51 protein-coding genes (1 of these 51 only partly in view) are annotated in these 56700 nt (G+C 64.1%); 18 read left to right on the forward strand and 33 right to left on the reverse strand.

The window, feature by feature from the left end:
* From ASE30_RS08260 to ASE30_RS08265, 4 genes are all read left to right on the forward strand, one after another.
* Positions 1-409: DUF2345 domain-containing protein (locus ASE30_RS08260; RefSeq protein ID WP_057283825.1), on the forward strand; the 409-nt coding region annotated here is incomplete at its 5' end.
* 61 nt (positions 410-470) lie between these two features.
* On the forward strand, positions 471-2201 hold the full coding sequence (locus ASE30_RS28445) for an alpha/beta hydrolase (protein WP_082601510.1): 1731 nt from the start codon (positions 471-473) through the stop codon (positions 2199-2201).
* A gap of 135 nt (positions 2202-2336) precedes the next feature.
* Positions 2337-3479 carry a T6SS immunity protein Tli4 family protein gene (locus ASE30_RS28905; protein WP_156407582.1) on the forward strand — a complete coding sequence of 381 codons (1143 nt, stop codon included), beginning with the start codon at positions 2337-2339 and terminating at the stop codon, positions 3477-3479.
* A gap of 43 nt (positions 3480-3522) precedes the next feature.
* Positions 3523-4557, forward strand: a complete 1035-nt coding sequence (locus ASE30_RS08265; RefSeq protein ID WP_057283826.1) for a patatin-like phospholipase family protein — start codon at positions 3523-3525, stop codon at positions 4555-4557.
* Here the strand turns inward: ASE30_RS08265 and ASE30_RS08270 are convergent.
* From ASE30_RS08270 to ASE30_RS08290, 5 genes are all read right to left on the reverse strand, one after another.
* A complete protein-coding gene (locus ASE30_RS08270) occupies positions 4527-5006 on the reverse strand; it encodes a DUF1348 family protein (RefSeq protein WP_057283827.1) in 480 nt (159 codons plus the stop codon). The genes ASE30_RS08265 and ASE30_RS08270 overlap by 31 nt on opposite strands.
* A gap of 62 nt (positions 5007-5068) precedes the next feature.
* Positions 5069-5659, reverse strand: coding sequence for a TetR/AcrR family transcriptional regulator (locus ASE30_RS08275; protein ID WP_057283828.1), 591 nt, complete (start codon positions 5657-5659; stop codon positions 5069-5071).
* A gap of 70 nt (positions 5660-5729) precedes the next feature.
* Positions 5730-8201: a TonB-dependent siderophore receptor gene (locus ASE30_RS08280; RefSeq protein ID WP_057283829.1), complete on the reverse strand. Its 2472-nt coding sequence runs from the start codon at positions 8199-8201 to the stop codon at positions 5730-5732.
* A gap of 111 nt (positions 8202-8312) precedes the next feature.
* Complete coding sequence (locus ASE30_RS08285) at positions 8313-9314, reverse strand: FecR domain-containing protein (protein ID WP_057283830.1); 1002 nt, start codon at positions 9312-9314, stop codon at positions 8313-8315.
* 22 nt (positions 9315-9336) lie between these two features.
* Positions 9337-9834 (reverse strand): sigma-70 family RNA polymerase sigma factor, encoded by a 498-nt coding sequence (locus ASE30_RS08290; RefSeq protein WP_057283831.1) that lies wholly within the window; start codon positions 9832-9834, stop codon positions 9337-9339.
* 361 nt (positions 9835-10195) lie between these two features.
* Here ASE30_RS08290 and ASE30_RS29245 point away from each other — a divergent pair, with 361 nt between their 5' ends.
* Positions 10196-10348, forward strand: a complete 153-nt coding sequence (locus ASE30_RS29245; RefSeq protein ID WP_200964408.1) for a hypothetical protein — start codon at positions 10196-10198, stop codon at positions 10346-10348.
* 7 nt (positions 10349-10355) lie between these two features.
* On the opposite strand, the gene ASE30_RS08295 is transcribed toward ASE30_RS29245, so the two are convergent.
* From ASE30_RS08295 to ASE30_RS08305, 3 genes are all read right to left on the reverse strand, one after another.
* Positions 10356-12074, reverse strand: a complete 1719-nt coding sequence (locus ASE30_RS08295; RefSeq protein ID WP_235515221.1) for a diguanylate cyclase — start codon at positions 12072-12074, stop codon at positions 10356-10358.
* Positions 12075-12298: 224 nt separating this feature from the next.
* Positions 12299-13849: a sensor domain-containing diguanylate cyclase gene (locus tag ASE30_RS08300; RefSeq protein WP_057283833.1), complete on the reverse strand. Its 1551-nt coding sequence runs from the start codon at positions 13847-13849 to the stop codon at positions 12299-12301.
* Between the two features lie 136 nt (positions 13850-13985).
* Positions 13986-15065, reverse strand: coding sequence for a site-specific integrase (locus tag ASE30_RS08305; protein WP_057283834.1), 1080 nt, complete (start codon positions 15063-15065; stop codon positions 13986-13988).
* Between the two features lie 178 nt (positions 15066-15243).
* Between ASE30_RS08305 and ASE30_RS08310 the strand changes: the two genes are divergently transcribed.
* A complete protein-coding gene (locus ASE30_RS08310) occupies positions 15244-16266 on the forward strand; it encodes a DNA-binding protein (protein WP_057283835.1) in 1023 nt (340 codons plus the stop codon).
* Positions 16267-16584: 318 nt separating this feature from the next.
* Positions 16585-19872, forward strand: a complete 3288-nt coding sequence (locus ASE30_RS08315; RefSeq protein ID WP_057283836.1) for an autotransporter outer membrane beta-barrel domain-containing protein — start codon at positions 16585-16587, stop codon at positions 19870-19872.
* A gap of 17 nt (positions 19873-19889) precedes the next feature.
* Here the strand turns inward: ASE30_RS08315 and ASE30_RS08320 are convergent, their stop codons facing one another.
* The 4 genes from ASE30_RS08320 to ASE30_RS08335 form a co-directional block, all read right to left on the reverse strand.
* Positions 19890-20558: a response regulator transcription factor gene (locus ASE30_RS08320; RefSeq protein ID WP_057283837.1), complete on the reverse strand. Its 669-nt coding sequence runs from the start codon at positions 20556-20558 to the stop codon at positions 19890-19892.
* Positions 20559-20894: 336 nt separating this feature from the next.
* Positions 20895-24164 (reverse strand): hybrid sensor histidine kinase/response regulator, encoded by a 3270-nt coding sequence (locus ASE30_RS08325; RefSeq protein ID WP_057283838.1) that lies wholly within the window; start codon positions 24162-24164, stop codon positions 20895-20897.
* A 10-nt stretch (positions 24165-24174) separates the two neighbouring features.
* Complete coding sequence (locus ASE30_RS08330; RefSeq protein WP_057283988.1) at positions 24175-25395, reverse strand: EAL domain-containing protein; 1221 nt, start codon at positions 25393-25395, stop codon at positions 24175-24177.
* Complete coding sequence (locus ASE30_RS08335; RefSeq protein WP_057283839.1) at positions 25395-28157, reverse strand: ATP-binding protein; 2763 nt, start codon at positions 28155-28157, stop codon at positions 25395-25397. Before ASE30_RS08335 ends, ASE30_RS08330 begins: the two co-directional genes overlap by 1 nt.
* 393 nt (positions 28158-28550) lie before the next feature.
* Here ASE30_RS08335 and ASE30_RS08340 point away from each other — a divergent pair, with 393 nt between their 5' ends.
* The 7 genes from ASE30_RS08340 (at position 28551) to ASE30_RS08370 (ending at position 34878) form a co-directional block, all read left to right on the forward strand.
* Positions 28551-29294, forward strand: a complete 744-nt coding sequence (locus ASE30_RS08340) for a hypothetical protein (RefSeq protein ID WP_057283840.1) — start codon at positions 28551-28553, stop codon at positions 29292-29294.
* A gap of 78 nt (positions 29295-29372) precedes the next feature.
* Complete coding sequence (locus ASE30_RS08345; RefSeq protein WP_057283841.1) at positions 29373-29729, forward strand: hypothetical protein; 357 nt, start codon at positions 29373-29375, stop codon at positions 29727-29729.
* A 276-nt stretch (positions 29730-30005) separates the two neighbouring features.
* On the forward strand, positions 30006-31031 hold the full coding sequence (gene ydiK / locus ASE30_RS08350) for an AI-2E family transporter YdiK (protein ID WP_235515222.1): 1026 nt from the start codon (positions 30006-30008) through the stop codon (positions 31029-31031).
* Between the two features lie 181 nt (positions 31032-31212).
* Entirely contained in the window at positions 31213-31938 is a 726-nt protein-coding gene (locus tag ASE30_RS08355; RefSeq protein WP_057283842.1) for an RNA pseudouridine synthase, read from the forward strand.
* 172 nt (positions 31939-32110) lie between these two features.
* Positions 32111-33055 carry an LD-carboxypeptidase gene (locus ASE30_RS08360; protein WP_057283990.1) on the forward strand — a complete coding sequence of 315 codons (945 nt, stop codon included), beginning with the start codon at positions 32111-32113 and terminating at the stop codon, positions 33053-33055.
* Positions 33056-33189: 134 nt separating this feature from the next.
* Entirely contained in the window at positions 33190-33534 is a 345-nt protein-coding gene (locus ASE30_RS08365; protein WP_057283843.1) for a helix-turn-helix domain-containing protein, read from the forward strand.
* An 18-nt stretch (positions 33535-33552) separates the two neighbouring features.
* A complete protein-coding gene (locus ASE30_RS08370) occupies positions 33553-34878 on the forward strand; it encodes a type II toxin-antitoxin system HipA family toxin (RefSeq protein ID WP_235515223.1) in 1326 nt (441 codons plus the stop codon).
* On the opposite strand, the gene ASE30_RS08375 is transcribed toward ASE30_RS08370, so the two are convergent.
* From ASE30_RS08375 to ASE30_RS08390, 4 genes are all read right to left on the reverse strand, one after another.
* A complete protein-coding gene (locus ASE30_RS08375) occupies positions 34869-35333 on the reverse strand; it encodes an Rrf2 family transcriptional regulator (protein WP_057283844.1) in 465 nt (154 codons plus the stop codon). The genes ASE30_RS08370 and ASE30_RS08375 overlap by 10 nt on opposite strands.
* 48 nt (positions 35334-35381) lie before the next feature.
* Positions 35382-36260 (reverse strand): cyclopropane-fatty-acyl-phospholipid synthase family protein, encoded by an 879-nt coding sequence (locus ASE30_RS08380; RefSeq protein WP_156407584.1) that lies wholly within the window; start codon positions 36258-36260, stop codon positions 35382-35384.
* Between the two features lie 45 nt (positions 36261-36305).
* Complete coding sequence (locus ASE30_RS08385; RefSeq protein WP_057283845.1) at positions 36306-37655, reverse strand: APC family permease; 1350 nt, start codon at positions 37653-37655, stop codon at positions 36306-36308.
* A 433-nt stretch (positions 37656-38088) separates the two neighbouring features.
* On the reverse strand, positions 38089-38553 hold the full coding sequence (locus ASE30_RS08390) for a hypothetical protein (RefSeq protein WP_156407585.1): 465 nt from the start codon (positions 38551-38553) through the stop codon (positions 38089-38091).
* Positions 38554-38702: 149 nt separating this feature from the next.
* On the opposite strand from ASE30_RS08390, the gene ASE30_RS08395 reads away from it, so the two are divergent.
* Together ASE30_RS08395 and ASE30_RS08400 are read left to right on the forward strand one after the other, a co-directional pair.
* Positions 38703-39089, forward strand: a complete 387-nt coding sequence (locus ASE30_RS08395; protein ID WP_200964410.1) for a DUF6152 family protein — start codon at positions 38703-38705, stop codon at positions 39087-39089.
* Between the two features lie 21 nt (positions 39090-39110).
* A complete protein-coding gene (locus tag ASE30_RS08400) occupies positions 39111-39596 on the forward strand; it encodes a DUF6644 family protein (RefSeq protein ID WP_057283848.1) in 486 nt (161 codons plus the stop codon).
* Positions 39597-39599: 3 nt separating this feature from the next.
* Here ASE30_RS08400 and ASE30_RS08405 read toward each other — a convergent pair whose 3' ends face one another.
* The 9 genes from ASE30_RS08405 to ASE30_RS08445 all read right to left on the reverse strand — a co-directional run bounded on the left by ASE30_RS08405 (position 39600) and on the right by ASE30_RS08445 (position 47991).
* Entirely contained in the window at positions 39600-40535 is a 936-nt protein-coding gene (locus ASE30_RS08405) for an SMP-30/gluconolactonase/LRE family protein (protein WP_057283849.1), read from the reverse strand.
* Between the two features lie 95 nt (positions 40536-40630).
* Positions 40631-41005 carry a DUF1294 domain-containing protein gene (locus ASE30_RS08410; RefSeq protein WP_057283850.1) on the reverse strand — a complete coding sequence of 125 codons (375 nt, stop codon included), beginning with the start codon at positions 41003-41005 and terminating at the stop codon, positions 40631-40633.
* Between the two features lie 166 nt (positions 41006-41171).
* Positions 41172-42074 carry a polysaccharide deacetylase family protein gene (locus tag ASE30_RS08415; protein WP_057283851.1) on the reverse strand — a complete coding sequence of 301 codons (903 nt, stop codon included), beginning with the start codon at positions 42072-42074 and terminating at the stop codon, positions 41172-41174.
* Between the two features lie 28 nt (positions 42075-42102).
* Positions 42103-42813, reverse strand: a complete 711-nt coding sequence (locus ASE30_RS08420; protein ID WP_057283852.1) for an ABC transporter ATP-binding protein — start codon at positions 42811-42813, stop codon at positions 42103-42105.
* On the reverse strand, positions 42791-43573 hold the full coding sequence (locus ASE30_RS08425) for an ABC transporter ATP-binding protein (RefSeq protein WP_057283853.1): 783 nt from the start codon (positions 43571-43573) through the stop codon (positions 42791-42793). Before ASE30_RS08425 ends, ASE30_RS08420 begins: the two co-directional genes overlap by 23 nt.
* A complete protein-coding gene (locus ASE30_RS08430; protein ID WP_057283854.1) occupies positions 43570-44571 on the reverse strand; it encodes a branched-chain amino acid ABC transporter permease in 1002 nt (333 codons plus the stop codon). Before ASE30_RS08430 ends, ASE30_RS08425 begins: the two co-directional genes overlap by 4 nt.
* A 6-nt stretch (positions 44572-44577) precedes the next feature.
* Positions 44578-45447 carry a branched-chain amino acid ABC transporter permease gene (locus ASE30_RS08435; RefSeq protein ID WP_057283855.1) on the reverse strand — a complete coding sequence of 290 codons (870 nt, stop codon included), beginning with the start codon at positions 45445-45447 and terminating at the stop codon, positions 44578-44580.
* Positions 45448-45453: 6 nt separating this feature from the next.
* Positions 45454-46626 (reverse strand): ABC transporter substrate-binding protein, encoded by a 1173-nt coding sequence (locus ASE30_RS08440; RefSeq protein ID WP_057283856.1) that lies wholly within the window; start codon positions 46624-46626, stop codon positions 45454-45456.
* Between the two features lie 66 nt (positions 46627-46692).
* Positions 46693-47991 (reverse strand): amidase, encoded by a 1299-nt coding sequence (locus ASE30_RS08445; protein ID WP_057283857.1) that lies wholly within the window; start codon positions 47989-47991, stop codon positions 46693-46695.
* Positions 47992-48126: 135 nt separating this feature from the next.
* Here ASE30_RS08445 and ASE30_RS08450 point away from each other — a divergent pair, with 135 nt between their 5' ends.
* Positions 48127-49062 (forward strand): LysR substrate-binding domain-containing protein, encoded by a 936-nt coding sequence (locus ASE30_RS08450; protein ID WP_082601514.1) that lies wholly within the window; start codon positions 48127-48129, stop codon positions 49060-49062.
* On the opposite strand, the gene ASE30_RS08455 is transcribed toward ASE30_RS08450, so the two are convergent.
* The 7 genes from ASE30_RS08455 to ASE30_RS08485 all read right to left on the reverse strand — a co-directional run bounded on the left by ASE30_RS08455 (position 49051) and on the right by ASE30_RS08485 (position 54302).
* Positions 49051-49845: an SDR family NAD(P)-dependent oxidoreductase gene (locus ASE30_RS08455; protein WP_057283859.1), complete on the reverse strand. Its 795-nt coding sequence runs from the start codon at positions 49843-49845 to the stop codon at positions 49051-49053. The two genes, ASE30_RS08450 and ASE30_RS08455, sit on opposite strands and share 12 nt — an antisense overlap.
* A gap of 18 nt (positions 49846-49863) precedes the next feature.
* Positions 49864-50370, reverse strand: coding sequence for a 2,4'-dihydroxyacetophenone dioxygenase family protein (locus ASE30_RS08460; protein WP_057283860.1), 507 nt, complete (start codon positions 50368-50370; stop codon positions 49864-49866).
* 22 nt (positions 50371-50392) lie between these two features.
* The gene (locus ASE30_RS08465) at positions 50393-51412 is read right to left on the reverse strand and encodes a LacI family DNA-binding transcriptional regulator (protein ID WP_235515224.1); all 1020 of its coding nucleotides are present in this window, start codon (positions 51410-51412) and stop codon (positions 50393-50395) included.
* Between the two features lie 60 nt (positions 51413-51472).
* Entirely contained in the window at positions 51473-52003 is a 531-nt protein-coding gene (locus tag ASE30_RS08470; protein ID WP_057283862.1) for a VOC family protein, read from the reverse strand.
* A 9-nt stretch (positions 52004-52012) separates the two neighbouring features.
* Positions 52013-52777 (reverse strand): SDR family NAD(P)-dependent oxidoreductase, encoded by a 765-nt coding sequence (locus ASE30_RS08475; protein WP_156407596.1) that lies wholly within the window; start codon positions 52775-52777, stop codon positions 52013-52015.
* Between the two features lie 2 nt (positions 52778-52779).
* Positions 52780-53742 carry a tripartite tricarboxylate transporter substrate binding protein gene (locus ASE30_RS08480; protein ID WP_082601515.1) on the reverse strand — a complete coding sequence of 321 codons (963 nt, stop codon included), beginning with the start codon at positions 53740-53742 and terminating at the stop codon, positions 52780-52782.
* A 119-nt stretch (positions 53743-53861) separates the two neighbouring features.
* On the reverse strand, positions 53862-54302 hold the full coding sequence (locus ASE30_RS08485; protein WP_082601516.1) for a nuclear transport factor 2 family protein: 441 nt from the start codon (positions 54300-54302) through the stop codon (positions 53862-53864).
* A 373-nt stretch (positions 54303-54675) separates the two neighbouring features.
* Here ASE30_RS08485 and ASE30_RS08490 point away from each other — a divergent pair, with 373 nt between their 5' ends.
* Positions 54676-56163: a DUF1254 domain-containing protein gene (locus ASE30_RS08490; protein ID WP_057283864.1), complete on the forward strand. Its 1488-nt coding sequence runs from the start codon at positions 54676-54678 to the stop codon at positions 56161-56163.
* 83 nt (positions 56164-56246) lie between these two features.
* Here the strand turns inward: ASE30_RS08490 and arsH are convergent, their stop codons facing one another.
* On the reverse strand, positions 56247-56700 hold the 3' portion of the coding sequence (gene arsH, locus ASE30_RS08495; protein WP_057283995.1) for an arsenical resistance protein ArsH. Its footprint extends 269 nt past the window's final position; the window shows 454 of its 723 coding nt (coding positions 270-723); the start codon falls outside the window, past its right edge; its stop codon occupies positions 56247-56249.

Below are 56700 nucleotides of genomic sequence, written 5' to 3' on the forward strand. Positions count from 1 at the left end.
CATCCGCCTGCAGGCCGACCGGAGCGTCGAACTGAGCGCCAGCAATGAGCACGTGCTGGTCTCGGCCGACAAGCACATCACGCTGCTGTGTGGCGGGGCCTATATCAAGATAGCAGGCGGCAACATCGAGTTGGGTATGCCTGGGAAGTTCACCGTCAAGGCAGGTTCGCACAACCTCGAGGGGCCTTCTTACGCTTCGGTCGAGGCCAACAGCTGGTCGCATTCCGACTTCGACGAACGGGTACGTGTGGTACGGAATGGCGAGCCCGTGCCGAACTATCGCTATGCCATTGTCCATGCCGACGGCGCACGAATCGAAGGCGTCACGGACGGAGACGGGTGGGCGGAGTTGCAACGCGGGTTGACCGTGGCGGGCTACTCGTTTCATTTGCTTGGTCCGAATACCTGAACTCGAAGAATCATCCAAAAAATAAATCGCTGGATTTCGCGGCGAATAAAGAGGGCATGAAATGAACGAACAGACACGACAGGTTGAGACCCACGTCGGCCGCGATGGCAACCCAGTCGCGCATGTGACGATGAGTCCAACTTCAAATCTGATGCGTTGTCATGTGGAAGCACCGCCGGATCAGGCCATTCCGATCATATTCTTGCCGGGAATCATGGGCAGTCCGTTAATAGCCACTGGCGGCGCCGCGAGCCTTATCGACGATAAGAACATATGGGCTTGGTTTCCGGATGACCCTTCAGGGTGGGTGGCTGGCATTACCAAATGGTCGAGCTACAGTTCGTTAAGCCCCGCCCAGCGTAAGCGGCTGCTGAATCCCAATGAAACACGCCCCCTCGAGATTACAGACGAAGCACACCGAGGAACAGTGGAGAAGTTTGTGCGAGGTTCCATTCCCTTGGAAGAAGCCTTTCGAAGAGGTTGGGGTTCAGTCTCGCTGGATTCCTACGGTGAAATATTGAAATTTCTTGAGGTCAGACTATCGGCCATCGTCACACCGCAGGGCGAACCGATGCCGGCGACCACCGATCGGGTCGTTCCAGTCGACAGTTCACACTGGGGGGATTTTCAAGGGGCATACGTACCGCTGGATAAAGAAGCTCTGCAGGCTGCCGCCAAGTTCAGATATCCGGTTTTTGCTGTGGGTTACAACTGGCTGCGCTCGAGCGAAAGTTCGGCTGATCATCTATATGACCGTATCAATGCCATCCTGTCTTACTGTAAAGAGAGCCTCAGTCTGGCCTGTGATTATGGAGTGATCCTGCTGACACATTCAATGGGCGGGTTGGTGGCGCGCCGTTTTGCTCAACAGTATCCGGAACTAGTTCAGGGCATTGTTCACAGTGTGCAGCCATCTGTGGGAGCGGCGACCGCATACCGACGAGTAAGGGCTGGGTGGGAGGATTTCCTTGGTGCACTTGGACTGGGCGGCACGGGCAAGAAAATTATGCCAATCTTCGCAAATGCTGCGGGTCCGTTGGAATTGCTGCCGAATCGGCGTTACGGTGCTGGCTGGCTACGCGCGGAATCAAACCATGGCGACTCTCTCTTCCAATTACCCGCCGCGAATCCTTACAGCGAAATCTATCTTGAGACGCAAGCATGGTGGAGGCTTATGGACCCGCTCTGGATTGATCCCGCGGATGAGGATCCCCCTCGAGGAACCCCTGGTCCTTCGGTCGCCCTTGCTTGGAAGAACTACAAGAAAAAAGTGGAGGATGCTGAGAGCTTTCATGACAAGCTCGGAGATTATTATCATCCCAATACTTATGCCACATACGGCGGCGATGAGGGCAAACGAGCGTTCAATACAATAACTTGGTGCTTCACCCAGAACATTGCACCTTCTAGTATTGCTGGGCGACGCGCGACGGCAGGCCCCCAGTTAAGCGGAGTGGAGGCATTAAGCCTGCGCCTGACATCAGAAAATTACGAAGGCCGTGTGATGATGATAAATAGCCATAGTCGGATATCAAGAATCAAGCAGTATGGCATCGATGTAGAACATGACACTTTCAATGATCGGCATATGGCCGATCTGCAGGTCGCAGATCAGGCAGGGGACAGCACCGTGCCGCTGCATTCCGCCCAACATGGGACAGATAAAGCGCGCTTTGCGGTCAAAATGAAGGGTTACGGACATCAAGATTCATTCAAAGACGAGAGAGTGAAAGAAGTAACGCTTTACGCGCTGTTGCGCATCGGCGCTACAGCGCAAAAATTGCAGTGTTGATAGATCCCGTCCGCCTACGGCACACCAATGAATCGTCGTCATCTAAGTATTGCCTTCCTATTGATAGTTGCTACCAGTGCCGGATTTTACGGACACTCGCGCTGGCTCCTCGCACATCCAAACCGAACAAATCCTATGTCTTCACTGACGCAGCATATGCGCACTCAATGTGTAGGTCGTATACTTATTGACTTGCCCGACGGGTCCGTATGGAAATCCAAAACTAATGGCGGGAGGGTTGGCGATCTGTCATTCTCTGTCACGACGGGAGTTTCCCGCGATGAATACGCTGCACGTGTGGAGCGACGTTGGGCAGAAATACTGGCGTTGAAAATTCTGCACAGTGTAGCCATACCTCAAGCACCCCACAGTTTTAGGCCCGCTGCGGATAGCATTGTTTTCGCCTACGACTTTCGGCAGTCAAACTCACCTGATGTTCATGGCATATGGGCGAACCGGATTTCTTATGAAACAGAGGGTGCAATTTGGCTTTCCGGCACCATGATAACGATTGGCCCGCAATTAGACAGCCAAGAAGAAATAGTCGAATTGATGGCGCGGATGCGTGCAAGAGAGGCAGACCAAATCCCGAACGAACCCGGTTTGTGTGTGGATGGGGCTTTCATTGCTGGGTATTACGACCCCACCGAACGAGAAGAAATCACCTGGGGATTCCAACTTCCACGCAATCTGGGATTAGTCATCCAGCATTCGAAGGTGTGGAGCGCACGTAAATCAATGCTCGAGCGGCGCAACCAATCCGCGCGAGAAATCGCAGGCTATGTCGCAAAATTGCTCTCGGAACCGGGGGTTGTTGCCGGCAACCGGAAATACCGTGCAGCGCTGCGGACGGGCGATCTCCTTCCCGGCGAAGAGTTCGTTATGGGGGGCACGCAGGGAATTAACGGCGGCATATTTGAAACCAATGTTGGAGGGCTTTGGGAATTCCCTGGGCGCGGGTTCCCATCTCCAATGCCGAGCATTGAATTGAATATGGGTACAACGTTTCAAACCCTAGAAAAGCCTTCACCTTTGGGAGCGTTTTCCACACATAAAGGTGATCAAAACACCCCCACCGAGGCAGAATTTTTTGAAATATGGGACGCCGTCGTGTCAAGCGTACGAGTACGTCCAGTTGCTTTGACATTGCCGCCAACGAAAGCAATCGCTCCACCAAAAATTTCCAGCGAGCAAGCCGAGGCGGATCGCAGGGCGCTTGATGCATTTATTGCTGACGGGCCCGCATTGGATCTGTCAGATTCGGTCAAAAAGCAGTGATGCTCGTTCCCAAGGACTCCATGGCGCAGGTCCTCGGAACGGCGTGCTTCCCAGCAAGGCCAGCAAATTGGTGGGGAACTACAAGCCCATCGCCGGCGTGGAGCATATACCGGCCCGCGAACGATACATCGACGGAGCGATGGACTCCTCCACAGGCGTATTGATGAATCGCGCACGCATTACCCCACTGGATCCCCGCGAATTGGGCACGCGCAATTTCGAAACGCTGGTTTTCGCAGGAGGCGGTAACCGTTGCTGGTGGCAGGCAGGTCTGGTCGGCGCCCTTTGCCAGGGTATGGGCTGGCTTCCGCGACGATTCATCGGCGTCAGCGCGGGCGCCGCCATCGCGACGGCATATGCGTGTGGCCGTATCGAAGATGCGTTGCGGGACGCCGTCGCCCAATTCGATGCCACACCGCGCAATGTGGAATGGCGCCATCTTCTATCCGTCAGGCGCCCCTTCGTCCTGCCGGGCATTTATTCGAGATGGATCGATAGTTTCCTGGATGCGGGAAGCCTGGACTGTATTCGGCGGAACCGGCTGCAAGTAGAGGTCGGCATAACCCGTCCCATCCCGCTCTTGCCATTGGCCGCCTCTGCCTCGTTGGCGCTGCTTTTGTACGTGAGCGAAAAATTCTGGCTCAGAGGGTTTCACGCAAGGCTGCCGCATTGCCTTGGATTCCGGGCGCAGTACTTCGACTTGGCAGCCTGCAGCAACGTGAGCGATGCCCGCTCCTGGCTGCTCGCATCGGCCGCCGCCGTGCCGGTTACGCCGGCATATCGGATCGCGGGCTCGCCTGCTCTTGATGGGGGGTTCTACGACAGCGTCCCGCGCCCGCCTTGCCAGGCAGGCGGGCTCCGCGCGCTGGTGTTGCTCACCCGTCACAAACCTGGATTGCCTCAGGTATTCGCGCATGAAGGAGCCGTTTACATACAACCCCTTGTGCCCGTGGCGGCCACGAATCTCGACTGCACGAGCGGCAGGAACGTACTGTTGACGTATGAGCAGGGCTTGCGAGAGGCCCAGCAACTCGTGGCCGCGTCGCGCTACAGCCCCAGGTCCGACAGGCCGGGATGATCGTCCGGACGGCGGCCCAGCGGCCAGCGGAACTTGCGGTCCGTCTCTTTGATGGGCAGGTCGTTGATGCAGGCGTAGCGGTTGATCATCAGGCCGTCTTCGCCGAACTCCCAGTTCTCGTTGCCGTACGACCGGAACCAGTTTCCGGAATCGTCATGCCATTCATAGGCATAGCGCACCGCGATGCGGTTATCGGTGAACGCCCATAGTTCCTTGATCAACCGGTAATCCAGTTCACGCGCCCATTTGCGGGCCAGGAAGGCGCGCGCCTCGTCGCGGTTCTTCACGAACTCCGCGCGGTTGCGCCAATGGGTATCCACGCTATAGGCCAACGCCACCTTGTCGGGGTCGCGGCTGTTCCAGCCATCTTCGGCCAGGCGGACCTTCTGCACGGCGCTCTTGTGCGTGAAGGGAGGGAGGGGCGGGCGGACTTCAGTCGTCGATGTCATGGCGGGGTCTCGTTTACTGGCGGGAGGGAAAGACAGGGGAAGTGTCCAGGGGCGTATTCCGGTCAGGGGCCGCCGGCGATCAGCGTAGCGGCCGCGCGTTCGGCACTGTCGGTGATGGATGCATCGCCGGACACCATCGCCACGGCAATGGCGCCGTCGATCAACACCAGCAACTGGCGCGCGCGTTCGTGCGGCTGGGGCAGGCCCGCGGCCTGTGTCAGCGCCAGCACATGGGCCAGCAGGCGTTCCTTGTGCAGCCGCGCAACCTGCCGTATCGGGCTATCCGCGTCGCCGATCTCGCCCGCGGCGTTGATGAAGGCGCAACCGCGGAATCCCTCGGAAGCAAACCATTCCCGCAGCGCGTCGAAGATCGACATCAGGCGTCCGCGCGGCGTGGGCGCGGCGGAGGTGGCGTCGACGAACCACCGCATCCAGCGCTCGTCCCGCGCCTGCAAGGCCGCGGCCACCAGGGCTTCCTTGGTCGGGTAGTGCTTGTAGAGGCTCTTGCGCGCCACGCCCGAGGTCTTGACGATGAGATCCATGCCGGTGGCATTGATGCCGCCGCTGTAGATCAGATGCTCGGTGGCGCGCAGCAGTTTTTCCTGCGTGGCGGACGGGGAGGCCGCGGGGGAGACAGGCGGGGAATCGGACATGGAGAATGATCGTTCTATCTGCAATGCGCAGATGGTAGAACGACCATTCTTCCACGTCAAGCGCCGGCGATCACCAGTTGTAGCGCAGCGTGGCGAGCACCACCCGTCCCGGCCCGTAGAAGCACAGGTTCACGTTGTTGCACGAGGCCACGTATTGCTTGTCGAACAGGTTCGACGCGTTAAGGCTCAGGCTCGCGCCCTTCATGGACGGGCTGGCCCGCTCCAGGTCATAGCGGATCGCGGCATCGGCCAGCGTCACGGCCGGCACCTTGACGGCATTGTCCAGGTCGCTGAACGTCGTGCCCAGGTAGCGCGCGCCCGCGCCGAATCCCAGCCCGGCCAGCGCGCCCGTGTCGATGGTGTAGTCCACCCACAGCGATGCCATGTGCTTGGGCACGCCGGCGAAAGGCACCTTGCCGACCTGCTCCGGATAGTTGCTGGAAACGGTCTTGATGTCGGTGTAGGTGTAGGCGGCCACGATGTCCAGGTTGCGCGCCAGGGACGCCTTGCCTTGCAGCTCGAAGCCCTCCGAGCGCACGACGCCGGTCTGCACCTGCGAATTCAGGTGGTCCGGATCGCGCGTGAGCACGTTGCGCTGCTCGATCTGGAACACCGATGCGGTGACGAAGCTGTCCTGGCCCTTGGGCTGGAACTTCACGCCCGCTTCGTACTGCTCGCCCTTGGTCGGCCGGAACGGTGTTCCCGCGAAGGTCGTTCCCGCTTGCGGACGGAAGGACGTGGCGTAGCTGACGTAAGGCGCCAATCCGCTGTCGGCCAGGTACACCATGCCGATGCGGCCGGTGAACGCATTGTCGTTCTGCTGCGTGCGGGTGCCGGTCAGGTTGTTGCGGGTGCTCGCTTCCGACCAGTCCATGCGGCCGCCGGCTGTCACCACGACCTTGTCCAGGATCTTCACCTGGTCCTGCGCGTACAAGCCCAACTGGCGCATGCGCTGAAAGGTGTCGTTGTAGATGGGAGGTTCGTCGATCTTGTAGCCGTAGACGGGATCGAACGGATTGATGGGCGGCACGCCGTCCATGCCGAATCCAAGCTGGGTGTCGAAGCTGGACTGCTGGTAGTCCAGCCCCATCAGCACGGTGTGGGCAAACGCGCCCGTCCTGGCCTGGTACTGCAGTTGCGTGTCCAGCGCCAGCGTGCGCGCCTTTTCTTCGGAGCTGAAGGCGTAGCGCTGCAAGGATTGGTAGTCCGGCTCGCCGTCGGGCAGCGTGCCCCAGCCCAGCTCCGAGATCAGCGCGCGGTAGTGCGTGCGGTTCTGGTTGTAGCGGGCATTCTGGCGCAGGGTCCAGCTATCGTTGAACTTGTGCTCGAACAGATAGCCCAGCATCGACTGGTCCTTGTCGTAGCGGTCAAAATCGGGCTCGCCCGAGAAGAAGCTGCGCGAAATCCGGCCATACGGCGTGGGGGTGAGGGTGCCCACCGACGGCAGCCATTGGTCCGTGGACCCGGCACGGATGCGCTGGAAGTTCGTCAACACCGTGAAATGCGTGGCGGCGCTGGGCTGCCAGGTGAACGACGGCGCGATGAAGGCGCGCTTGTCGCGCACGGTGTCCACTTCCGTATCGGCATTCCGGCCTTGGCCGGTCAGGCGGTACAGCCATTGCCCGTCTTCGGTGGCCGGTCCGCTGAAATCAAAGCCGACCTGCGCGCGGCCCGGGTCGCCCGTCGTGAACTCGACTTCGCGCAACGGCGCTTCCGTCGGCCGCTTGCTGACCTGATTGACGATGCCGCCGGGCTGGTTCTGCCCGTAGAGCAGCGAGGCGGGCCCGCGCAAGACCTCGACGCGCTCCAGAGCATAGGGATTGACGTCATACGAGCCGTAATAGCGCGTGGCCAGCGCCAGCCCGTCCAGATAGATGCCCTGGTTCGACGCGGCCACGCTGAAGCCCCGCACGGAAATGTTCTGGTGCCGCAGATCGTCCGCGGTCTCCGCGCGCACGCCGGCCTCGTACCGCAGCGCCTGCTCGGTCTTCTGCACGGCCTGCCACGTCATCTGGTCACGCGTCACCACCGAGATCGATTGCGGCGTTTCGATCAACGGCGTGTCCGTCTTGGTGCCGGTCATGCTGTAGTTCGCCACGAAGCCATCCACCGGGCCCCACGCGCGGCTGGACAGGGCGTTTCCAGCCACTTCGATCGGCGCCAGGGTGGACACCGCGCCGGGTGCCGCGGGCCGCAAGGCATAACTGCCATTGGGCAGCCGCTGCGCGGCCAGGCCGGTGCCGGACAGCAGCAAGGCCAGCGCCTCATCGGGCCGGTACGCGCCGCTGATGCCAGGGCTTTGCCTGCCTTCGACATCCTCCGCGGCGTAGGAAAGCATCAGCCCCGACTCGCGGCCGAAGCGCTCCAAGGCATCGGCCAGCGAACCCGCCGGAATCCGGTAAGTGGCCACAGCGGCTTGCGCGTGGCCGGCGACGGGAAACAGCAGGGCGGCAGGCATCGTGCCGGCAAGGCTCAGCGCCAGGGCCAGGGCACGCAGTGCCGGACGCCGCGCGTGCCGGCTCGTGGGGTAGGAATGGTTCATCGGGTTCTCGGTTTCGTTGGGAGTGGCGATAGGACTTCAGCTCCTATGCCACGCGAGATCGAAAAACCCATCACCCGGAATGCCAAAAATCAAAAAAATCCGAAGGCAGGCTCACGCCACGCCCTCGCGCGGCCCGAAAGCGATCCAGTAACGCGTGATCGAACGCAGGCGGACCGGCAGCGTCAGCGCCAGCGTGTCCAATACCTTGTCCGTGTCGCCCAGCGGGTACACGCCCGACACCCTCAGGTTGGCCACGCGCGGATCGCAGCGGATAACGCCCTGGCGGTAGCGCGCCAACTCCATCAGGAATTGGTCCAGGCGCATGTCATGCGCTGCCAGCACGCCGTCGATCCAGCTCTGATCGCTGGCCGAGCCGGGCATGGGCAGATCGACCAGGGCAGCGGTAAACGCGGCACGCTGGCCGGCGGCCAGTTCGCGCCGCTTGCCCGGCGCGTCCGTGGGCGTCAGCAGCAACGGGCCGGTCAGGGCATGGGCGACGCTGCGTGCCGTCTCCAGCCGCAGCGCCAAACGCGATCCAGGCGTTGCCACTTCACCGTGCCGGGTCTGAACGACAAACGGCAGCGGCTGCGCGGACGCGCTCTCCGCGCGCACGGCATCCACCATGATTTCGCCGCGCGCCAGGCGGATGCGGCGTTCGCCGCCCGCCGCTATGTCGATGGCGCTATCGGTGTTCAGCAGCACCCGCGAGCCGTCCGGCAGGGTAATGCGCCGCTGTTCGCCCACGCCCGTGCTCGCATCGGCAAGCAGCGGCTGCCAGGGCTCGGTGCGCGCGCCCCACCAGGCCGCGCCGGCGCCGGCCGCCAGCCAGGCAGCGGACGTCATGAAGCGGCGGCGGCCGCTCACGGCCGGCCGGGACAACGCGGCGTGCGCCAAGGGCGAGGACAATCCGGCCACATCGCCCGCGCAATGCTGCAGATGGCTCCAGGCGCGGGCGTGCTCGGGGTCCGCCTGCATCCAGGCGCTCCAGCCATGCCGCACGTCCGGGCTGACCTTGTCCGCGCGCAGGCGGACGAACCAGTCCACGGCCTGGCGCGCGACCGCCTCCGGGATCGGCGTGGCGGGGGCAAAACGCGACGGTTCGGCGGCGTTCATGGCAACACTCCCGGGGCCGCCATCAGAAGAAACACTGCAGCAAGGCCCGCGCCACATAGCGCTGCACGGTGGGCAAGGACACGCCCAGCGCCAGGGCGATCTCGGATTGCTTCATGCCGTCCACCTGGGCCAGCAGAAACGCGCGGCGCACGGGCGCGGGCAGCCCGTCCAGGCGCCGATCGATCTCCACCAGCGTCTCCAGCACGATCGCCCGTGTCTCGGGCGAAGGCGCTTGCGCCTCGGGCAGGTTGGCCAGGCTGCGCAGAAATGCCTGCTCGACATCGCGGCGGCGATAGAAGTTGGCCAGGATGCCGTTGGCCACCGTGGACAGGAAGGCACGCGGTTCGCGGATGTCGCCGCGCGCCTGCAGCAGCACGCGCAGAAAGGTGTCGTGCGCCAGGTCGGCGGCGTCCGCCGCGCTGCCCAGCCGCTTGCGCAGCCAGCCGAGCAACCAGCCATGGTGGCTGGTGTACATCGCCGTCATCGAATCCGCTGGCGGAGGGGGAGGGGATTCGATCATGGCGTGTCGGCGGAAGACGGGGCGGTGGACTGAATGAGAATGGATATTAATTATAAGAGAGGCTTGCGCACTCCGCACCTGCTTCCTGCGCCCGGCCGACGGCCACGGATAGGGGCTACGGGCGGGGCCTATAGCACAACTTCTATCCATGCTGGCTATTTCTAGCAAAATTATGCTAAAATCGTTCAATTATCAGCAAAATAATATTAAAACTAATACCAAAAACCTGCTGATGAAAACCTTGTCCTGGCGTTGCCGCCGTATGAATGCTCCCCCGCATCCACAGTATTCATGGCACGCTTGAATCCTGTGCGCGGTGTCTGGGCGGGGGAAGCCATGCGCCCTGAATAGGAACACGCTCATGTCTCATCAATTGGCTGCCAAGAAGGGAAGCTTCGAGATCCCCCCGCTGAACTGGAAGGCGCCCGACGCGGACAAGAAATCCGATCGCGACACCGCCCCCGCGGATGCCAATTCTTCCAAGAAGGCAGAAGCCTCCCGCCTGAAGGCATAAGGCTCGTTCAACCCAAGGTGCGCTGCTGCACCTGGTTGCGCCCATTCATCTTCGCCAGATAGAGCAGTTCGTCCGCGGCGCGGAACATCGCTCCCGCGGATTCGGCGTGGCTCCACGACACGCAGGCCACCCCGAAGCTCGCGGTCAAGGTGAATGCGGCGCCATTCTCGGCGGTGACGGACGCCGCGCAAATACGGGTACGCAGGCGTTCGGCCATGTCGATCGCCTGCTTTGCATTGCGCGTGCGGCACAGCACGGCAAATTCTTCGCCCCCTACGCGCGCCACCACGTCCGCTTGACGCCAGGTGTTGCGGCAAAGCTCCGCCACGGCCTTCAGCGCCAGGTCGCCGCTGGCATGCCCGTGGGTGTCGTTGATGATCTTGAAGTGATCGATATCGAACAGGATGAATGCCAGCATCGGCTGCGCCTCGTCCCAATCGGCGCGCGCCGCCTCGAACCGGCTTTCGAACGCCCGCCGGTTGAGCAGGCCCGTCAGGAAATCGGTTTCCGCCGTGCGCGCCAGGTCCGCGATCAGGCGGTCGCGCTCGGCCTCCAGCCGATTCTTCACCGCCGAATTCTCTTTCAGTACCCGCAGCGCCTTGAATATTCCATCGACCTCGCCGTGATAGCGGCCTGGCGGAATCCGCGCCGGCGCGGCGCCGCTGGCGATCGACCCGATGATGCGCGTGGCCAGGGCGAAGGGCTGGATCACCCGCTTGCGGAATTGCACCAGCGCCAACGCCAGGGCTGCCACCAGCAGGGCAGTCGCTCCCAAGGTGATCGCCAGCAGCCGCGCGGCGGTGATCCTGTGGCCCTCGATATGCCGCTCCATCTCGTCGAGCAGCACATCGCGGAACTGGGTGATCGAGTCCATGAGCGGCACATAGGCGGCGGCCAGCGCCTGCGTGGAAACCGGCGCCTCGGCGGATTGCCGCGACGTCTGATCGCGCACCCGCGACAAATAATCCAGGCCCTCGCCGAAGTAGCGCTGCTCCAAGCGCGCATATGCGCCTGAGGCGCGCACGTCGGGACGCGTCGCCATGCGGGCGTCGATCAGCGTCCGCAGTTCGTCGATGCGTCCCAGCACGCGCTCGATCCGGAATTGCTCTTCCAGCGTCAGCTTGCGGCGGCGTGTCAGCGCGGGGGTGTAGGTCGACCCCAGCAAGCCCGCCTGCTCGCGCAGTTCGCTTGCCAGCAGGGCCAGGGACAACAGGCTGGGCGCATTGGCCTCGCTGCGCATGACGAGCCCCGCATTGGCGGCCATGCTTGCCTGCAAGCGCGGGATGATGCTCACCATGCCGGCGACGGATTGCCACAGCATCTGCCCGGATAGCTGGTCTCGAGGCGTGGCGATGCGCAGGTCGGCGTGCTGGCGCGCGGCGGTCAGCGCCAGGCGGATGCGCTGGATCTCCGAACGCTCGCTATCCTGATCGGGGCCAACAGGCGCAGAGTGCAACGCCAGCAGTTCGTCGATCCGGGCGTCCGTGCGGGCACGGGCCGCGCGCAATGAGGCAAGAATGTCTTCCGGCACGGGCAACGCCGAGCCGAACGCCGCGTTCATGGGTCCACGTTCCGCCGACGCCAGTTCCATGACCCGAACGGTCGCGCGCACCGATCCAAATGCCTGCCCGGCCTCGGACGCGGCGCCGTGGGACCGCCAGCTCTGGAACAGCAGAATGCCCGCAAGCACCGCCACCAGCAACAGTACCCCAGCGGCAAGCGTCATGAAATGGCGTTCGAGGGATTTCGGCGCGGCGGCGGGGCGCAACATACTCGGCAAGCAGGTCCATGCGGGGTCTCGGCTGCGCAGAATACTGTAATTACAGGGGCGCTGGGCCCTGCATTCCCGGCATTCTTCGAATTGCAGCAAAGCAAGGCACGACTATGTCGCTGCAATACGGTTCATTGCAGTCCGCGGCAAAGAATTGCGCTTTTATCGGGCGCGCGAACTCATGCCTGGTGCGTCACGACGCAATTGCGTCCCTGCTGTTTGGCGGCGTACAGCGCGGCGTCGGCGGCCCGGAACGCCTCATCGACATTTGGCCCGCTCGAGGGCCACTGCGCCACGCCGGCGGACACCGTGACATGGTTGGCGCCGCGCAATGGGCGCTTCGCCACATGCGCGCGCAAGCGCTCGGCCACGTTGGTGGCCTCTTGCGCCCCCACGCCGGGCAACAGGATCAGGAATTCCTCGCCGCCGGTGCGGCCCAGAACGTCCGACGGACGAGAACATTCGCGCATGACCTGCGCCATCGCCTGGATCACTTCGTCGCCCACGGTGTGCCCGTAGGTATCGTTGACGCGTTTGAAATGGTCGATATCCAGCGCGACCACCGAAAAGGGCATTCCCGACGCCTGCATCTGATCCACCGCGTCCTGCGTGCCGCGCCGGTTGCGCAAGCCAGTCAGCGGATCCGTGATGCTGGCCAGATTCAGTTTGCCGATCTTCTCCTGCAGGCTCGTGAAGCTTCGGATCACCGCGCGCTTCAGGCGTTCCGCCTCGAAGTACCAGGCTTTCACGGACTGCACCCGCTGCATGGCGACGGCCACGTCCTGGTGTTCGACGTTGGTGGCCAGTTGCGACAAGGGCAGGGAGATCATGCGGGCACACCACCAGATGGCCAGCAGAAACGCCAGGGCCAGCGGCGCCGCGTAGCCCAGCAGCGCCCAGATCAGATCGCGTATGGGTTCCAGCGTGACCGTGGCCGAACGCTGCGCCACCACGCCCCAGCCGCTGATCGGCACCGCCGCATAGCCCGCCAGCATGTCCACGCCCTGGGTGTTGATCACGCGCAGGGCGCCCGCGACCCCCTTGGTCACCGCGGCCACCACCGGATTGGCGAGCACCATTTCACCGATCCGGCGAGGATCGGTGTGGTAAATCAGCCGGCCATCGCTATCCACCACGTACAGGTAAGAGCCGTCGTGGTAGTGGTGCTTGCCCAGCAGATCCTGCAGGCCGCTTTCGTTGCGCAGATAGATCGTTCCCGCGACATACCCGAGGTAGGTGCCATCGTTGGAGAAAATCGGGTGCGATAGATTGATCAGCAAATTGCCGGCGATGGAGACGTAGGGCTTGGTAATCGTCGGCTGCCTGGTCTGCAGCGCAGCGCGGCTGCCTGGCGTGTCGACCTGGGTGCCCAGAAAGTTGCGGAAATTCTGCGTGGTGGCCAGGATCGTGCCATCGGCGCGCACGACTCCCACCGAGTTGAAGCTGTCCGTCTGTTGCTGCACCCGCATCACTTCGGCGGTAAGCCGCTCGGGGGATCCGATCATCTCCGGCATATGGCGGGCGCTATAGCCCAATTGCTGCTGCGCCGACTTCAGGAAGCTGTTCGTACTTTCCGCCAGCTTGGCGGCATAGACCCGGTTCGCCTCAAGGGTGTTGGCGATCAATTGCTCGCGCTGTACCCGATAGCTGGCGTACAGCGCGTTCGCGGTGGCGGCGATGGCGCTGAAAACGGTAAGCGCAAGCACTAGCCCGCGTAGATGGATTCGCATGGGATCAGGGCGGACAGGAGTGGGACCGGCGCGCGAGCCGGACAGCGGAAAATCCAGAAAAACGCAGGAAAGGCATAGTGACGGAGCGCGATGATTGTAATGTCGCTGCCACCATTACGGCAGGACAGGCGCGTTCCTATAGCCCCGGCTCGCCCGGCTCGTCCAGCAGGCGCGCGGCAGGGGACCGCGCGGCGGCGCCGGCCCGGAAATAGCCCATGACGGTCGCTACGCTGGCATGGCCGGTCATTGCCATGGTGTCGCCCAGCGGCACGTTGCGCCGGCCCGCTTCGGTTACAAATCCGGAACGCAGGCTATGCGCCGAGAACTCGCCGTCCAGTCCCGCCTGTTGGCAGCGTTCCAGCACGATGCGCCGCACCGCGGCCGCGGCCAGCGGTTCACCGATAACGTCTCCCCGGCGCACACGCCGAAAGATCGGGCCTTGCCGGATCCCGCTGGCGGCCAGCCAGGCCTCCAGCGCTTGCGCCGCGGCGCCGACGATCGGCTTCTGGTCATCGGCGCGGCTCGCGCCCGTCTGGTTGGTCTTCGAATGCGCCATCGAATACAGAAAGCCCTCGGCGGTGCGCTGCGTGTTTTCGATGGTGGCCCGCACGACTTCCGACCGCCGGCGCCCGCCGCTGGCCCAGGCAAACATCAGCAGCGCGCGGTCGCGCCGGCCGCGCAGGGTATCGTCGCAGGTCTCAAGAATGGCTTGCAACGGCTCTCGGGTCAGCGCCTCTTTCTTGGCGGGCGCGACGCCGCGCCGGGCATAGGCGCGGCGGGTCCGGGCCAGCAGCTCTCGAACCGCGGCGCCGCGGCAGGGGTTGGGATGTCCCAGCAATTCATGCGCCTTGGATAGCACCGACAGGCGCTGCTGCAGGGTATTCAGGCTGGGCGCGCCGAGCTTGCCCTTGGCCTTCAGGCGCACCAGTTCCTGGTCCAGCGCCAGGGGCAGCTCCCATTTCAGGCCGTGCTCCGTGGACCGCTGCGCATGGTCCACGATGAATTGGATCACCGCGGCCTCGGGCAGGGGCAGGGCAAAGGCCTGGCCGTAGCGCAGTTCGAACCAGGCGGTCCAGTACCGGATGGCGGCGCGGTAGCTGGCCGCCGTGTTGGCGGAACTGCCTTCGCGCAGCAGTCCCCGGACCGCGGCGTCGGCCTGCGTGTCCAGCATGCGCGGATCCAGCAAGGGAAGGGAAGCCAGCAATTTCAACTGCATTCTGGGTGGACGGCTCATATCGGATAACTGGATTCTAGGGCCAACGGTGCGGTCCCTTTATTCAGAATGTATTATTTATTACGTATGCTGTATGATATAGAACATACATGCAGGTTTAATAACGATAAGATTCCATTATCGTCACTAATTATCGCGGATCGTAGAAGGAATCCACGCCATGGCCACCGGAATCACCGAAACCGACGTCTGGGCCGCCGCCGACGCCTTGTTGCTCGAAGGGGCCCGGCCCACCATCGAACGCGTGCGCCAGAAGATCGGCCGGGGCTCTCCCAATACGGTCAGTCCGCACCTCGAGACCTGGTTCCGGGCCCTGGGCGCCCGCATCAAAGACCCCCGCGCCTTCGCCGCGCCACCAGAGATTCCCGATCCCATCGCCCAGGCGGCGGCGCATTTCTGGGAAGCCGCCCTGACGGCCGCCCGGGCCGAGCAGGCGCAGGCCTACCAGCAGCGCTGGGAAGAGTTAGCCAAGGAAAGCGAACGTTTTGCCGCTCAGGCGGAACAATTGCAGCAACGCGAGGCGCAACTGCTGAACAGAGAGCGCGATCTGCAGGAAGGGCTGAAGGTCGCCACCGCGCAACTTGCGGCAACCGAAGAACGCCTGCAGGCCGCCGAAGCCCAGTTGCGCCAGCGTGACAAGGCACTGACCGCCGCGCGCGAAAATCTGGCCGACGCCCAGGGCGCCATCCAGACTCTGTTGGCCGAGGCCGACCAGGCCCGGGACAAGCACGCGCAGGCGCTTGCCGCGCTGGATTCCCGCCACGCCGCCCATGAACGCCGGTGGCTCAACGAGCTGGATGCCGAGCGCGGCGCGGTCAAGCGCCTGCAGGCGCGGCTGGATGCATTGCAGGCCGCGGGCCTGCAGCAGGCCGACGAATTGCGCCAGGCCCTGGCCTCCGCCCAGGAGCAACAACGCGCGGCCGAGCAGGACGCCCAGGCCCAACGCCAACAGGCGCTGGCGGACGCGCGCCAACGGCAAGCCGAGGCCGCGGCCGCCCAGGAAGCCTTGCAGGCCAGCCGGCGCAGTGAAGCGGATCTGGCGCAACGTCTGGCCGCCGCCCAGACGCGAGCCGACGATCTGTTCGGACAGATCACATCCCGGGACCAGCAGTTCAGCGACCTGGCCCGCCGCCTGATCGCGATCCAGGAGGCGCCCAAGGCGCCGGAAGACACCGCGCCATAGCCGCTCCTGTTTCGCCGCCTATCCCCATTTGAACTCCCGCGTTTGAGTACTCGCGTTTGTGTGGCCGCATCAAGTGCCCGCATTTGAATACTCCGATGCAGGCCCTTGCCACGGCCGCGCTCGCCGGGGATTTGATATTTGTCGGGGGTTCGCCCGATTAGTAATCCTATGATGTTGCCGCTCTTGCGCCCTGACCAGAATGAGACCTCTCTTTCATATGTGTCATGCCAGGGCTGCGGTTCACGTAAGGCTGTGCGTTACTGCCGGTGATTTGCGAGTTGCGTTGGCGGGCCTGATTCAAGGGTCAAGGATTTCGCCATGCATTTGCATCTCACTCCGATCATGGTCGGCGTACTGGCTGCGGCCGTTCCCTGGTTTCCCGCCGCCGCCCTGGCCGCCGAGCTCGGCCAGATCAACGTTTCGGATCCCGTGGTCAAGACCACGCTGACCCTGGACAGCGGATCTACCGTCACGCATGCGGGATCCGGGACCGCCGTCAACGTCTCAAGCGTGGGCAACGGGGTCCAGGGAGACAGCATCCGCATTACCGCGGGCGGCGCGACGGCCCCCAACACCGTGGCCGTCAGGGCCAGCCTGGGCGGCGCCGTGGACCTGACCAACAGCAGCGTCAGCACCCTGGGCGCGGGGCAGGGCGCTCACGCCCTGTACGCGTCGGGCGCCGGCAGCGCCATATCCGCCGTCGATACCGATATCTCCACGCGAGGCTCGGCCTCCCACGGCGTCTACGTGCTCGACGGAGGCAAGGTCGCCCTCGAAGGCGGCAGCGTCGCCGTCAACGGGATCATCAGCTCCGGCCTCTACGCGTCGGGCGCAAATTCCCTTATTACCGCCAAATCGCTTGATATCAACGCGCTGGGCAACAACAGCTATGCGGTCAATGTCTACGGTGGCGCCCGCGCCGAACTGATCGACGTGAACGCAGCGACCTCAACCGGCAACGCCATGACCGTGGGCGGCGCCGGTTCGACGCTGTCGCTCAAGGACACCGACGTGACCTCCAGCGGCGGCATAGGCGTACGCGTGGACAGCGCGGCGATGACCATGCAGGGAGGTTCCATCGCTTCGGCCGGTGACGCCGTCCTGCTGGCGACCTCGACCGGTTCCCTCGGCAGCTCCGCCGTCATCCGCGATGCAAGGCTCAGCGCCGCAAACGGCTATGGCGTCAACATCAATGCGCAGGGCTCTTCGGCCACGCTGGAAAATGTGTCCATATCCGCCTTGGGAAGCTGGGGGACAGGCGTGTGGCTTCCTTCCGTCGGCACCTCGCTCGTCGCCAGGAATGTCGATATAGATTCCTGGAGCGTGGGCATCGACAACCGGGCGGGGCAGGTCTCGATGCAGGGCGGGTCGGTCGAAACACGTGGCGCCAACGCGCACGGGCTCTATGTGTCCCGCGAGTACGGCACCACCGCAACCGTGGCCGCCACCGGCACCCGGATCAAGACCGCGGGCGCCGGTTCCGTGGGCGCACTGGTCCGCATGTCGGGCGCCAGCCTCTCGCTGACCAACGCCACGGTGGATACCGCCGGCGCGACCGCCTACGGCCTCTTTGCCAGCGGGACCAGCACGGAACTCACGGCGACGGGCTCGGCCATCAATACCCTGGGCGCCGACGCGTCCGGCCTGGCCATGAGCAATCGCACGTCGGTCACGCTCGACAGCACGCTGCTGAAGACTCAAGGAAACCGCGCCCATGGGGTCTGGAGCTACGTGACCGCCACCGGCATCACCAACAATCTGCTGCTGACCAACGGAACCCGCATCGACACCCAGGACGGTGTCGGGCTGCTCGCCAGCGGGGGGGACCATAATTTCACGCTGTCGGACACTCAGGCGATGACGCGCACGGGCGGCGACGACAGCGCCGGCGTGTTCCTCCAGACCCGCGCGGTCAACGTCACCAGCGGTGGCGTCACCACGGTGATCCAGACCGGCCAGGTGCAGGTGGACGCAAGCGGCTCGACCATGACGGGCGATGTCGTGGCCGATAGCGGCACGGTGGATATCCGCCTCAGGAACGCAAGCGTGCTGACCGGCGCGCTGGTCTCGCGCGCCGGCAACATCGATAGCTTGTCGACCGACAGCGCCAGCATCTGGAATGTGCGGGCCGATTCCACGCTCGACACGCTGAATAATGCCGGCACGGTGCGGTTCGTTGCGCCGAATGCGCATTCGGGCTTCAAGACGTTGACGGTCAAGGACTATGTGGGCGGCGGCACGCTGGTCATGAACACCCAGCTCGGCGACGACGCTTCGCCTAGCGACAAACTGGTGATCGACGGGGGATCCGCCTCGGGCTCGACCGGCATGCGCGTCGTGAACGCGGGCGGGTCCGGCGGTCAGACCACGCGGGGCATCCGCCTGGTGGAGGCGATCAACGGCGGCACGACCGCACCCGACGCCTTTCGCCTGGACCCGGGATCGACCGGGTACCGCGCCAGTTCCGATACGGTCGCGCTGAATGGCTATGACTACAGTCTGGCGCGTGGCGGCGCTGGCGGCGCGGCCTCGGATTGGTATCTGACGTCCACGTATACGCCCGGCGGCGAAGGCGAACCGGGACCCGAATTGCCGAAATCCCCGGAGCCGGGCGGCTCCACCATCACCAACGTCTCGCCGGAGAGCGGCGCCTACGTCGGCAACCGGCTGGCGGCGGAACGGATGTTCATGCATGGCCTGCGTGACCGCACGGCGGCCCGGGTTCCTTCTGGCGCCGGCGCCAAGGTCGGACCGGGCACGGCGCTGTGGATGCGCGCCCAAGGCGGACGAAACAATGACCTGCGCATGACCGAAGGCAAGGTCGAGGTCGACACGGACGGCAGCGTCGTCCAGATCGGCGGCGACGTGCTGCAGGCGCCGCTGGGTGAAGACGGGCTTGTCGTTGCCGGCGTGATGGCTGGGTACGGCGATGCCCGCGTGCGTTCCACCTCGCGCTTGACGCTGCCGGCCCGCAAGGTCAGCGCGGATGCCCGGGGCAAGGTGACCGGCTATGCGGCGGGTGTGTACGCGTCGGCGTACGCCAATGACGCGACCCGGCTGGGTGCCTACGCGGACACCTGGCTGCAGGTTGGCCGCTACTCCAACGACATCGACAGCGAGCTAGGATCCGCCCGCTACCGCTCCAACACCTGGACGGCTTCCGTGGAAACGGGATACGCCTTCCAGCCGTTCGCGTCCGATTCGGCTTTGGCCGCCATGGTGGTGGAACCCCAGGTTCAACTGGCCTACAGCCAATACGGCGCCAAGGACGCGGTCCTGCCCAGCATGAAACTGGAAAGCGGCAACGCGGGTTCAGTGCATACGCGGGTGGGCGCGCGCCTCTATCCGCTGGGGAAGGCCGGGGCGGAACCCGCGGTGCATCCCTTTCTTGAGGCCAACTGGCTGCATGGCACCGGCAATCCCCAGGTCGACATAGGCTCGGCCACCTTTGGCGCCGAGCCGCTGCGCAATGCGGCCGAACTGAAACTCGGCGCCGAAGGCAGGGTGGGGGAGTCCTTGTACATCACTGGCCAGGTGTCCGGCCAGATGGGCAGCGGCAATCAGCGCGGGTACGGCGGCATGCTGAACGTGACCTACCGCTGGTAGGACGCCGCGAAAACCGCTCAAGAGAAGCCTTGCTCGTCCGCATACCTGAGCAATTCGGCGTTGGTCTCGATGTTGAGCTTGCGCATCGCCGATTGCTTCTGCGTTCCGATGGTGGCAACCGAGCGGTGCAGGCGGCGCGCGATCTCGGTCACGGAGAGGCCCAGTGCAAACAGCCGCACCACTTCAAGCTCTTTCGGAGACAGTCCTTTCGTCCGGTTGCTCCCGCCCATCGTCACATCATTGTGGCTGAGGCGCTTGCCAATGCTGGTCGACAGGATAGGCCCCTTTTCGGTCAGCGCGCGGACGCAGATGGCGACGAGATCGTCGATGGGTTCTTCCTTGCTGACGATGCCCGCCACACCCACCTGCCGTAGCTGGTTGAGGATCCCGCTGTTCGTGAGCATGGTGAACACGACGATCGGGATCTGCGGAAACATGCGCTGCAAACGCTCGATGAGCCGTAACCCGTCCTCGTCCGCGGACTCGGACTGCATCGAGAAGTCGGTCACGATAAGGTGGCAGGGGTGTTTCTGGATTGCCGTAATGAGCTCGAGCCCGGACCGGGCCGTGGCGACCACGCTGAATCCTGGTATCTCGTTGAGCGAATCGGCAAGCGCAAGGGATACGACGGGGTGATCATCGGCGACGATAATCCGCACATCCTGATCAGACGGGGGCTTGCTCATGGATCGGGCATCCAATATGCAATCAATCGAGCCTGGGGGTTCCTGATGCTCGTCAATCGGAGCTGTCTGGGGGGCTAAGCTTGTGGTCAACCCCACCAGGCCGGGGGCGCCAGGATTCTCGATACCTCCTGTATTGTTCATTTTATGTCCAAATTCTACTGGAAAGACTGGGAAGACAGTGCGGTGTATCCGGCCGATGAGCGCCGTTCCGCTCCTCGATGGGCGCAGGCCAACCGTTGAATCTAACTTCAACGGGAAAACCAAAGAATAGAAAGATTTCGATAAATGAAGTTACACCCGGCGCCCGCCGGGGGCCATGGAGCGATGGGGGGCTAGTCAGATATCCGCCAGCATGCCGCGCAATGACAGCGCCAGCGCAGCGCCTTCGATACGCGCTTCGGCGTCGAGTCCATCGCTGCGCAGCCTGGCCTCCAGGGCGCCCAGACGCTGGGTCAACGCCGCCATCTGCATGACCCCGAGGGCGCCGCGCATCCGGTGCAGGGTCTTGGCCAGCAGGCGCTGATCGCCCTTGTCCAAGGCTTGTTCCATCTCGGCCAGATCGGCCTCCATCGTGGTCAGGAACAAGGCGCGGTACTTGGCGGGTACGGCAGGCGCGGGCGCAGGCGCCCGTTCCACCGGCGCGCGGACCGGCGCGGCCGCAAGACCGGAGGCGCGCGCGCTCCGGCCCTGAAGATGGCGCCGCAGCGTGCTCAGGCCGATGGGCTTGACCAGCCATGACGTCATGCCAGCGGCCAGGCAACGCTCCTCTTCTTCGCGCATGGCGTTGGCCGTAACCCCGATGATCGGGATAGTCGCCCCCATGGCGCGCAATTCGCGCGCGAGTTCGTAGCCATTCATGCGCGGCATGTTGACGTCGGTCAGCACCACGTCATAAGACGACAGCCCCCAGAACATAAGGGCCTCCGCGCCATCCGAGGACAGGGTGACCTCGCAGCCCAGCTGCTCGAGCTGGTGCAGCAACGTGGCCTGGTTGATCGGATTGTCTTCCGCCACCAGGATCGACAGACCCAACGGCGCGAACGCGCTGATCTCGGCCGGCGGCGTCACCGTCAGTTCGCCTCGGACCGCGCTCAGTATGCCGGCCGCGATATGCTCCACGGTGGGATTGACCTTGATGGTGCGGGCGGACGGCGGTTTGGCCGCGGCGCTGGCCAGCACATGGTGGCCAGCCCAATCCAGCGCATCGAGATTGCCGTTGTAGAGCACGTCCAGCAGGACTTCATCCGCCGTGCCCACGGGCAGGGGACTTTGCGCCGGGCCCGCCTGCGCGCCCCAGCGCCTGAGCCAGAGACAGATGTTCTCGGTAAGCTCGTGATGGGGGCTGCGGACAAAGACGCAGATATTGCTCAGGTCGGGCACGTTCACGGCCTGTCCGGGCACCACCTGCAGCGGCAGCTCCAATGAAAAGCTGCTGCCCAGCCCGAGTTCACTGGTCACGCGTATCTCGCTGTCCATCAGCGTGGCCAGGCGCGCGCAAATGGACAGGCCGATGCCGGTGCCCCGCACCGTATGGGAGCTGCTGTTGATCTGGTAGAAGGGAACGAAGAGCTGGGTCTGCTCCTGCTTTCCGATGCCAATGCCCGTATCGACCACCTGAAGCATGAGGTGCGTCTTGTCGGCAAGGGCCTTCGACACCGTCAAGCGCACGATCACATGCCCGGAGTCGCTGAACTTGATGGCATTGCTCAGAAGGTTGCTGAGGATTTGCCGGATCCGCGCGGCATCGCCCGTCATCCATTCCGGCACGGCGACGTCCACGCAGCAAAACAGCAGCAACCCCTTCTGTTCCGCCATCGCGGCGTAGGCGCTGGTGCAGCTTTGCGCCAGTTCACGCGGGTTGAACTCGGTGGATTCCAGCACGAGCTGGCCGGTTTCGATCTTGGTGATGTCCAGGATGTCGCTGATCAACTGCAGCAGGATCGCGGATGAACTCTGCATGCGTTCAAGATGCTGGCGCTGTTCGTTATCCAGTTTGGTCAGGCTCATCAGCTCCAGCGTGCCCAGCACGCCGTAGAGCGGTGTGCGGATCTCGTGGCTCATCGTCGCCAGGAAGGTCGACTTGGCTTCGCTGGCCTTGTCCGCTTCGCGCTTGGCCTCGGCCAGCGTGTGCTCGATGATCGCGCGGGCGCTGATGTCGGAAAAGGCGCACAGCACCACATCCTGATTGTTGTACCGCGTCGGCGCGTAGGCGACGTAGAGCGGACGGCCATCGGTGGCATGGAAATTCGCGATCGTGCCGGGCCCCGTCGCGCTCAGCACCTGGCGCAGAAACAGATTGGCTTCCGGCGAGTTCTCCAGTTGGCGGCCGGCTTCCGCTCCCAGCCATTGCAGGGCCAGGCTGTTTCCAAAGACCACCTCGCCGACCGGCCGGGCCAGCACGCACAGCGCCACCGGCGCGGTCTCGATCAGGGTGCGGCTGAATTCCTCTTTTTCGACGATGTCGCGTTGCGCGTCCAGGGCGGGCGCGATCACGCGGCGGCTGTACCACCGCATGGAGACAATTCCCCCGCCCAGGCTCAGCAGCAACAGCAGGCCCGCAATGACCGGCAGCCAAAGGTTGTCCTGGAAGAAGGCGCCGTAGCTCACCCGGTACACGCCCGTCCATTCGCCCGAGAGATCCGTAATGCGCAGCACCATGCCATCGGCGGTGTAGCGCAGGCCGTCGCTGGCCAGGGCAGGGCGGGGGCCTTCGCCCAGCAGCACGCCTTCGTCACGGTGCGATAGCCAGAATCCGCCATGAATCGGCCTGCGCATGGTCTTTTCGAAGATGTTGATCCGCTGATGATTGAACTGCACGGCGGCATAGACGGCGGACGCCGTGGCGGGCGCGCTGCTCCACACGGCTTGCGGCATGTCCGCATAGATCAGGCCCAGCATGCTGCCGGGCAGGCCATCGGCCCTGAACCAATGCACGCGTTTGGAGCCGGTCAGTTCAGTCCCGACCGGAAAGTCCTGGTCGATCAGCCGCTTGCGCACCTCTTGCAGGCGGCGCAGTTCCGCCCGCACGGAATCCGTGACGGCCAGAAAAGCCTGCGGGCTCAGCAGCTCGTAGCCGGAATGGGCGCCCACCGCGGGGACGCTGAGGCTGATGCTGTCGGCCTGATTGACCAGGAAGATCGTGGAGGCAGGATAGTAGGACGTCGCCCAGAAGGTCGAATAGAAATCGGCCAGGTAGCCGCCCAGATTCGCCAGCCGGCGGCCCGCCGTCGGACAGTCCGAGGGGTCTTCGCACGCCAGCGAAAAGGCCATCTCGGCATTGGTGTTCTGCCCCTCGAAGAGCTGCATCCCAAAGCGTTCCTGCACGTCGGATGAACGCAGGGTGATCGAGGAAGAGATGTTTTCGGAGGGCAGGGACGCGTTGTGCGAACGCAGCTTGCCCAGGAACTGCTCTTGCGCGTGGATATAACCGACCAGGATCGAGAAATCGAGTTTCAGGCGGTCGCGTTCCTGCTCGACGATGCGGTTCAAGCCCCAGTAAAGCGCGCCGATCAAGACCAGGGCCAAGGGCAGAATCCCGAACAGGGCGAAATTCAGCCAGCGTGAGGTGCGCGTGATCCTGGCAAAGGGCGTATCCTGCTGGCGCATTGCGGCTTCTCTACAGCAGAGAGGGATCCATGGCATGCCGCTCCATGGCAAGCAAATGGCTGAACGCGTCGGTATCGACGGCGGCTGAAATCAAAAAACCCTGCGCGCAGTCGCAGCCGATACGCCGCAGGAATTCAAGGTCCTTGCTGGTTTCGACACCCTCGGCGGTCACTTGAAGTCCGAGTTGCCGTCCAAGCTGCACCGACGACACAAGCGCGGCGGCCCGGCCTTCGTCGTTGGCGGCGCCGCTGACGAATGCGCGGTCGATCTTCAGCTCGGTAAAAGGCGTGGATATCAGGCTGTACATGGAGCTATAACCCCTACCAAAGTCATCCTGCGCCAGGCCGAAGCCCTTTAGCCGCAGCCGGCTGGCGCCCATATAGTATTGGCCTTGTATGGTCGTTGTCTCGTCTTCCAGCAATTCAAAGGAGATTTCCTGCGCCGCCACGCCCTTGGCCATCACCACGCGTTCAAGCTCGTCGGGGAGGTCGGGATCATCCAGGAGCTGGGTAGGAAGGTTAACCGAAACCGGCATGCGGTACCCTTGCTGGCGCCAGCGCAGATGCGCGTCCAGGGCGTCTTCCAGCATCCGCAACAGCAAGGAGCGGTCCAGTCCATGCCGGCGCACCGCCGACAGGAACGACCCCGGCAGCATGAATCCAAAATCGGGGTGCTGCCAGCGCACCAGCGCCTCGGCGCTGACGATCCGCCCGCTTGCCAGGGCTTTCTTGGGCTGGAACCAGGCGCGCAGCTGTCCTTGTTCCAGGGCATGTTCCAGCACGCCACGGTCGAATACGGTATCGACCTCGGCAGGGAGCAGGGGTTTGGAGGTTTCCGCACGGCGTTGCCGAAGCTGGCTGGCCAATTGCCGGGCGTGATCGGATGTCAGCGGCTTAGAGAACGTGCCAAGCACCGCAAGCCCCTTTTCCTTGGCCATCAGAGCGACGCTGTTCATGATTCGCCGGGGACATGCCGAGACGATCGCCAGCATCGGATTGTGGTGCAGCCTGGCCAGCCTGTCGATGAACTGTACGCCATCCATGCCGGCCATGTTCAGGTCCATCAGCACCAGATGGTAGGGCTGCAGGCCCATTTTATCCAGCGCGGCCTCGGCGGACGTGGCCACATCCGCTTCGGCAAACCCCGCCGACTCCAGCAGATCCGCCAAGTGGACGCATTGGAAAGGGTGGTCGTCCACGATCAGGATTCTGTAGTCGGACAGGTGCTTCATCATATAACTTCCTTAAGGGCGATTAGGGCCTGGCGCAACGCGGATATGGGCAACGGCTTGAGCAGTACCGTCGTCATGCCGGCTACGCTGCTGCGCCGCAGATCGTCCGTGAACGCGCTGGCGGTGATACCCACGATAGGGCGCGTGTAACCTTGGGCGCGCAATGCGCGGGTGAGGTCGTAGCCGTCTATCTCGGGCATCTGCAGATCGGTCAGAATGGTGTCGAAGGCCAGTATGTCGGGGCGTGCCAACGCCTCCCTGCCGTTGGATGCCAGCACAGCCGTACAGCCCAGGTGCTCCAGTTGTTCACGCAGGATCTGCTGGCTGACCGGGTTGTCCTCCACAACCAGTACATGCATATCGAGCGCGTCCCGCGAGGTCTTGAGTTCCAGGGATACCTTGGCGGCGACGCCGTCCTGCGCGAGGCGGACCGCGGCGGCGATGCTCGCCAGGCTGTGGGCGTTGGCCATCCAGCTATTGCGAGTCCCTTCAAGGCGGGCGCGGACACCCGGCGGCTGCGCGACCACCCGGGCACCCGTCCAGACCGCCACCGTCGCGTCGCGCGGCCACGCTTCAACCAGCACGCCGCCCTCGAGCCGGCCATGGTGCGCCGTCTTGTAAGGCATCGCCACCGCGCCCCAATGGCGCAGCCATTGGCACAGGTTATTGACGACATCGTTCACGGCGCCGCGCACGAAAACCGGCTTTGGGTCCAGCCGGATCCCCAGCTCCGAATGCATTCCGCTGGCCACAGGCAGCGTCAGCTCCAGCGACAGGCTGGTGCCCAGGCCAGGTTCGCTGACGGCCGTCAGCGTTCCACCCATCATCTCGGACAGGCGCTGACAGATGGCCAGCCCGAGCCCGGTGCCCGGAACGGCCTGATGCTGGCCGTTCTCGGCGCGGAAGTAGGGCTCGAAAAGCTGCGCGTGATGCTCCGCGGAGATGCCCACGCCCGTGTCGGCCACCTGGAACTTCATGGTGGCGGACTCCGCGTCGAGATGCATGGTCTGCAGGCGCAGCACGATCTGGCCGGAGCTCGTGAACTTGATGGCATTGCTGACCAGGTTGTTCAGGATCTGGCGCATGCGCGTGACATCGCCGACCACCGCGGGGGGCGAATTGACGTCGGCCAGGGCATAGATGTGCAGTCCTTTGGCTTCCGCGCGCGCCGCGTAGCTGCTGACCACGGCGTCCAGCATTTCCGCCGGACAGAATTCCGACGATTCCAGCTTCAGATAGCCCGCTTCGATGCGGGACAGGTCCAGTGTGTCGTTGATGGTCCGCAGCAGGGTCGCCGACGATTGCTGCATGGTTTCCAGGTATTGCTGCTGCTGGCTGTCCATGGCCGTCAGGCCCAGCATCTCCAGCGTGCCCAGAATGCCGAACAAGGGCGTCCGGATCTCGTGGCTCATGGTGGTCAGGAATACCGTCTTGGCGTGATTGGCCGCGTCGGCGTCCAGCTTGGCCTGCGTAATGGACCGCTCGACCCGCTTGAAGGCCGTGATGTCGTTGATGCCGCAAAGCACCACGTCCTCGCCGTGATACAGGATCGGGGCGAACGTGAGATACACGCAGCGGCCGTTCTTCATGACGTATTCCCGCCCCGACACGAAGTCGTTCGACGCAAGCAGCCTGGACAGGAGATCCGCATCGCCAAGCAGCCATTGCCGGGCAAGCTCGTTCGATAGCAGCGGCATGCCATCGGCGCGCCGCAGCAGGCACAACCCCACCGGCGCGACTTCGACAAGCTTGCGGTTCAGGGCCACGCTGTCGGCCAGCGCCTCATATTGCCGGACGGCGGGCGCGACCAGTTTCATCTTGATGTGGCGTATGCCGAAGATCACGGCCGCGAACAGCAGCACCGCGCCGGCGAACACCGCCTGGATGGCATAGGCGGCATCGTCGATGATCCGGCTTATCGGGGTGTAGTAGACCAGCCTCCAGCCATCTTCCCCCACGGACTTGCTCAGCACGATGTAGCGCGGCAGCAGTCCCGCGCCCCACCAACCGAAGGAGTCCTCCCGGCCCGCGCGCCGGCCGAGTTCCGCCAGGAACGGGGCGGCGGCCGGGCTGTGCAGGACGGCCGTGTCGTGCTGGTCATACAGCACGTAGCTTCCTCCGCGCAGGGAGGACAGGTCGATGGCCGCATCGACACTACCCACTTCCAGACCGATCCAGCCGGCCCGCGGCATGGCCGGATCCGCGGGCGTGTAGAGGTAAAGCTGATTGGCCGGGTCCATCGGAGGCTTGAGCCACACGATGGGGGGATGGCCGCCGGGCAGCACGTTCGAATCGGCCCCCGCCAGGGCGCGGGCGACCCACGCCTGCTTGACGGCCCCCATGCCGACCGCATTGGCGGGTGGCGCGGGAACGATGACCGACGTCTGGCCCTTGCGTATCGAGCTGAACAGCAGCCTGGTGCGGGCAAGGGCGATGTCGTTCAGATCGCGCGGGGTCAGGATCAATGCCCAGTCGTAGGAGTTGGCGTCCTCGCGCAGCGGGAACACCTGGATCTGCCGGGTGTTGCCAAAATAGCTCGGGGTCTCGGAAATGGGCGCGCTGTCCGAATTGCGGATAGCGGAGGACGACAGCGAACGCAGCAGGATCTCTCGCTGGTCAAAGAAGAGCTGCGCGTTGTAGGCGGCCGCATTCATCTCCCGGCGATACGCGGAAACGGTATTGTTGAAAGACAGATACAGGACGAAAGCGGCGCCCGCGACGATGCAGGCCATCAGCGCCGCCGCAAACAAATGCAGCAGCAATGTGGGCGCCCGAGGGGGGGCGCCTGCATCTTTCGAGAGAGATTGAGAGTCCTGGACAAACATGGGCCCCATCCTAAGAAGGAGCCCATGCCCTGGATATAAGAAGAATTTGAAAGTGAAGCCCGTCAGGCTTGTCAAAGCCGGTTTCCAAGCCTGCTCGAGTCTTTGGCGCCGAAAATCAGATTTTTACTATGGGACGGGCGTGTGGCGGTCCATATACTCGGTGGCCAAATCAAACGCCGCCCCCTCCCTGGTTCCGCTGAATTTTCTCGCCGTGCGCTGAGGATACGCGCGGGCCCCTCACAGAACTCACGTATGAACGTCACAATTTTGGAGGAAACAGCCTCGAGCCTGGGGGAAACACCCTCCTGCTCGCAGCAAGCGGCCTCTTGCTTGAGCGAAACGCTCAAGGTCCAGCCCGTCATGGATGCAGGCGGCGTCATCTGCGAGATGGCGCTTGTCGCAGGGGAAGAGGGCGGGGATGCGAACGGCTTTTCCCGAGATGCGTCGGCCATGGCATTGCGCAAGGCGGGAGCAGCATTCCGGGCCAGCGGCTGCCTGGTGCCCCTGACCCTGGACCATCCGCTCGACGTCTGCTCCGAGATGCCCCTGGCCGAGCAGCTGTGCCTGGACCTGAAGATCGCCACGGTGGCGAAGGATCTGCTGCCGGCCGCGTCTCCGCATCGAGGCGGAAATCTTTCCGTCTACCCAAGCGCCATGGTCATCTACAACGTTCCGCTGAGCAGCCGGCTGGTGGATGGCGCCGATCTGTTTCGTCCGTACCACGAGTTTCGTCCCGCGTTGCGCATACGCCTGCTGCCCTGCAGCGGCGAGGGCGCGCCCGCGCCGTTCGGCCTGATCCGGGCCGTCGGGATACGCGTCGGCATACCGGCGGGCGTCTACCAGAACCACAAGTTGCAGGACCGCTTCTTCAGCCTGCTGGGGCAGGCTTCCCGTAAGGGCCTCCGGGTGCTGGCCAGCGATATCAAGAGTATCGAGGACTTCAATTGGCTGCGGTTACAGCCCGACGTGCTTTTTCAAGGCGACGTACTGTCCACCGCCCTGAGCCTGGAGTACATCCAGCAATGGCTGACGGGCCTGGAGACCGATTGGCGGACGTTCCAGATGGGCGCGTAGCGCCCGGGGCGGCGCTACCCACGCCCGTGAGGCGGCGCGCGGCAGGGAGGTAGCGCGGATCCGATTAAAATCGCGCCCATGCTTCCCACTCAAGTCATCGTCGCCCTGCTGGTCCTGCAGCTTGCGCTCGCCATTCCGCTGTTTGCCGTGGCTATCCAGCTGCTGCGTTTCCTCCATTGGTCGTTTATCGCGGACGCCGGCTCCCGCGGCGACCGCCCGCAGTTCACCGGCCCGGTGCTGGCGCTGGTATTCAGCACCCTGGCCGCCACCGATTTCCTGTCCTTCGAGCCCTTTGTCTCGATGTCCAAGCTCAATCCGGTGCCCGAAACCGCACGGGCCTATTTCACCGTCGCCATGCTGGCACTGGCGGTTTGGTGCTGGGCCTATGCGGGCGCGATACGCAGCAAGATCCGCTCATGGCTGGGCGCGTCCTGAGCGCTGGCGTTCACCCCGGGCCGGCGTCCGCGCATGGGCGCCCCGGCTCCGGCCTGCTCCCAGGCGGCGGATACCGGTGCTGAAGTGCCCGCACCGGTCCAGGGAAATATCGGATAAATTCGTCGGGAACGCATCGCGCAGCGCTCAGGTAATCCGCCTGTGGGCGCCATGCGCGCCATCCGGGGCGGCCGCCCCCTCAGGAGCATCGGGTTGATTCCACGCCAGACAGTCGATATAGCCCGGGTTCTGCTCGTCATCGTGATGCTTTCGGCGTTGATGATAGGCAGCCTTTACATTCTTCGGCCCTTTCTGCCCGGCCTGATCTGGGCGACGACCATTGTGGTCGCGACCTGGCCCGTCCTGCTGGCGATCCAACGGCGTTGCGGCGGCCGGCGCTGGATTGCCACCGTCGCCATGCTGCTCATCCTGCTGTTCGTGATCGTGCTGCCGCTGTACCAGGCGATTTCCACCCTGGCGCTGCACGGCGGCGCCATCATGGCCGCCGTCAAAAGCCTGCCCGATTACGCCTTGCTGGCGCCGCCTGCATGGATAAGGAACATTCCGCTGGCCGGCCCCCGGATCGCCCAGGAATGGCAGACCCTGTCCGACGCCGGGGCGGGCGGCCTGCTGGCGCGGCTGGAACCCTATCTGACCACCGCGGCCCATTGGCTGCTGAGCCACGCCGCCATCGTTGGCGTATTTGCGATGCACATGCTGATCACCGTCATCATCGCCGGCATTCTTTATAGCCAGGGCGATTTGGCGGCCGACTTCGTCAGGCGGTTTTCGAACCGGCTTGCCGGCCAGCGCGGCGTGGCCGCGATCAGGCTGGCCGGATCCGCCATCCGCGCCGTGGCGCTGGGCATCGTCGTCACCGCGGTGGTGCAGTCCGCGCTGGGCGGGGTGGGCCTGTGGATCGCCGGCGTGCCGGCGGCCGGTATTCTGACCGCACTAATGGTGATGCTGTGCCTGGCCCAGCTTGGGCCGTTCCTGCCCATGCTGGGCGGCGTCGTTTGGCTTTTTCAGAACGACATGAAGCTGGCTGCGGCGGTGCTGCTGGGCTGGGCGATCGTGGTCGCCATGCTGGACAACCTGCTGCGGCCCATGCTGATCAAGCGCGGCGTGAATCTGTCGATGCTGCTGATCCTGTCGGGCGTGCTGGGCGGCATGTTCGCATTCGGCATCGTCGGCCTGTTCATCGGCCCGGTGATCCTGGCGGTCACGACGACGCTGCTCAAGGCATGGATCGACGAGGTGCCGCCCCCGGTTACGGCCGACCCGATCGAGGCGCCCCGCGTCTGAACGCGCCCCCCGGGCCGCAAAGGAAAAGGGCGTAACATCTGCCTCACGGCGCGGACCCGCGGGTCCGCTTTTTTGCAACACCCCCGGCAACACCCATGACGATGCACCCGCTAGTGCTGGCAATCAGCACGCCCCATCCTTCTCCCCATCCGGGCTCACCCGCGCGCCAGCCGGAGGCGCGATGAGCGACAGCGAACGCTTGGCCAAACGGCTGGCCACGGAACAGTCCTGTTCGCGCGGGGATGCCGAACGCTATATAGAAGGCGGCTGGGTCGCCGTCGATGGCAAGCCGGTTGAAGAACCGGGCTTCCGCGTGCGGCCGGCGCAAACGGTCAGCCTGTTGCCCGGCGCCCGCCTGGAAGACATGCGCCCCGTGACCGTCCTGATCCACAAGCCAGCCGGCACCTATGCCGATGACCAGCCCGGTTCGGCGCGGGACCTGATCCTGCCCGAAAACCTGATGCAAGGCGACCGGTCGGGGCAACGCTACCTGAAGCGCATGTTCAATGGCCTGAAACTCGTGACGCCGCTGGAACGCGCGGCCAGCGGGCTGGTCGTCTACACGCAGGAGTACCCCGTGTCCCGCAAGCTGGTGGAAGAAGGCCGCCATGTCGAGCAGGAGTACATCGCCCAGGTGCACGGCCAGTTGAGCGAAGGCGATCTGGCGCGCCTGCAGCGCGGCATGGCGTACGAGGGCCGCGCCGCCACGCCGATGAAGGTGAGCTGGCAGAACGAAACACATCTGCGCTTCGCGCTGAAGACGCCTGCACCCGGGTTCATCGAGTACGTCTGCGATGCGGCGGGGCTGAGGCTGCAGGCCCTGCGGCGCCTGCGCATCGGCCGCCTGCCCATGGCCGGCCTTGCGGTGGGGCAATGGCGTTATCGGCTGGAATATGAGCGTTTCTAGTCAACCGGATACGAATGCGGGGCGCCGGCGCTTGCTGCTGAACGCAGGCGCCTTGTGCCTGTCCGGCCTTGCCCTGAGCGGTTGCGCCACCCGTGGGGTGGACTCCCGCAGAGCCGTGCCGGCCTCGAAGCCGATGCCCCCGTCGGCCCATGCCCAACCGGCGGCGGCGCCCGTGCCCGCGCTCAAGGCCGGGGCTCGCATCGCCATCGTGGCCCCGGCATCCGCCGCGCCCGATGCCAGCGACCGCGCAGCGCAATGGCTGGAGGCGCGCGGTTTCGTGGCGCAGGTCATGCCGGCCTCTCGCACCCGGCTCGAGCCTCCCTATGACTATCTGGCGGGTACCGACGCTCAGCGGCTGGACGATCTGCACACGGCGTTCGCCTCGCCGGACGTTGGCGCGGTGTGGTGCCTGCAAGGCGGTTTCGGTTCCTGGCGGCTGTTGGACAAGCTGGATTTCGGGCTGCTGCGCCAGCATCCCAAACCCTTCATCGGCTACAGCGACATCACCGCGCTGCATCTGGCCATGCAGCGGCAGGCGGGCTTCGTGACGTTCCACGGACCCATGCTGGCGCAGGACTTGCTGGCCGGCAAGCGCGAACCCACCGAGTCGCACCTGCTGGCCATGATCGGCGGACAGTTCGGACAGGGCGCCTGGATCGAACCGCCCTTTGGCGCCCGGCCGGTGGAGCTGGTGCCGGGCGGCGCAAGCGGCCGTCTGGTTGGCGGCAACCTTGCGCTGATCGCCGCGCTGACCGGCTCCCCCTATGAAATCGACACGCGCGACGCCATCCTGTTCTTCGAGGACGTGAACGAGGCCTTGCCCCGAGTGGACCGCCTGTTGAGCCAGCTTGCCGCCGCCGGCAAGTTCGATGGCGTGAAAGGGGTAGTGGTGGGCAGCTTCACCCGCATCCTTGGCACGCACATGGAAGACGACGAGGCCCAAGGCCTGCTGTACCCGCTGGTGCTTGAGCAATTTGGCGCCCGTGGCATTCCCGTGTTGGCCAACTGGCCCAGCGGGCACGGAGATCCCAACCTGACCTTGCCGCTCGGCGCGCGGGTGACGCTGGACACCGGGCGGGGCGCATTGCGGCTGGACCAGCCGATCACCACGGCCTAGCCCTAGCTGAATCACCAAAAATGCCTCATTAATGAGGCATAACGCCCCGTAAAGCACCATAAATATACACTTAAGGCACTTCAAGTTGCGTCATTAATAGTGCATTATTGCCCTGCAAGCACTATTATTGAGTCATGAAAAAGAAAATCGAACCCAGCTTCGATGCCGCCGAAGCGCTGGCTCGGCTGGGCGCCAACATCCGCACCGCCCGGTTGCGCCGCAGCGAGCCCGAGGCCGCGTTGGCCAGCCGCATGGGCGTGTCCAGGGCCACCATCGCACGGCTTGAACGGGGCGATGGCGGCGTTTCGCTGGCCCTCGCGCTGGAAGCGCTGCTGCAGTACGGCTTTGCGGACCAGGTGTTCGCCCTGGGGGATCCCGATGCCGACGGCGTGGGCAAACGCCTGGACGCCGTGCGCCGCCCCAGCCGGGGCAGCGGCAAGGCCCCTAGCTCCCATCGCGCCGATCCCTCCAGACTCTAACGCCGGGCGGCCAAAACCGTGCAATCCAAGAAACACAAGTCGGTGGAAAGCGAGCTCTTCGTCTATGTGGACATCCGGGGAGAAGCCGTCCTGGCCGGCGTGTTGACCCTGGACGATTCGGACGAAAACCACTTCTTCGCCGAATTCACCTACGTGCAATCCTATGTGAACGACCCGCGCGCCTTCGCGCTGGATCCGCTCAACCTGCCGCTGGCTGACTCGAAAACGACCTTCCGGACCGAAAGCCGCTATCAAACGCTGGGCGCCATATTCGATGCCGCGCCCGACGCCTGGGGCCGCAATGTCATGCGGGTCGACAATGCGGGGGCGCGCGTGACGGAAAACGAAGTCCTGCTCAGGGGCAGGGGAATGGGCGTGGGAGCGCTGTTCTTCAGCGCGCGCCAGTTGACGCCGAACATGCGCAAGACCTACCGGCTGCCGGAAGTCAGCGAACTGGAATCCCTGGCCGACCTGCTGACGGACATCGATCAGGGCGTCAAGCCCAAGGGCCTGTATCGCGACATCCTGGGCAGTTCCTGGGACATCGGCGGGGCGCGCCCCAAGACGATCGTGCGCGACGAACAGGGCGAAATGTGGATCGCCAAGTTTCCGCGCAAGGGCGACTCCTACGACCGGCAGCGCGTTGAATTCGCCAACCTGCAGATGGCGAAGGCCATCGGCCTGACCGTCCCCGACATCCGCCTTGCCGAAACGCATCTGGGCGCCGTCCTGCTGACGCACCGTTTCGACCGCGACCTGCTGCCCGTCGAGCGCGGTGCGGATCCCGTCATCGCGCGGCGCCATTTCCTGAGCGGGGCCTCGCTGATCAGCCCCTCCGTGCAGATCGGCAAGCGGGAACTCGACGGTCCGCGCGGCAAGGCCACCTATTCCTATGCGCGGCTGGCGGACGTCACTCGCCGGGTGTCGTCGAATCCCGTGCAGGATCTGCTGGAGCTCTATGCGCGCATGATCCTGAACGTGGCCGTCCACAACACCGACGACCATCTGAAGAACGTCGGATTCCTGAAGGACGACGACGCGCAGACCTACCGCCTGTCGCCGCTTTTCGACGTGGTCACGCAGGAGGGGTCCGCCAAGCACTACCTGCACATCGGCGCCGAGGGTCGCGAAAGCTCATTCGCCAACTGCCTGACCGAGTACCGACGATTTGGCTTGCGTTCCGAGGCGGCCGCCCAGTCCATTCTTGAGCGGGTCCTGGCCGTGGTGGGTGAGCGTCAGCGCTTCTACCAGGCGGCGGGCATGGCGCCGGACGAGATCGCCCATGTCGAAACGGCGTTGATAGCGTGGCGACAGCCTGGGGCATCGTCCGCCGTTCAAGCCTGATGCACGGCGTCCAGGTCGAAAGCCTGCCCGCGCTTGAGCATGCGCGCATGGAAGTCACGACTCAGCTCCGCCAGCGTAACCTTGCCGAACCGCTCCAACAGCAGCGCCTGGGCCTCTTCGAAGGCGCCGTTCAGCGACGCATTCACGGCTTCTTCCACCAGGCATCCCGGCGCTTCGCTGCGGTTCGCCATGGCAAAGATCTCGGGTGATCCCAGGGCATCGTAGATATCGCGCAGCGTGACGGTGTCGAAGTCGCACGAAATCGACCATCCGCCGCCGTGGCCTTTGCCCGACCGGACGAGGCCCTGTTCCCGCAGGCCCGCCATGATGCGGCGGATGACCACGGGGTTGGTCTGCATTACCTTGCCCAGGTCGTCGGAGGTCATGGGGCCGGCGTGCTCCGCCATGTGCAGCAGCACGTGGAGGACGCCGGAAAGCTTGCTGTCTCTTCTCATGCAACAGATGCTATTGCATGAATGCGCCGCCGGTCAACGTGGGGCCTGCTAGTTGCGCTTGGCCGACCAGTCGCCCTTGCCGGACGCGGTGCCGCTCATGCTTCGCCCATTGACCAGGCCCGCGTAGCGCACGCCGTCCGCCGTAAACGCAATGGCCGCGCCATCCATACGCGCATCCGAGATCGGCGTGGAACCCAGCTTGCCTGACAGCATCTGATACCGCTGTTCCAGCTGCAGGGTCTGTCCACCCATGTCCCACTTGCCCTCGACCTTGGCCGGCACGATCCACAGCAGGGCGGTGCAATAGGTCTGGCAGTTCTGGGTGACGGTCTCGGACGCATCCGGCTCCCAGTCGCCCATGCGAAACGTGTTCGACACGACGCGGGTGCCCGCAGGCAGGCTCAGGATCCGGGGCCGCAATTTTTCGTTGATCGTCGACAGCAGGAACATCGTGATCACATCGGCCTGGGACAGATCGGTGGTGAACAGATCCGCCGCGACGAACGTGGCGCGGTCCGCCACGCCGGCGCGCTTGGCATTCTGGCGCGACAGTTCGACCAGATCGGGGTTGTATTCGATGCCCTGCGCGGTCAGGCCGCGCTGGGCAGCGGTGATGACCGTGCGGCCATCGCCCGACCCGAGGTCCATCAGCCGGTCCTTGGGCGTGACCTTCGCCATGTCCAGCATCTTGTCCACCAGGCTCTGAGGCGTCGGCACCCAGATGACGTCCTTGCCGTCCTGCCCGACGTCCGGCACATAGCCTTTCTGCTGGCTCGCCTGCGCGGCAGCCGCGGGCGCGGCCTGGGCCATGGCGCCGGCCGCATGAAACAGCGTCACCGCCATCGCCGAAGCCAGCATCGCGGCCCGGATCGGGCGCAAGGACAGGGGCAGGCGAGCGCGGGGGGAAGATAGGGTAGAGCGTCGCATGGTGAAGATTCCTTGGGTGGGGGAACACGTGGAAGAGAGACCGTGCTAGCCAGCCGCCTGGGCCGGCTTGAGCAAGCGCAGCAAGGGGATACCGGCCCCCAGCACCGCCAATCCGATCAGGGCGCCGGCCCCGGCATAGAGGGCGCTGGAGACGACGAGCCCGGCGCAGGTGAGGACGAGCAGCAGCGGGGGAAGGGGATACAGCGGGACTCGGAAAGGCCGCGGCCGCTCGGGGTCCAGGCGCCGCAGCCGCCACACCGACGCCGCCACCAGCAGCATGAATAGCCAGAAGACCGGTGCGGTATAGGCGACCATGGTCTGCACGCTGTTCTGGCTGAATGCGCCCAGCGCCACCAGCGCCAGCGTGATCACGCCCTGCGCCAGCAGGGCGCTGACGGGCGTTTCGTTGCGCGCGCTCCATCCCGACAGCGCGCGCAGCCGGGGCACGTCCCGGCCCAGCGCGTAATACACCCGCGCGCCCGTGATGATGGTCCCGTTGATGGTGCTGAGGGCGGTGGCGCAGATGGTCAGGCTGAGCAACGCCGCCGCATAGGGGCCCGCGGCCAGCCGCATGACCTCGGCGCCCAGCGCGGGCGTATCGCGCAGCCCTTGCAAGCCGAAGATCTCCAGCAATGCGATATTGGTCAGCACGTAGGCCCCGGTCACCACCGCCGTGCCGATCAGCAGCACCCGGCTCATGTTGCGCGCCGGATTCCGCAATTCACCGCTCAGATAGGCGGCTTCGTTCCAGCCGCCATACGTCAGCAGGACGAACACCATGCCCATGCCCATCAGACCCGCGGCGTTGCCCGATAGCGGCGCGGGTTCGGCGGCGTGCTGCAAAGGGTTCCCCGATGCGGACAGGCAGGCTATCAGCACCGCGGCCAGCGCAATCAAGGTCAGTATCGTGAAGACCCATTGCAGGCGCTTGGAATAGCGCGTGCCCACCATGTTCAAGCCCGTCAATACCACGATCGAGATGGCTGCATGCACCGCCGGTCCTTGATCTCCCAGAGGCATCAGGCGCTGCGCATAATCCCCATAGATGAAGGCGACCACGGCGATCGCGCCGGTCTGGATGACCGAGCAACGGGCCCAGGCGAACATCAGCCCCACGCGCGGGCCCCACGCCCGGGTCAGGTACAGGTATTCGCCGCCGGCGCCCGGATAGGCGGAGCCCAGTTCCGCATAGCAAAGCGCGCCCACCAGCATGACCAGCCCGCCCGCGCACCAAAGGGCGATGTACATCGCTTCCGTGGCGGCATGCTGCGCCACCAGGGGAGGGAAGCCGAAGATGCCGATGCCGATGACCACGCCGACCAGGACCATGGTCGCGTCCATGACCGACAGGCCCGGGGGCGCGCGTTCGATGACGGCGTCGGGAACGCTGCTCATCGCGGGGCATTCAGGACAGGGTTCGAATCCGCGTGGGAACGCGAGCAGAGCAGTGTCATGCCATTCTCCTGGTTGGGCGCCCGGATGCCGCGTGGCGGCGAAATGCAGGCATATGCTTACAAATGCCTGAACATAAAACGACCCATTCGCAATGGAGAAAGTTCCGCAGGGTTTTCCTGGGGGCGCAATAGCGCATGCCGAGGATGTCGACCCAGCCAGCCGATTTTCGATAGGAATTTACCTAATGTAGCCCCTGATTAATATAGCCTATCTTATTGTTATTAATCGAATATGTTCCAACACTTAAAGTGTTTTATCTAAAGTAGAACATTAACTAAATTGTGCATCCGGAGATCCACGCGGCTTCCATTCGGCGGAAGAATATCCCCCGGCTGGTGTCCGTCCTCATCCATCTGCGCGTCCGCCGACGCTGTCAGTGCAAGTGCTGGCGCACCCAATCCGCGGAGGCCCCGGACAGCGATATATCGCGGGCCGCCGCGTCAGCCGGTTTGCATAGGTACAGGCAGCAGGCGACATAGCAGTCGCCGGACAGCGCCAGGATCAGCATGGGATGCGCCAACTCACGCGGAAACGCCCTCAGAAACCGGCTGGCGAGCTGATCTGGATCCCCCGCGCCCAGGGCGTCGCGCAGCAGTCGCAAGGCGACGCCATAGAGCCAAGGCGCAACGGTTGCCAGTCCGAGAGCGCGATGGGCCTGCGCGCATCCGCCAAAAGCCTGCGCGATCGCGGGCGCCTTGCTTTGCATTTCTTCTTTCAGCAGCCGCTCCAACTGGCCGGAATGCCGCTGCACCAGATCGCGGAGCTGCACCTCGGTCCCTGCCTGCTCCGCGCCGCGCCGTGGCAATGCGCGAGCGTGATCATTCGAAAGCGTAGCCATTTCCCTACATCGTGAAACTCGTCGCCGCATTAGATAGCGCGGACGCCTCCTTTGGTATCACTGAAACTTGGTATTTCGCGAGTCTCGGACTGCTATGCTTTCTTCACGGGCGCCGGCAAGAGGCCAATCGCAACTTCAGGAGCATCGACATGAAGCTATCCAAACGCGCGTTACACGCAGGAATGGCGCTATCCGCGCTGGCAGCCGTCGCCCCCGCGGCCATGGCGCATCACGGGTGGTCTTGGGCCGAATCCGAGCAGATGACCTTGCAAGGCACGGTCGAACAGGTGCAGATCGCGCCGCCGCATCCCACCCTCAAGGTGCGGGCCGCGGATGGCGTGTGGCTCGTGGACCTGGGCAATCCCACCCAAACGAAAGAGGCCGGATTCGTCGAGGGCTCCGCCAAGCCCGGCGATGCCATCACGGCCATCGGCAACCGCGATCAGGACGCCGCCAAAAAACACATGAAGGCTGTCCAGATCAAGGTGGGCGGCAAGACCTACGACATCTATCCGAGCCGCATCAAGAAGCCCTGAGCCGCGCGCCAGCCCCCGTCGATGCCCGACCTGTTGCGGGTCTTCCTAGAACAGATCGAAGCCTTGCCGCCATCGGTGTGGCTGCGCCATTCCGGCACGCTGTACCTCTTGGTCAACGCCGCCCACATCGGCGCCATCGGCCTGCTGATCGGTTCCATCGTGCCGCTGGATCTGCGGCTGCTCGCCGTGATCAGGCCCGGCCCCCTGGAAATCCTGGCACCCGTGCTCGCGCGTACGGCCGCGATCGGATTGGGACTGGCCGCGTTGACCGGCGCCTTGCTGTTTTCGGTGCGGCCACAGGAATACCTGCAAAACCCCGCATTCGCGATAAAGATGGCCCTGTTGGGGGCGGGCGCGCTCAACGCCGGGTTGGTGCGCCGGAGCAAGGCATGGAACGACGTGGTTCAGGGAGCCCCCCCAACCGGCGCGCTACGCCTTCACGCGGCGGCGTCGCTGCTGCTATGGCTTGGCTGCCTGGTAGCGGGGCGCTGGATCGGATTCTTGTAAACGTCAGGGCGGCGCCGCGCCCTGGGCATCCACATACAGCGCAAAGAGGCACTGTCCCGTGACCATGAACAAGCGGTTGCGCCGCGCGCCCCCAAAACACAGATTGGCGCATCGGTCGGGCAACGCGACGCGCCCGATGGCCACCCCGTCAGGCGCGAACACCATCACCCCGTTCAGGGTAGGGCCCGAACCCCAGCCGGCCCAGACATTGCCGTCAGTATCGCAGCGTATGCCATCGGGAAGGCCCTGGTCGCCGGCGTCGACGAAGACGCGCCCATGGGTCAGCGTTCCGCCTTCGGCGACGTCATACACCAGGATGCGGTTCGGCCTGGAGCCGTTGTCAACGACATACAGCAGGCGCTCATCGGGTGAAAAGCACAGCCCATTCGGGTTCGGGACGTCCTGCACAACCGCCTCCATCCGCCCGTTGGCCGGGTCGAGCCGGTAGACGTGGGTCGGCAATTCGGGCGGCGTCTTGAAGCCTTCGTAGTCATTGAGAATGCCAAAAACCGGATCCGAGAACCAGATTGAATCGTCGCTCTTCACGACGACGTCATTGGGCGAGTTCAAGCGCTTGCCCTCGAACTGGTCCGCCAGCACGGTCAAGGTTCCGTCGTACTCCGTCCGAACCACCCGGCGCTCTCCGTGTTCGCAACTGACCAGCCGGCCCTGACGGTCCCTGGTGTTCCCGTTGGCGAACCCCGACGGCTTGCGATAGACGGACACCGCGCCGCTTTCCTCGTCCCACCGCATGATGCGGTTATTGGGGATGTCGCTCCAGAGCAGGCATCGGCCATCGCCGAACCAGACCGGGCCTTCGCCATATCGGATGCCGGTAGCCAGGCGTTCCACGCCGGCGTTGCCGATCCGGTATTTCAGGAAGCGGGGATCCAGCACCTCGATGGCGGGATCGGGATAGGACTCGCTCGGTTCCCACATGGGATCTCCTTTGGCGGCAAGCGGCTACCTTGCCCGGCCGGCCCGGCACGTGTCCATCCGTCTGTCGAATGCAGCCCCTTGCCCAGGCCCCTCCGTTATAACGCCGCCAGCGTGCGCACGGCCGGTGTGCAGAGCAGCACGAAGCCCGCGATGTTCAACAGGACCGTCAACCAGAATACGGCCCGGAAGTCCGCCTTCACGGACTTGTGCCGAAGCCATTGCTGGCCCAGCAGCGCCCCGGGCCAGCCTCCGGCCAGCGACAGCAGATGCAGCGCTCTCTCCGAAATCCGTCTGCGCCCGGCCCTTGCCGCCGCCTTGTCGAAGGCGTAGGCCGCAAACGTCAGGACGCTTAGCGCCAGATAGGCCATTCCAACCAGGCCTGGCACCGACCATTTGAGCCAGGCCAGGGCATACACACAAAGGAATACTGGAATCGGCGTCAACTGTGCGCTGAATCGCGCTGTGGCCATGGGACCGTCCGGCGGTTTGATCTGGAAGCCGCCATTGCACCACAGGGCAGCGGGGCACTACTGCCTTTGGCCGGGGTTTCCAATAAAGGGGGCAGCGGAAACGGGCTCTCGATGAGGGTGTCAACCGCTAAACGCTGCCCGGCCGCGTGAAATACCTCTACAAGTACTACATGGGCCGTGCCAGGACGTTCGAGCCGAGCGATGCGCAATGGTTGTAGATCTCGCCCGGGCGGGTGAACCATACCTTGTGGCGCTGCGGGTGCTCGGCCATGTACTTGAGCGCGCGGCGCAAGGCGCGCAGGCGGTACGGCTGGCCCACGATCATGGTGTGCAGCGCGATGCCGCAGACCAGCGGTTGCTGTTCGGATTGCGCAAGCATTTCCTCGAACTGCTCGATGATCATCTGCTCGAAGTCTTGCGCGGTATGGCGGCGTACGAGCATCTGCGGCGAATCATTGATTTCAAGCGGGTACGGAACCGACATCAGGGGCCCGGCCTCGGTCCGCATCCAGAGGGGTTGATCGTCCGCCGGCCAGTCCATGACGAACTTGTAGCCGGTTTCGACCAGCAGCTCGGGGGTCTGGTGGCTTTGCGACATCCAGGGACCCATCCAGCCGCGCACGGTCTGCCCGGTGTGCTCGAGAATGGCCTCACGCACCTCGGTCAGCAAGCGGGCCTCGTCGGCGGGCCACAAATGGCCCTGGGCCTCGGCGTTGGTGCGGCCATGGCCGATGATTTCATCGCCGCGCTTGAGGATGGGCTCCAGAACCTGCGGGCAATAGTCGAAGATGACCGTGTTCATCAGGTGGGCCGCGGGCAACTGCAGTTCGTCAAACAGATCCAGCAGGCGCCAGACGCCGACGCGGTTGCCGTAGTCGCGCCAGGCGAAGCCGCGGACGTCGGGTTGGGGCAGTTCCGTGCCCAGGCTGTGCCCGCGTCCGGCCCCGAAGGCAAAATGCTCGATGTTCAGGCCCAGGTAGACGGCCAGTCGCTTGCCCTGGGGCCAACTGTAGTCCGGACGCGCGGCGATGGGGCTGTAGGGATAACGGTCATGGTAGGGAAGCAGCATGAGGCAGGATCCATGGAAAGGGGAACGGTTACACACCCAGAAAGGCGGTTTGTACTTTGGGGTCTTCGAGCAGGGATTCGGAGGCATCGTCAAAAACTTTTTCGCCGAGCTCCAGGATAGTGGTGCGGCGCGCGACGCGCATTGCCCAGTTGGCGTTCTGCTCGGCCAGCACGAAGGCCAGCCCTTCACGCGCCTGGATCTCCAGCAGGATGTCGCCGATGCGCTCCACGACGATGGGCGCCAGGCCCAGCGAGGGCTCGTCGAGCAGGAACAGGTCCGGCTTGCTCATCAACGCGCGGCCGATGGCGAGCATCTGCTGTTCGCCGCCGGAGAGGCTGCCGGCCGCCTGCCGCGCGCGTTCCTTCAGGCGCGGAAAGTAGCCGAATATCTGTTCGCGGCGCTCATCCTGCTGGTCGCGGCCCCGGGCGAAGGCCCCCATCCTCAGGTTTTCCTGAACGGTCAAGGATGGAAAAACACGCCGCCCCTCCGGAGAGAAGCCAATGCCCAGTTTCACGATGTCGGAGGCGGCGGCGCCCTTGATGCTTTGGCCGCGCCACAGCACGTCGCCCCCGTAGCCGCGCACCAGGCCGGTGATGGCCTTGAGCGCGCTGCTCTTGCCCGCGCCGTTCGCGCCGATAAGCGCCACGGTGTCCGCTTCCTGGATGGTCAGGTTCAATCGGCGCGTGCCCGCGACCCGGCCATAGCTCACGCACAGATCACGCAATTCCAGCAGTGACATTTCTCGTCCCCAAATAGGCCTCGACAACGCGCTGATCGCGCAGGACTTCATCCGGCTTTCCCCGGGTCAGCTCCTCGCCGGCGGCGACAACCAGCAGACGGTCGCACAGACCGGCGATGAACCGCATGTTGTGGTCGATGACCATGACCGTCACGCCGGACTCCCGTACGCGCAGAATGACGTCGCGCACCTGGTCCGTTTCTTCGGCGCTCAGCCCCGCGACGGGTTCGTCCAACATCAGCAGTTGCGGACGCGCCGCCAGCGCGATGGCGATCCCCAGGATCTTCTGCACGCCGTAGGGCAGGCTGCCCGCCGCGGTGTCCGCGACGCCGGCCAGTCCCAGGCGCGCCAGCAGCTCATCGACCAACTGGTCTGAAGATGCCCGCCGGCGCCGGGCGTCGGGTGTGTCCATCAGCGAGGCCAAAAAACCGGGATAGCGCTTCAGGTACGAGCCCCGGACGACGTTCTCCCGCACGCTGCGGGCGGCGTAGACCGCCGTCGACTGGAAGGTCCGCACCAGTCCCTTGCGGGTCAGATGCGATGGCGCCATGCCGGTCACGGCGTCGCCCTTGAACACGACCGAGCCGCTGGTCGGCCGGATGACGCCGCTGATCAGGTTGACCAGCGTGGTCTTGCCCGCGCCGTTGGGTCCGATCACCCCCAGGATTTCCCCGGGAAGCACATCGAAGCTCACGTCATTGACGGCTTTCAGTCCGCCGAAGCTGCGGCCCAGGCCTTGAACGATCAATAGTTGCTTCATCGACGCGCCTCCTTGCGAGCACGCAGCGCGGCGCGAGCCATCTGTACGATGCCGGCCAGCCCTCCGGGGAACGAGGCCATGATCACGATCAGCGCCAGCCCGAAGACGATGCGCTGCACTTCGACATACCCGCGCAGCAGTTCGGGCAATGCAACCAGGACGACCGCGCCGACGATGGGGCCGGCCACGTGGTACATGCCGCCCAGCACGTTCATCACCACCAGATTCAACGAGTCGGCCATGCCGAACGTGGTCGGGTCGATGTAGCGCATGAAGAACGCGAGCAGGCCGCCCGCCAGGCCCGCCATGGCGCAACCCAGGACGAAGATCCCGACCTTCAGGCGCAGCACGGGAACGCCCGTGCATTCGGTCAGGCGTTCCGCCTCGCGCACGGCGTCGATGGCGCGCCCCGTCTCGGAGCGCAGCAGGCGGATGCAAAAGGCGCCGCACAGCGCCGCCGCGGCCAGCGCCACGTAATACTGCGCGGCGGCCGTATCCAGGCCCGGGTGCAATTGCGGCAGGTTGGACAAGCCGCTGGATCCGCCCGTGACTCCCTCCCATTCGACCAGCACCAGGCGGATGATTTCCCCCAGCAGGAAAGTCACCAGGACAAAATACTTGCCGGTCAGCCGCAGCAGGATCGGACCGACGGCCAGCGCCAGCGCGCCGGCCGCCAGCGCGCCAGCCAGCAGCCCCAGAAATGGCGGCAGCCCCAGGCGCATGACGGAAAGCACGCAGGCGTACGCGCCAACTCCCATGAAACCCGCGTGCGCCAGCGAAATATGGCCGCAGCGGATGATCAGATGCAAGCTCAGCGCACCGATGATATTGAGCAGGATCAGCGTGCCGATGGTAAGCAGAAAGGTGTTGCCCGACAGATAGGGCAGGGCCAGCAAGGGCAGGGCGGCGACGGCCGCCACGCAGGCAAGCCGCAGCCCGGGGCGCGCGCCGTCACGGCCGCGGCGCGCGGCAAGAACAGGGGTATGAGCGTTCGACATTTGGCCTCAGCGTTCCGGTTTTCCAAGCAAACCCCACGGCCTCAGGACCAGCAGGGCGATGACGATGCCAAACGACACGAAGGTCGACGTGGCGGAGCCGTAGAACGTCGACAGAAAGCTCTCGCCGAATCCAAAGATGACGCCGCCCAATGCGGCGCCGGGAATACTGCCCATGCCGCCCAGGATGACCACGACGAAGGCCACCATCAGCGGCCGCTCGCCCATGAAGGGTGACAGCGCGTAGGTCTGGGCGTAGATGGCCCCGGCGATGGCGGTCATGAATACGGCCAGGAAGAACGCCAACTGATAGACGCGGCGCGTGTTGACGCCCTGGGCTTCGGCGATATCCAGATCTTCCGCCGCGGCGCGCATGGCCAGCCCGTAGCGGCTCAGGCTGATGAATGCCCAGAAGGCCAGCAGGACGCCGATCGCGATACCGATGACCATCAGCTTGTCGGCGGGAATGGAGACCGTGCCGATCTGGACCATGCTGTCCATGACGGACGGAATGGAGCGTTCGTATACGTCCCACACCAGCACGCTCGTATAGACGATGACGATGTCCAGCCCAAGCAGGCCGATCATGCTTTGGAACATCTTCTGGTAGAAACGGCGGAACACCAGCCATTCCAGGACCAGCCCCAGCGTGGCGACCGTCACCCCGGCGAGCACGATGGCGATGACATACGGCAGGTGGAATTCGCCGAAGTAATAGTGCAGGGCGTAGCCGCCCAGCATGGCGAAGCCCCCATGGGCGAAGTTGACGACCTTCATGATGCCGAACAACAGCGTGAAGCCGAGCGCGATCAAGACATAGATCGCGCTCAGGCTCAAGCCGTTGACCAGCACCTGGGTCAGGACCGGTGCTGAAAACATGAGCCCTTACTCCTTGGCCGGCGTCAACGAGGTGACGGTCTGGGGCTTGCCGCCCTTGATCTGCGTGATCCAGAAGCGGTTGAGCAACTGGCGATTGACGCCATAGGCTTTCTCGCCGCCCCATACCACCGGGCCATAGATGCCCGCGTCGTATCCCTCAAGATCCTGGAGCGCGGCGCGGACCTTGTCCGTATCCGTCGCGGTACCGGCGTTCTGCATGGCCTTGAACAGGATCCGGGTGGCGTTGTACCAGCCGGGCGTCTGGGCGTTGATCACGCCGCTCCAGCGCTTCTTGTAGCTGTCCACGAACTTCTGGGCATGGGGGTCGCGAAAATCGAATACGTCGTAGGAGAGGAATCCTTCGGCGTTCGGTCCGGCGATATCGTTGATTTCGTCGATGGCCGGGCCGCCCACCTGCCAGATCAAGCCCTTGAAGCCGATCTGGCGCGCCTGCTTTACCAGCAGACCGGCTTCGCCCGGCGCGTTCAGGTTCAGGTCCAGCAGGTCCACGCCTTGCGCCATCATCCGGGTCAGCAGCGGCGTGAACTCCTTGGATCCCCGCTCATACTTTTCGGACCAGACGTCGTAACCGTTTTCCTTGTAGGTTTGTCCCAGCGTGGGCATGACCACCTGGCCGGTGGCGTCGTTGGGCACGATGAGAGCCACCTTCTTGACCGCGGGATGGTTCTGCTTGAGCCACTTCACCATCGCCGGGCCGAACTCCACGTTGCTGTTCATGGCGCGGAAGTTGTAGGCCTCCTTGCCGCCGTTCTTGAGGATCTCCGGGGCATAGCCGTTGGACAGCATGATGGCCCGCGCCTGATTGGTGATGGGAGCGGCCGCCATCGCGGACGGCGTGCCGATAGGCCCGACGATGAACTGGACCTTGTCGAAATTGACCAGCCGCTCGGCGGCCGTGCGCCCGCCTGTCGCCGTGTACTTGTCGTCGTACATGACGAGTTCCGGCTTGTACGTCTTGTCGCCGATCTTCAGGCCTCCTTGGGCGTTGACCTCGTCGATGGCCATTTCCACACCCCGCTGCACGGCCAGGCCCCAGGCGGTGCCGCCGCCCGACAGCGGCCCGATGCCGCCGATCTTCAACGTTTCCTGGGCTTGCGCCGGCAGCACGGAACTGGCCGCCACGCCCGCGAACAGCAGTGTGCCCAGCAGTTTGGTCATACGGATTCCAGACATAGACTTCCCCTTGAGTTTTTGGAACTGCGCCATGGCTGCGCCACGGATAAATCAAACTGGCGGATGCCGCGGTCCTGGCGGTTCAAGCACGGACGCGGCGAACTGGGCCGCCGCCAGCAAACGGGTGTCCTGGCCATACGCGCCGATCAGTTGCGCGCCCAGCGGCAGGCCGCCCGGGCCCAATTCGGTCGGAAACGACAGGCAGGGCAGATGCAGCAGCGTCCAGATCGAACCGAAGCGGGGAGAGCCGGAATAGGCATGCCCGGTCTCGGCCTCGCCTTCGGCCGCGGGATAGAGCAGCACGTCGTAATCCTTGAACCAGGCGCACGCTCGGGCGCGCATCCGGGCGGCATGCTGGAGCGCGGCGGTGTACTCGTCCAGGCCCACATCCGCGCCCGCGCGCAGCCGCGCCTGCAGGCGTGGACTCAGCGCCGACTCGTTGGACAGACGCTCCTGCGCCAGCGTCTGGCGCGCCTCGAAGGCGAACAGGCGCAGTTGCATCGCCTCCAGGGCTTCGAATTCCGTCGGTAGCCAAAAGCGGTCCACCCGGGCGCCGGCCTGCGCCAAAGCCGCCGCGGCGCGCTCGATCGCCGCCACCGTCGCGGGATGGGCGTAGTCCCATTGGCGCGACAGGCATAAGCCGATGCGCGGGCGCAGTCCCTGCGCCCGCATGACGTTCTGCGCACCGTGCAGCCCCATCGTGAAAAAGGCGGCGTCCGCCACGTCCCGGACAATGATGCCCACGGTATCTTGCGACGGGCTCAGGGCCTTCATTCCCGCCGAGGCGATCAGCCCGAAACTGGGCTTGTAGCCCACCACGCCGCAATAGATTGCTGGCCGCACGATGGATCCCGTCGTCTGCGTGGCGAACGCCACGGGCGTCATGAAATCGGCCACCGCCGCGGCGGAACCGCTGGATGATCCGCCGGGCGTGTGCGTGACACGCAGCGGATTGACGGCGGCGCTTGGGGTCTGGGTGGCGAATTCGCCGGTGGCGACCTTGCCCAGCAGCACGCCGCCGCGGTGGCGCGCAATGGCCACGCAGCCGGCGTCGACCGCGGGACGATGGCCGCGGTAGATGGGCGACCCGTACTCGGTCGGATAGTCGACGGTGTCGAAGATGTCCTTGACCGCGAACGGCACGCCGCGCAACGGGGAGGGCGGGGCGGTCTCGGCAAGCGATGCGGCGGCAAGCGCCTTTGCCGGATCGCAGGCCGTGAACGCGCGCACGTCCGCGTTGCGTTCTTCGATTCGATCCAGACAGGCGCGCACGACGGCCGTGGGGGTGGCTTCGCCGCGCTCGATCGCGTCGTGGACCTGCCAGGCACTGAGATGGTTCAACGGTTTCACATAAAGTCCCGGGTAAGTGGCGCGCCCGTTCCCGGGTGCTTGACTGACCGTACTTTATGGATCGCCCATTGATATGTCTAATACAATATAAGGGATTTATTTAGACAAATATCCACCTAATAATCCGGGAAAACGATGGCTTTGCTCTCGCGTGCAATGCGTGCATTCATGGTGGTGGCCGAGGAACTGCATTTCGGCAGGGCGGCCGCGCGGCTGAACATCAGCCAGCCGCCGCTCAGCCAGTTGATCCGGCAGTTCGAGGCTCGCGTCGGCACGGATCTGTTCGTGCGCACCACGCGTTCGGTGCGGCTGACGCACGCGGGCGAAGTGCTGTTGCAGCGCGCGCGCCGCATGGCCGAGGACAACGACGCCGCGCTACGCGCCGCGCGCCGGGCCGGCAGCGGCGACGTGGGCAAACTGGCGCTGGGCTTCGTCAGCACCGCGGCCTACCGGGTGCTGCCGCGTGCGCTGGCGCGCTACCGGGAAGCCTATCCCGAAGTGGAACTGACGCTCTGCGAGGAACTGACCGGTGTCCTCACGGAAAAGCTGCTGGATGGCAGCATCGATCTGGCGATCTTCCGCCGGCTGCCGCGCGCGGTCGAACCGGAGCTGGTCTTCGAGCGGGTGCATCGTGAACAGATGGTTCTGGCCATTCCGGCGTCCCATCCCTTCAGCCGCCGCGACCGCGTTCCGATTGCCAAACTGGACGGGCAACCCTTCGTGGGGTTCCATCCCGAGGGCTCTTCCTACTTCCACGCGACGCAGACCCGGTTGTTCCGCGAACATCATGTGCGGCCCCGCATCGTCTATGAAAGCGTGCTGCCCACGCTGCTGGCGCTGGTGGAGGCGGGCATGGGTCTGGCGCTGGTGCCCGAATCCGCGGCGGGACTGCGCGAAAGCGGCGTGGCCTACCGTCAGTTGTCGGGCATGGACCCGGCATTCGACGTCGATCTGTACTGCGCCCGCCGGCCGGACGTCACCAGCCCGACCGCCTTGGCCTTCGCGCGGATTCTCCAGGAGGGCAGCGAGGCGGCGGGCCCATTTACGGACGGTCCCGAATCACAGGCTTGAGCCTCCGTCGACCACCATCAGGCACCCCGTCACATAGGCCGCCTCGTCGGACGCCAGGAAGAGCGCCGCGTTTGCGATGTCCCAGGGGCTGCCTTGACGCCCCATCGGGCAGCGCGCGTCCCGCGCCTTGTGTCCTTCCGCGGCCGCTTCCTCAGAGGCATAGAGCGCGTCCGCGTGGGGCGTCCGGATCATGCCCGGGATGATGCAATTGCATCGGACCTGCTCGGCGGCGTACTGCCGCGCGATGACTCGCGTCATATGATTGACCGCCGCTTTGGCGGTGCTGTACGAAAGAAACTGCATCGGGCTCCATTTCAGGCTGGCCGTCGACGAGACGTTGATGATGGAGCCGCCGCCACGGGATTTCATGTGCGGCAGGAAGGCGCGAGCCATCGCCATGGATCCCCGTACGTTGATGGTCATCACGCGGTCCCAGTCGTCATCCTGCACGGCGAGCAAATCCCCCTGAATCTCGATGCCGACGTTGTTGTGCAGAATGTCGATTCCTCCGTGGCGGCGCGCAACGTCCTCCGAGGCCAGGTCGATCTGCGCCGAATTCGTCACGTCGAGCTCCAGGGCCTCTGCGCTGCCACCTTCCGCGCGGATCCTTTCGACCGTTTCCCGGGCTGCCGGCAATGACCGGTCCGTGCATATGACGGTTGCTCCTTCACGAGCGAACCGGATCGCACAGGCGGCACCGTTGCCTACCAAATCCATCGACGAGAACGAGTTTCTCAATGTGCCGGCGCCTGCAACCAGGGCGACTTTGGATTTCAATCTCATGGCTGGCTAGCTCCCGATTCAGTCGCGGGTGAACTCGGCCCCGCCCTTCGGGCGGATGTAGCGGGGCAAGGGCAGGCCGGCTTTCTTGGCGGCTTCGATAATCGAGTCTTCGATTGCGCCCGCGTCCCGGATGTTCGCGAACTCGCCGTCAATGAAGTTGATATTGGCGCCGAACACCACCATGAAGCCTTCCGCCGGCTCGGTTGCGTCCTCCGGGACCGAGAACGTGTGCACGGATCCGCCCGGCTCATAGAGGTAGCTGCCCGCCGTTTGCGGGTCGTCCGGATACTCCAGATAGTTCCACTGGCCCTTCGTCGTGTAGAAGTGGACGACGCCCGTATGGAAGTGGGTGGGAAGACGGGTTCCCGGGGCGAACTTCCCGTACAGAACCCAGACGCCGTTCTCTCGATCAAGGAACAGCGGAATGATCGAGGACCCTGGCGCGGCGCCGGGAAGCTGCACGCCGTCTTCGATGTTGACGGTCAGCAGACGATCTTGGTGGGTAACGGTGTACGGTAGGGTCATGGGGCGTTCCTTGGGTTAGTGGTCAACTGGGAACTGCGGGAGCGCACGACTCGCGCAATATCAGCTGCGTTTTGATGACAATGCGATCGCCATGCTCCGAGGCAGCCTGGCGATCAAGTTGCTTCAGGACCTGTTGTGCCGCGCAGGTTCCCATCGCCTCCAGATCCCAACTCAGCGAAGTGATCGAGGGGCTGAAAAGTCGGGATAGATCGGTATCGCCGATGCTGATCACGCTGATATCGTTCGGAACCGAGTCTCCGGTATGCCGAAGGGCTTGAAGCACGCCGGACAGGATTCTTGTTCCCAGGCATACGAACGCCGTGGGCCGGTTGCCCTGCGACAGAAGTGACATGGCTTCGGCGAACGCAAACTGCATCGCCGACTGTTCGGCCCGGATCAAGGCGGGGTCAGGCGAGATTCCGCGTTCTTCAAAGGCCTGGCGAAAGCCGGCGATACGCTCTTTACCCGTCCTCAGGTCCGTGCCTGGTGTGAGCAATGCGATCCGCCTGTGGCCCAGGTTCAGCAGATACTGGGTCGCCTGGAATGCTCCCGCCGCGTGATCGACATGGATGCCAACGGACGATGCGCCGAATTCCCTGTCGAGGGCCACGACGGGCAGCTCCTGGGACAGCTCGTCGATGAGCTCCGCCGATTCTTTTTCGCAGGGGCCCAGAATCAGCGCATCGACCCGCCGGCCACGAAAGATATCGACCAGCGACGCTTCGCGCCGCCGCTCATTGTGGGTGCTTGCCACCAGCAGCGAGTAGCCTTCGGCCTGCAGCGCCGTCTCTGTCGCGGTGATGATGCGTGCGTATAGCGGGTTTGCCAGGTCGGATACCAGCAGCCCGATCACGCCCGAGGACTTCGTTCGCAGGCTTCTTGCGACGGCGTCCGGGCGGTAATCGAGACTGCGGACTGCCTGCTCGACCGCCGCGATGGCGGCCTCGCTGACCCGTCCGGTACGATTGAGCGCGCGCGATGCCGTTCCCAGGGAAACGCCGGCTTTCTTGGCCACATCGCGAATGGTGATTCGGTCTTTCATGATCGAGGTTTTGTCCGTGCCGAAAGGGGCTAACATACACCGTCTTTGGCACACGGAAGGTTAGGTCCGCGGGCGGATCGGCGCCGATCCATCCCACGATTCGCCGGCTTTTCTGATCTCCTCGAAATACTCGCCTTTTCCCCCTTTCATTTCCGAAACTTCGATCATGCCGCTCGGCAGATCGGGATGCACAAAGTAAGCAAAGCGGCCGCGCAGCCCCATCCGGCCGCCGTGTCCCTCCACGTAGCCGCGGCTGACCAGGTGGCCGCAGAACTCGTCGAAGTTGTCGAGCGTCCAGAAGGCCACATGCTGGGCGCACTCGCCACCCGCGCGTAGAGAATCCAGATACAACGAAGGCGCATCATCGCGTTGTTGGATCAATTCGATCTGCAAGGCCCCCGAGTTGGCCAACGCAATGGAGAGGCGAGGAGGGCGGGATACCTGACCTTGGTACCGGAATTCCGTTGTGCCCACCTCTTCTTTGTAGAACCACGGTCCCACGCCCAGCACCTCGGACCAGTGCCTCATGGCCTTCTCGATGTCACGAACGACGTAGCCGACTTGCCGGGCCCCACCAAAAATCCTGCTCATAGTGCTTCCTCAGTTCATGTATGCGCCGCCGTTGATATCCAACGTCGTGCCAGTGATATAGCTCGAGAGATCGCTTGCCAGGAACAGGCAGCCGCCAGCGATTTCATGAGGGCGCCCGGCGCGCCGCAGCGGCCAGCCCTGGGCGGCTTCATCCTTGCTTTCGTCCGAGCGCCCGGTGCGCGAGAAGTCAGTCGTGATCAGGCCCGGTGAGATCACGTTGGCGCGGATCCCGTGCTCGCCAAATTCCTTGGCCATCGCGCGGGTGATACCTTGCACTCCCGCCTTCGCCGCGCAGTAGTGGGCGCCGCCGAAAATGCCGCCGCCGTTCTGCGCGGAAAGCGAGGAAATCGAGATGATGCTGCCCCGCTCGCGCGGGATCATGAGCGGGACGACAGCTTGGCTCAGGTTGAACACGCCGGTCAGATTCACGCGCAGGATTCGGTCGAAATCCGCTGGCGTGATGTCGCGGAAGGTGGCTTTTTGCGTAATGGCGGCGTTGTTCACCAGCACGTCCACCACGCCACCCGACCATGCGGCAATCCTATCGACCGTCGCGCGGCATTGCTGATCGCTCCCGACATCACAGGGAAGCGCAAGAAGTTGGGCGGGCGTGGCGCCAAGGTCCGCGGCACTGTCGAGCAAGCGCGTCTCGTCGAGATCGACGATGGCCACGCGCGCGCCGTGCTCGAGAAAGAGCCGGGCGGTCGCTTTCCCAATGCCTTTGGGATGGGCGGCCCCCGAGATTACGGCGACGCGGTCCTGGAGCAGTTTCATGCTCATTGGGGCTTGATGCCAGCGTCACGCGCAACAGTGCGCCATGCTTCGATGTCCGCGACATTGGCTTTTTCATGGGCCGGGCCAGACACGTATTGAGCCGTGATTCCCAGCCCCAGCAGCTTCGTCGCGACCTCCTGCTCCTTGAGCACCTTTTCCAGGGTGCCGGACAACCGCTCCACGATAGGCTTGGGCGTGCCCGCGGGAACGTACATCGCCCAGTTCAGATCCCGATCGAAGTCGATGCCTTGTTCCTTGTAGCTCTGAATGTCGGGAACGCTGGGTGAACGCTTGGTGCAGACCGCGATTCCCTTGACCTTCTTTTGGGTCACCAGCGGGGTCGCGGTTGCCATGTCGACGAATCCAATATCAACGTGCCCGCCCATGATGTCAGTCATGATCTGGGTCGTTCCCTTATAGGGCACATGCTGCATCTTGAGGTTGCCCTTCTGCACCAGGACCTCGCCACAGAAGTGGCCCGTGGAGCCAATTCCCCAGCTCGCATACTGCACCGGGTCCTTACGAGTGGCCGCGAGCTTCTTGAGCTGCTCGAGGTCATTCGCGGGAAAGTCGTTGTTCGCCACGATCATGATCGCCGAGTTGCCGATGGCGCCCAGCGACGTGAAGCTTTTGATCGGGTCGTACTGCAGATCCTTGTAGACCGACGGGGACAGGATGTGCGTTGTCATGCCGCCGATCGTTATCGTGTAGCCATCGGGCGCGGAACGCGCCACCGCGGCAATTCCGATGGTGCCGCCGGCGCCAGGTGTGTTTTCCACGATCACCGGTTGCTTCAGTTCGACCGCAAAACGCTCCGCCAGGATGCGGCCCAGTGTGTCGCCGCCACCGCCTGCCGAGAACGGCAATAACATGCGAATCGGGCGGCTGGGGTAGTCGTCGGCGTGGGCGCTACCCACGCCAAGCACGGCAAACAGCGCAGCCGCTGCAACGGACAGCTTCATCATTGTTGTCTCCTCAAGTTGGATTCCCGGTGCAGTCCTTTCGAGATCCGCCCTGGATTTTTTGTACTGAACAACCTTGTGCCTTGCGGTTCCCGCCTCCTGAAACGGGAAGGCCGGTACTGCTACAGCAACCCGAGGGAACGCAGCTTGGCGTTCTGACAGGTATAGGGGCGCTCGCAGATCACTTTGTCCGAATCCGGCGCGAACTCGAACGTGGCGGCCATGCGGACGCGAAACGTGCGACCGGTCGGTTCGTAGGTCTTGCCGTCGACGGTGAAGGGTCCGGCGTGGGTGCCCGAAAGCCAGAATTCCACGAGTACGGTATCGGTCCCCTCGGCGGCGGCCACCGCGATGATCTCGTTCTTGAGATCGGGGAAAGAGGCACGCGAGGAAAGGAAGTAGCCCATGACTTCGCTTTCGCCGTCGAAGACGGCGCCACTGGAGTGCATTTCGTATCGGGGATGTTCGAAAGTCTCGATGACCTTGTCCCACTCCTGGACGCATTCCAACGCCATGTGGTCAACAACGGTCTTGACTCGTGCCGCCTGCAATTGCGCGTTCAATTTTTCCTCCTTATGGAAACGTTTCCGCAAATTATGGAGGCGTAAGAACGAGGGTAAAAGCTAGGGATTACGATAATTAGTGGAAACGATAACGCGCTCGGCGCGCGGGCGCGAGGGAGGATGCCCAACGCCGCCTCGACTCCTCGGAGCAGCGGTGCTTCACGAAGAAGCCGGCCGGTTGCTCATCCGTCCACTTCAGACGGTTGCCTCGTACGCATCGAATGATCCAAAACGGAGCAATTCCGTTTGGAGAACCCGGATGGCGGATGAATTTTTGCCAAAATTATCATGGACTTCCTAAAGGGTCACTGGTCAGAATACCTCGCTGTGCCTGCCAGTCAGCGCTGCGATTTTCCACACCACGAGGTGATTCATGTCCGAAGCATCGAGAGTTTCATTGGCCGCCATGTCGCTGGTCACACTTCTGGCGTGGGGGCCCGCGGGCGCGCAGGAGAAGGCCGCCGCATCGCCGCTGGTCCAGCAGATCAATAATGGCAACTGGCTGGCCCCCCAAGAGGCCGAAAGCCTGCGCGACGAGCTCTACTATCAGCGGGCCGTCCACGCCTACATGACGATGCTGCCGGCGCTCAATGTCATCGGCATGCGCGACGGATCGGAGCAGACGTTCGGAGCGGGCTACAACGTGTTGCCAATGTGGAAAGCGAGAATGGACTCGCGCACGATGGTCCCCACGCCAAACGCCGACGTAATCTATTCCATGAGCTACCTGGACCTGAAGAAGACAGGTCCGCTTGTCGTCAACGCGCCGGCCAATGTCATCGGCATGTTCACCGATTTTTTCCAGCGCACGATCACCGATGTCGGCGCGGTCGGACCCGACCGCGCCCGGGGCGGCCTGTATCTGCTGCTGCCGCCGGACTACGAAGGCCAGATTCCCGGTGGCTACTTCGCCTTCAAATCGCCCACATACAACGTATTCCTGTTCTTCCGCACGGTGATGGCCAAGGGCGCCGGCAAACCTGATCCGGCGCCCGCCGTGAAGAATGCCGAGCGCACCCGCGTCTTTCCCCTGTGGGCCACGGAAAAGGAAACCAAGCCGATGGAATTCCCGGACGCCAGCGGCAAGCGCCTGAACATGATGTATCCCACCGACAACACCTACTGGACCAAGCTCAAGACATTCGTCGACTACGAGCCGATAGCGGCCATCGACCCCGAGCTGCGCGGGGTGCTGGCGTCGATCGGCATCGTCAAGGGGCAACCCTTCAAACCAACGGCCCGCCAAGAGGAACTGCTGAAAAAGGCCGTGGAAACCGCGCCAAGGATGATTATGGCGACGCGCCAACTGGGCAGGGAAGACCGCCGGAACCTCTACTACGAAGATCGCCAGTACGAAAACACCTGGGCCGGTGGCACTGCGGAGTGGATGCAGGACAGCTACCTGGACGTCAACCAGCGCGCGAGCTTCTTCCAGATTGCGTATTCATCCGCGCCCGCCATGGTCATGCATACGACCGGCGCAGGCTCGAAGTACCCCTTCACCGCGCGGGACAAGGACGGCAACTTCCTGGACGGCAGCCATACGTACAAGCTGCGTCTGCCGCCAGATCCGCCGGCAAGCCTGTTCTGGGCCGTCACCGCCTACAACATCACCGACGGCACCATGCCAGAAACCAAGCAATTGCTGCCGTCGACCAACGGCTACTACGACATTCCCAAGCAGCCGGATGGCTCGCTGGAAATCTGGTTCGGGCCGGAGAAGCCCGACGGCGTGGCCGACGCAGCCTTCATCCAGACCATCCCGGCGCGCAACTTCCTGGCCACCGTGCGCCTGTACGGTACTGAAGACGCGTTCTACGATCAGACGTGGAAGCCGGACGATCTGGTAAAGATGAAGTAGCCATCGGAAGCCTGAATGGACCAGGCGCGCGCTTGAGCCGGGCGGCGGCAAGCGTCTGATCCATTCCGGTTGGCGAGTTGGACCTAGATGGAGGCTTGCTTCATCCGGTTCGCTAAGGCAATGGCGGTTTCCCTGCGCTCGCTGTAGCGGTCCACGAGGTAGGGCGCGACATCCCGAGTGAGCAAGGTGAACTTCATCAGCTCTTCGACGACATCGACGACGCGGTCATAGTAGGGCGAGGGCGTCATCCGGCCAGTATCGTCGAACTCCTGGTAAGCCTTGGCCACCGACGATTGGTTGGGTATCGTCAGCATACGCATCCAGCGGCCCAGCACCCGCATCTGGTTCACGGCGTTGAAGGACTGCGAGCCGCCCGACACCTGCATGACGGCCAGCGTCTTGCCCTGGGTCGGGCGCACAGCCCCCACGGACAGGGGAATCCAGTCGATCTGCGTCTTCATGACCCCGGTCATGGCGCCGTGGCGCTCCGGCGAGCTCCAGACCATGCCTTCCGACCATTGAACCAGCTCGTGCAGT

This window comes from Achromobacter sp. Root83 (assembly GCF_001428845.1).
In the GTDB taxonomy this organism is placed as follows: Bacteria; Pseudomonadota; Gammaproteobacteria; order Burkholderiales; family Burkholderiaceae_B; genus Achromobacter.

Excerpts from the sequence above, each read along its gene's own strand:
- ASE30_RS28445 (WP_082601510.1), top strand. The coding sequence starts at position 471 with ATGAACGAACAGACACGACAGGTTGAGACCCACGTCGGCCGCGATGGC.
- ASE30_RS28905 (WP_156407582.1), top strand. The coding sequence starts at position 2,337 with ATGTCTTCACTGACGCAGCATATGCGCACTCAATGTGTAGGTCGTATA.
- ASE30_RS08270 (WP_057283827.1), bottom strand. The coding sequence starts at position 5,006 with ATGACATCGACGACTGAAGTCCGCCCGCCCCTCCCTCCCTTCACGCAC.
- ASE30_RS08275 (WP_057283828.1), bottom strand. The coding sequence starts at position 5,659 with ATGTCCGATTCCCCGCCTGTCTCCCCCGCGGCCTCCCCGTCCGCCACG.
- ASE30_RS08280 (WP_057283829.1), bottom strand. The coding sequence starts at position 8,201 with ATGAACCATTCCTACCCCACGAGCCGGCACGCGCGGCGTCCGGCACTG.
- ASE30_RS08285 (WP_057283830.1), bottom strand. The coding sequence starts at position 9,314 with ATGAACGCCGCCGAACCGTCGCGTTTTGCCCCCGCCACGCCGATCCCG.
- ASE30_RS08290 (WP_057283831.1), bottom strand. The coding sequence starts at position 9,834 with ATGATCGAATCCCCTCCCCCTCCGCCAGCGGATTCGATGACGGCGATG.
- ASE30_RS29245 (WP_200964408.1), top strand. The coding sequence starts at position 10,196 with ATGTCTCATCAATTGGCTGCCAAGAAGGGAAGCTTCGAGATCCCCCCG.
- ASE30_RS08295 (WP_235515221.1), bottom strand. The coding sequence starts at position 12,074 with ATGACGCTTGCCGCTGGGGTACTGTTGCTGGTGGCGGTGCTTGCGGGC.
- ASE30_RS08300 (WP_057283833.1), bottom strand. The coding sequence starts at position 13,849 with ATGCGAATCCATCTACGCGGGCTAGTGCTTGCGCTTACCGTTTTCAGC.
- ASE30_RS08305 (WP_057283834.1), bottom strand. The coding sequence starts at position 15,065 with ATGCAGTTGAAATTGCTGGCTTCCCTTCCCTTGCTGGATCCGCGCATG.
- ASE30_RS08310 (WP_057283835.1), top strand. The coding sequence starts at position 15,244 with ATGGCCACCGGAATCACCGAAACCGACGTCTGGGCCGCCGCCGACGCC.
- ASE30_RS08315 (WP_057283836.1), top strand. The coding sequence starts at position 16,585 with ATGCATTTGCATCTCACTCCGATCATGGTCGGCGTACTGGCTGCGGCC.
- ASE30_RS08320 (WP_057283837.1), bottom strand. The coding sequence starts at position 20,558 with ATGAGCAAGCCCCCGTCTGATCAGGATGTGCGGATTATCGTCGCCGAT.
- ASE30_RS08325 (WP_057283838.1), bottom strand. The coding sequence starts at position 24,164 with ATGCGCCAGCAGGATACGCCCTTTGCCAGGATCACGCGCACCTCACGC.
- ASE30_RS08330 (WP_057283988.1), bottom strand. The coding sequence starts at position 25,395 with ATGAAGCACCTGTCCGACTACAGAATCCTGATCGTGGACGACCACCCT.
- ASE30_RS08345 (WP_057283841.1), top strand. The coding sequence starts at position 29,373 with ATGCTTCCCACTCAAGTCATCGTCGCCCTGCTGGTCCTGCAGCTTGCG.
- ydiK (WP_235515222.1), top strand. The coding sequence starts at position 30,006 with ATGATAGGCAGCCTTTACATTCTTCGGCCCTTTCTGCCCGGCCTGATC.
- ASE30_RS08355 (WP_057283842.1), top strand. The coding sequence starts at position 31,213 with ATGAGCGACAGCGAACGCTTGGCCAAACGGCTGGCCACGGAACAGTCC.
- ASE30_RS08365 (WP_057283843.1), top strand. The coding sequence starts at position 33,190 with ATGAAAAAGAAAATCGAACCCAGCTTCGATGCCGCCGAAGCGCTGGCT.
- ASE30_RS08375 (WP_057283844.1), bottom strand. The coding sequence starts at position 35,333 with ATGAGAAGAGACAGCAAGCTTTCCGGCGTCCTCCACGTGCTGCTGCAC.
- ASE30_RS08380 (WP_156407584.1), bottom strand. The coding sequence starts at position 36,260 with ATGCGACGCTCTACCCTATCTTCCCCCCGCGCTCGCCTGCCCCTGTCC.
- ASE30_RS08385 (WP_057283845.1), bottom strand. The coding sequence starts at position 37,655 with ATGAGCAGCGTTCCCGACGCCGTCATCGAACGCGCGCCCCCGGGCCTG.
- ASE30_RS08390 (WP_156407585.1), bottom strand. The coding sequence starts at position 38,553 with ATGGCTACGCTTTCGAATGATCACGCTCGCGCATTGCCACGGCGCGGC.
- ASE30_RS08395 (WP_200964410.1), top strand. The coding sequence starts at position 38,703 with ATGAAGCTATCCAAACGCGCGTTACACGCAGGAATGGCGCTATCCGCG.
- ASE30_RS08400 (WP_057283848.1), top strand. The coding sequence starts at position 39,111 with ATGCCCGACCTGTTGCGGGTCTTCCTAGAACAGATCGAAGCCTTGCCG.
- ASE30_RS08405 (WP_057283849.1), bottom strand. The coding sequence starts at position 40,535 with ATGTGGGAACCGAGCGAGTCCTATCCCGATCCCGCCATCGAGGTGCTG.
- ASE30_RS08410 (WP_057283850.1), bottom strand. The coding sequence starts at position 41,005 with ATGGCCACAGCGCGATTCAGCGCACAGTTGACGCCGATTCCAGTATTC.
- ASE30_RS08415 (WP_057283851.1), bottom strand. The coding sequence starts at position 42,074 with ATGCTGCTTCCCTACCATGACCGTTATCCCTACAGCCCCATCGCCGCG.
- ASE30_RS08420 (WP_057283852.1), bottom strand. The coding sequence starts at position 42,813 with ATGTCACTGCTGGAATTGCGTGATCTGTGCGTGAGCTATGGCCGGGTC.
- ASE30_RS08425 (WP_057283853.1), bottom strand. The coding sequence starts at position 43,573 with ATGAAGCAACTATTGATCGTTCAAGGCCTGGGCCGCAGCTTCGGCGGA.
- ASE30_RS08430 (WP_057283854.1), bottom strand. The coding sequence starts at position 44,571 with ATGTCGAACGCTCATACCCCTGTTCTTGCCGCGCGCCGCGGCCGTGAC.
- ASE30_RS08435 (WP_057283855.1), bottom strand. The coding sequence starts at position 45,447 with ATGTTTTCAGCACCGGTCCTGACCCAGGTGCTGGTCAACGGCTTGAGC.
- ASE30_RS08440 (WP_057283856.1), bottom strand. The coding sequence starts at position 46,626 with ATGACCAAACTGCTGGGCACACTGCTGTTCGCGGGCGTGGCGGCCAGT.
- ASE30_RS08450 (WP_082601514.1), top strand. The coding sequence starts at position 48,127 with ATGGCTTTGCTCTCGCGTGCAATGCGTGCATTCATGGTGGTGGCCGAG.
- ASE30_RS08455 (WP_057283859.1), bottom strand. The coding sequence starts at position 49,845 with ATGAGATTGAAATCCAAAGTCGCCCTGGTTGCAGGCGCCGGCACATTG.
- ASE30_RS08460 (WP_057283860.1), bottom strand. The coding sequence starts at position 50,370 with ATGACCCTACCGTACACCGTTACCCACCAAGATCGTCTGCTGACCGTC.
- ASE30_RS08465 (WP_235515224.1), bottom strand. The coding sequence starts at position 51,412 with ATGAAAGACCGAATCACCATTCGCGATGTGGCCAAGAAAGCCGGCGTT.
- ASE30_RS08470 (WP_057283862.1), bottom strand. The coding sequence starts at position 52,003 with ATGAGCAGGATTTTTGGTGGGGCCCGGCAAGTCGGCTACGTCGTTCGT.
- ASE30_RS08475 (WP_156407596.1), bottom strand. The coding sequence starts at position 52,777 with ATGAAACTGCTCCAGGACCGCGTCGCCGTAATCTCGGGGGCCGCCCAT.
- ASE30_RS08480 (WP_082601515.1), bottom strand. The coding sequence starts at position 53,742 with ATGATGAAGCTGTCCGTTGCAGCGGCTGCGCTGTTTGCCGTGCTTGGC.
- ASE30_RS08490 (WP_057283864.1), top strand. The coding sequence starts at position 54,676 with ATGTCCGAAGCATCGAGAGTTTCATTGGCCGCCATGTCGCTGGTCACA.